Below are 55,018 nucleotides of genomic sequence, written 5' to 3' on the forward strand. Positions count from 1 at the left end.
GACCACTCCCAAGCGAAGGCCGAGGCAGCGCACCAGCAAGCACGAGCGCCCTACAGCATCGCACCAGCAGGACGAGACCCCCGCAGGCAGCGCACCAGCAAGGACACGACCCCCGCAGGCAGCGCAGCAACGAGCCACGCCCCACACAAGGAGGCCCCCGACGTCAGTCCTCGTCGAGCTCCGCGAGCACGTCGTCGCTGATGTCGACGTTGGAGAAGACGTTCTGCACGTCGTCGAGGTCCTCGAGGGCGTCGACGAGCTTGACGACCTTCTTGGCGCCGTCGACGTCGACGGGCACCTCGACCGAGGGGACGAAGGAGGCCTCGGCGGAGTCGTAGTCGAGGCCGGCCTCCTGGAGGGCGCTGCGGACGGCGACGAGGTCGGACGCCTCGCTGATCACCTCGAAGCTCTCGCCGTGGTCCTTGACCTCCTCGGCGCCGGCGTCGAGCACGGCCAGCAGGATGTCGTCCTCGGTGGTGTCCTGCGCGGGCACCTGCACGACACCCTTGCGGTGGAACAGGTACGCGACGGAGCCGGGGTCGGCGAGCGTCCCGCCGTTGCGCGACACGGCGGTGCGCACCTCCATCGCGGCCCGGTTCTTGTTGTCGGTGAGGCACTCCACCAGGAGCGCGACGCCGCTCGGCCCGTACACCTCGTACATGATCGTGGTGTAGTCGACCGCGTCGCCGCCGATGCCGCCGCCGCGCTTGACCGCACGGTCGATGTTGTCGTTCGGGACCGACGACTTCTTCGCCTTCTGGATGGCGTCGTACAGGGTCGGGTTGCCGTCGGGATCGGGCCCGCCGGTCCGCGCCGCCACCTCGATGGTCTTGATCAGCTTGGCGAACATCTTGCCGCGCTTGGCGTCGATCGCGGCCTTCTTGTGCTTGGTCGTCGCCCACTTGGAGTGGCCTGACATCCCGTGCCCCTTTCCGCGCCACCTCGGCAGGTGGCGGATCCCTACATGTCCACGAGGTCCAGGAACAGGCGGTGCAGGCGGAGGTCGTCCCCCACCTCCGGGTGGAACGACGTCGCGAGCAGGGCACCCTGCCGGACCGCGACGATCCTATCGGCTCGCTCGTCGTCGTCGCCCGTCGCCGCGTCCAGCACGACCGGGACACGGGCGAGCACCTCGACGTCGGGGCCGACCTGCTCCACCCACGGCGCCCGGATGAACACGGCGTGGACGGGGTCCGGGAAGGTCGTGAACGGGACCTGCGCCTCGAAGGAGTCGACCTGGCGACCGAACGCGTTGCGGCGCACGGTGACGTCGAGCCCGCCGAACGTGGTCTGGCCGTCGGCACCGTCGACGATGCGGTCGGCGAGCATGATCATGCCCGCGCACGTGCCGAACGTCGGCAGTCCCTCGGCGATCCGGCGGCGGAACGCGTCGGCCACGCCGAACACGTCGGCCAGCTTGATCATGGTGGTCGACTCACCGCCCGGGATGACGAGGCCGTCGACCCGGTCGAGCTCCTCCTCGCGGCGCACGGCGACGACGTCCGCCCCCAATGCCTGGAGGGCCTGCACGTGCTCGCGGACGTCGCCCTGGAGGGCGAAGACGCCGATGGTCGGGGAGGTCACCGGGACAGCCTAGTGACGCCGGTGCGCGGGACGTCGGAGAGGACCCAGCAGGCGGGGGCGGGCGCTGAGCGCCTCACACCCCCGCCGCTCCCTCACGGCATCCCTCCCGATCGGGTCTGGGGTCGGGACCGCACGCACCGGCCTGGTGACGCAGTCCCCGAGGCCGCTCCGAGCACTCCAACCCGGGGCGACGACGTCAGCCTAGCGCGCCCTGGGTCATCGTCCGCCGGGGCGGTGCGGCACCGGGCCCCGGCGCGCGTCGGGGCCGGGAACGAGCGAGGACCCGGCGTTCACGCCGGGTCCTCGGTCAGGGTCGTGCCGGAGTCGTCACCAGCCGCGCTCGGCGAGACGGTGCGGCTCGGGGATGTCGTCGACGTTGATGCCGACCATGGCCTCGCCGAGGCCGCGGGAGACCTTGGCGACCACGTCGGGGTCGTCGTAGAACGTCGTGGCCTTGACGATGGCCTCGGCGCGCTGCTGCGGGTTGCCGGACTTGAAGATGCCGGAACCGACGAACACGCCCTCGGAGCCGAGCTGCATGACGAGCGCGGCGTCGGCGGGCGTGGCGATGCCGCCGGCGGTGAACAGCGTGACGGGCAGCTTGCCGAGCTCGGCGACCTCCTTGACCAGCTCGAAGGGCGCCTGCAGCTCCTTCGCCGCGACGTACAGCTCGTCCTCGCGCAGCGACTGCAGGCGGCGGATCTCGCCGGTGATCTTGCGGATGTGCGTGACGGCGTTCGACACGTCACCGGTGCCGGCCTCGCCCTTGGAGCGGATGAACGCCGCACCCTCGGTGAGCCGGCGCAGCGCCTCGCCGAGGTTGGTCGCACCGCACACGAACGGGACGTTGAAGGCCCACTTGTCGATGTGGTTGGCGTAGTCCGACGGCGTGAGGACCTCGGACTCGTCGATGTAGTCGACGCCGAGGCTCTGGAGCACCTGCGCCTCGGCGAAGTGGCCGATGCGCGCCTTCGCCATGACCGGGATCGAGACGGCCTCGATGATGCCGTCGATGAGGTCGGGGTCGCTCATGCGCGCGACGCCACCCTGGGCACGGATGTCGGCCGGGACGCGCTCGAGCGCCATGACGGCCACGGCGCCGGCGTCCTCGGCGATGCGCGCCTGGTCGGCGTCGACGACGTCCATGATGACGCCGCCCTTCAGCATCTCGGCCATGCCGCGCTTGACGCGGGCCGTGCCGACGCTGGGGGTGCTGGTGCCGTCGGGGGTCGGGGAGGTCTGCGGGGTGCTCACGGCTCCAGTCTATCGAGCGCTGGCGACACCGTTCACGACGTCCAGCATCCGTGCCCGCTCGACGACCTTGCGGCGCGGACGGCCCTGCTCGCGTCCGGCCACCCGCTCGTGCGCGTCGAGGCGTCGCCAGGCGTCCAGGTCGAGCCCGACGAGGTCCTGCCCACGGACGGACCGCCCGGGAGCCCCGAGGACCGACTCGTGGTCGAGCCGACCCAGAGCGACGTCGGCGAGCAGATGGTTGACGGTCTCCAGCGAGCACGACTTGTTGGTGCCGATGAACCCGGTCGGGCCTCGCTTGGCCCACCCGACCACGTACGTGCGCGGCAGGAGCGCGCCACCGGCGGCGTCGAGCACGCGCCCACCGACGTTCGGGATGCGGTGGGCCACCGGGTCGAACGGCACCCCGGGCACGGGTGTCGAGCGGTAGCCGACCGACCGCAGGACCGACGTGGTGGCGACGTCGTCCAGCTCGCCGGTGGGCATGGCCCGGACGGTGCCGTCGACGTCGGTCTCCAGCCGGGTGCGGGCGAGACGCACCCCCGTGACCGCACGCTCCCCCAGCACCTCGACCGGGGCGGCGAGGAAGCGCAGGAGCACGTGGCGACGTCCCTCGACCGGTTCGGCGGTGGTGCCCTCACGCAGCAGACGGCTCTTCACGTCGTCGCCGTCGAGCAGGTCGCGCTGCGGCACGACGACGTCGACGTCGGGGTGGTGCAGCAGCCCGACGAGCTCGGGCACGGTGAAGGCCGCCTGGGCGGGCCCGCGTCGCGCGACCAGCTCGACGCAGCGCAGGCGGCTGGTCCGCAGCGCCTCGAGGGCGTGGTCGGCGATGTCGGTGCGGGCCAGCTGCGCGGGATCGCTGAGCAGCACGCGGGCGACGTCGAGGGCGACGTTGCCGTTGCCGACGACCACGGTGCGCTCGGCGTCGAGGTCGATCGGGGTGGCCACGTGGTCGGGATGGCCGTTGTACCAGGCGACCACCGCCGTGGCGGTGGTGTTGCCCGGCAGGTCCTCCCCCGGCACGCCGAGACGCCGGTCGGCCGACGCCCCGGTCGCGTAGACGACCGCGTCGTGACGCTGCAGGAGCTGCTCGTGCGTGACGTCGACGCCCACCTCGAGGCCGAGCGCGTAGGAGAAGCCGGGCTGCGCCTCGATGCGCGCGAAGAGGTCGGTGATGGCCTTCGTGTGCTGGTGGTCGGGCGCGACGCCGGCGCGCACGAGGCCGTGCGGCGTGGGGAGCCGGTCGAGGACACGAAGACCTGCTCGTCGGGAGTGAGCCGCGACGCGGGCTTGATCGCGCCCACGGGGCACGCCCGGACGCACGCGCCGCAGTCGACGCAGGCCTGCGGGTCGATGTAGACCATGTCCGACGTGGCGAAGTCGGGCTCGTCGGGTGTCGGGTGGATGCAGTTGACCGGACAGGCGAAGGCGCAGGCGGCGTCGCCGCAGCACGCCTGGGTGACGACGTGCGGCACGTCAGGACGGACCGACGGGGGACGGGTCGGTCAGCCGTGCCGGCGGCTCGCTGCGGTACCGAGAGGGGCGGCCGTCGATCTTGAGCCAGCGCCACATCCGGCGCGACGAGCGCGTCATGAGCGTCGACTCCTCGGCCAGCATGCGCACGTCGCTGAACAGCTCGGCGAGGAACTCGCGGGACTCGGGGGCGTCCCAGTAGAGCTCGTCGATGACCTCCTGCGGCACGCCCATCTGGGTGCGCAGCTCCTTCGGCGGGACGAGGATGAGGTCGCCCGCGACGCGCATGATGATCGGGAAGAGCATCGACATGATCCAGCGGTCGACCTTCCCGAGGTGGGGGCCGCTGCGCATGACGTACGCGTGGGCGAAGGAGATGTGGCGCGCCTCCTCCGCGACGTGGATCTGCATGATGCGACGCATCACCGGCGGCAGGTTCGCGCCCTCGCGCAGCATCCGCTTCTGCGTGTGGTCGATCGGCTCCTCGCCGGCCAGCACCGCGATGAAGAAGCCGAGCGGGTAGCGGGACGCGAAGAGCGGGATGACGCCGTGCAGCGCGCGCATCCAACGCGGCATCCCCGGCACGTCGGCACCGATGCGGTTGACGCACTCCTGGAACATCTGCGTGTGGTGGCACTCCTCCGTCGCCTCGTGGGTGAGGTACCGGAACTCGGCCGAGCCGTTCGGGCGGGTGAAGACGTACTGCATGATGCCGCGGATCAGCAGGTTCTCGAACTGCAGCCCCACCTTGAAGATGTTGGCGTAGCGCCACATCCCGATCTCGATCTGCCGCTCGACCGGCAGGTTCTGGTACCAGGGGTGGCGTCCGAGCGGGTCGGCCTCGGTGAGCACCCAGTGCCGGTCGCTGGGGTCGATGCGGAAGTCGGGGTCGTCCCAGGGGACGTCGACGAACGCGTCGAAGTTCCGGTCGACGGACGCCTGCGACAGGGCCCGGAGCGTCGCCTCGTACTCGGGCGTCGCGAGCGACGCCAGGCTCTCCTGGGTGCGGTCGAGATCCTGCTCGTCCATGAGGGTCATACCGCGAGTATGTGACGGTGGTCGCTATGTGTCAAGACCAATGTCACATTGATGGTGTCAAGGTTTCTGAGCGCATCGACGTGGTGGCTCTCGGATGTCGGAGGGGCTTGATGGTGCGCTGCCGCAGGGGTCTGGGCTTGCTGCTGCGCTGCCGCAGGGGGTCTGGGCTTGCTGGTGCGCTGCCGCAGGGGGTCTGGGCTTGCTGGTGCGCTGCCTCGGCTTTCGCTGGGGATGGTCTCCGAAAAGGCCTCGACCGGGCGGCTTGGCGGGCGGCGGCTCTGGTTCTCGGGCTGTGGCCTCCGTTGGACGCAAGGATCTGCGTTCGTGCGCTGGGACTCCAAGGCTTCTCCGTTTGCTACGGGATCCCGTCACCAACGCAGAAGCGTTCGACCGCGGGCGCACGAAGGAAGAATCGTGGGTGCCCTTGGGGGTGGGGTGGGCAGCACTTCTCCCTTCTCGTGGACCGTGCCACGGGAAGGGAGAAGCGCTGCCCACGTCTGACCCGCTAGCGGTGGATCTGCCACCTCTAGAGCGCTCAGAAGGTGGCAGATCCACCGATGGGACGCGCAAACGCAGAATCCTTGCGCCCACCGCAAGCCATAGCCCGAGAACCGGAGCCGCCGCGCCACCCAGCCGCCCGGTCGAGGCCCTTTCGGAGCGCAGGACGAGTCGAAGCCGCGCAGACGCAGCCCCACCCCGAGTCGAAGCCGCGCAGACGCAGCCCCACCCCGAGTCGAAGTCGCGCCAACACAGCCGCAGGTCGAGTCCGACCCGCAACGATGCAGCCGCAGGTCAAGCAAGCCGCGCCGACGACGTCAGACGTCCAGGCCCGGCTGCTGCACGGCCTGGCGGTGGACGATCGCCATGCGCTGGAAGACGGTGACGAGGCTGGCGAGGGCGAGGGCCCACAGGGTCACCTCGCGCAGCACGGGGAGGTCGAGGAGGCCGGAGAAGCCGGTCATGACGAGGATGGCGACGAGGCGGTCGGCGCGCTCGGCGATGCCGCCCTTGGCCTGCATGCCGAGGCTCTCGGCGCGGGCGCGTGCGTACGACGTGAGGCTGCCGAGCACGAGGCAGGCGAGGCTGAGGCCGAGGTACAGCTCGGCCGGGCCGAGCGTCGACTCCGCGTCGGGGCGCGTGTAGTAGAGCAGCAGGCCGCCGAAGACGGCCGCGTCGCCGACCCGGTCAAGCGTGGAGTCCAGGAACGCGCCCCACTTCGACGACTGCCCCGACTTGCGGGCCATGTAGCCGTCCATGAGGTCGCTGAACACGAACGCCGTGACCACCATGACGCCGATGAAGAACTGCCCGCGCGGGAAGAACCACAGGGCGCCGGCGCTGACGCCGAGCGTGCCGACGATGGTCACGTGGTCGGGCTTCACGCCGAGGCGCAGCAGGAGGTCGGCCAGTGGGGACCACACGTTGGTCCAGAACTGGCGGAAGCGTTCGAGCATCAGACGTCCCCAAGGGTGGTCGAAGTGGTGGTGGGGGCTGCGGGCCAGGCCTCGGCCAGCAGGTCGCGGGTGTCCTCGAGCAGCTGCGGCAGCGTCTTGGTGCGGCCGAGCACGGTCATGAAGTTGGCGTCGCCGGACCAGCGCGGCACGACGTGCTGGTGCAGGTGCTGCGACAGCGACCCGCCGGCCACGCCGCCCAGGTTCAGGCCGACGTTGAACCCCTGCGGTGCCGACACGGCGCGGATGGAGCGCAGCGCCGTCTGCGTCAGGGCCGCGACCTCGGCGGTCTCGTCGGCCGTGAGCTCGGTGTAGTCGGCGACGTGCCGGTTCGGCACGACCATGAGGTGCCCGGGGTTGTACGGGTAGAGGTTGAGCACGACGAAGCAGGTGGCACCGCGGTGCACGACGAGCTCGGACTGCGCTCCCCCGGCCGCGATGCGGCAGAAGGGGCAGGTGTCGTCGGGCTCGGGCTCCTCGCCGCGCACGTAGGACATGCGGTACGGCACCCAGAGACGCTCCAGGCGGTCGTCGAGGCTCACCCGACCCACCCTAGACGAGGGGTTCACCGCGGCTGCCGGGACCGACGCGGTGGTGCGAAGTCAGCGGTTCTGGATCGTCCAGCGGCCGCGCGCCACCACGATCTGATGCATCGAGCCTTCGTAGGACGGAGCCCAGATGGTGAGTCGGTACTGACGCGTGTGTCGAGTGTCGTTATCCAGGCGGAGGCGGACCCGACCGTCCTTGCCGATCGTGCGCTCCGGCCCGGCGGACGACCAGCCGTCCCGGGTCCTCAGCTCGAGCCACGCCTTCAGTCCCGCTCCGTCCTTCACCGTCACGGTGCGGGCGACGGGGTGATAGGCCCGCGCTCGCGTGGTGCGCGAGGGGAACGAAGGGCGCGGCAGCGGTCGGACTTCCGCCCTGACCCGACCCGCTGGCTCGGTCGCGGTAGCGGCGGAAGCGAGCTCGAAGCGGCCGCCGGCACGCATGACGTGCTCCTGTCGCCCGATGCGGATGTGGGTGCCACGAGTGAGCACGACGTCGGACAGGGTCGTGGCCGCGCGCGCACCCCACCCCGTGAAGCGCGCGGTGACGATCCTCGAGGGACCGTCGAGCTCGACCGGGCGCCAGTACTCCTGCTGCTGCGTCACCACGAGCTTGAAGCGCGTCCCGCGAGGCATCCACCACACGTCCTGACGGCGACGACCCTGCGAGTAAGCCCGTGCTTCCGGCACCGAGACGCCGAGCTTCGTGTCGTCGGGAACGAGGGTGACGGTCGCGGTGTCGGCGACCTGGCGCCGTTGCCCCGCTCGGACCTGCTCGACGGTGAGGGAGTAGGGGCCGGTGGTCGGCGGATAGGTCATCAAGCTCCAGACACGACGTTCCACGTCGACCCGGCCGAGTAGCGTGCGCTGACCTGTGATCCCGTGAGTTGCCCAGACCTCCAGCTGCACGTCGCGCGCTGGCGCCTCGGTGCAGGCTCCGGACTCGTCGGCCACCTCGTAGAGCGGCGAGAGCCCCAGCACGTCGACGCCCTGAGACCACTTCTTGGTCGTTGGTGCGCTGATCTGCACCGAGGCTTCACGCAGAAGGGCGGAGCGGGACGGGTGGTAGAAGACGGACGCGTTCAGGTAGTGCCACGTGTCGCCGACCAGGACGAGGAACCGGACGTGGCCATGCCCCGTCTCACCCAGCGATGCCTCCACGGGTGGCGGGACGGCCAGGCCGTCCTCCCGCACGGCCACGGCGTCCGTGGAGACGTACGGACCGTTCGAGCTGGTGCGGTACTCCCACCGAATCAGCTGGCCGATGCGCGGCCCGTCAGCCCCGACGGAGCGCACGACGGGAAGCTGCAACGGGTCGGCCCACTCCACGCATCGGGTCCGTGGCCCGATTGGGCCGATGTAGGCATCCCCAGCGGCGGCAGGTGCAGCCGCAGGCCCGAGAAGGCCGACGGCAAGCAGGAGGGCGAGGCACAGAACGAGCGGGCGACCGTTGACTCCTGCGGGGATGCGTCTGCTCACGGCGCGACCCTAGGGCCACGACGTCGCTCCCGTCCCCGGATCACCGGGAACGGGGGCGAGCGCCGTACGGACGCGCTGGTGTCGCTCAGACCTGCTCGCGCGACGCCACCGCCTCGAGGATGCGGCGCACCGCGTCGTCGACGGGCACCCCGTTCTCCTGCTCGCCGTTGCGGTAGCGGAACGAGACGGCGTCGGCCTCGATGTCGCGGTCGCCGACGAGCAGCATGAAGGGCACCTTCTGCGTCTGGGCGGTGCGGATCTTCTTCTGCATGCGCTCGTCGGAGTCGTCGACCTCGAAGCGGATGCCCGCACCACGGAGCCGCTGGCCGAGCGTGTGCAGGTAGTCCGAGTGCCGTTCGGCGACGGGGATGCCGACCGCCTGGACGGGCGCGAGCCACGGAGGGAAGGCGCCGGCGTAGTGCTCCACGAGCACGCCGAGGAACCGCTCGATCGAGCCGAACTTCGCGGAGTGGATCATCACCGGCTGCTTGCGCGTCCCGTCGGCGGCCACGTACTCCAGGTTGAACCGCTCCGGCGACGGCTGGTTGAAGTCGTACTGCACGGTGCCCATCTGCCAGGTGCGACCGATCGCGTCGCGCGCCTGCACCGAGATCTTCGGGCCGTAGTAGGCCGCTCCACCCGGGTCGGGCACGAGCTCGATCCCGGTCTCCGCGGCCACGTCGGCGAGCACCTGGGTGGCGAGCTCCCAGTCCTCGTCGGACCCGATGAACTTGTCCTTCGACGCGTCGCGGGTCGACAGCTCGAGGTAGAAGTCGTCGAGGCCGAAGTCGCGCAGCAGGCTGAGCATGAAGTTCAGCAGGTGACGCACCTCGTCGGGCGCCTGCTCGGGGGTGACGTAGGAGTGCGAGTCGTCCTGGGCGAACCCGCGCACGCGCGTGAGGCCGTGGATGACGCCGGACTTCTCGTTGCGGTACACGTGGCCGAACTCGAAGAACCGCAGCGGCAGCTCGCGGTAGGAGCGCTGCCGGGAGCGGTAGATGATGTTGTGCATCGGGCAGTTCATCGCCTTGAGGCGGTAGTCCTGGCCGTCGACGTCGAGCGCCGGGAACATCCCCTCGCCGTAGTACGGCAGGTGGCCCGACGTGTGGAACAGGCCCTCCTTGGCGATGTGCGGGGTGCCGACGTACTCGAAGCCCTCCTCGATGTGCCGACGACGGACGTAGTCCTCCATCTCGCGCTTGATCACGCCACCGCGCGGGTGGAAGACGGGCAGGCCGGAGCCGATCTCGTCGGGGAAGGAGAACAGGTCGAGCTCGGTGCCGAGGCGTCGGTGGTCGCGACGCTGCGCCTCCTCGAGGCGGTGCAGGTACTCCTCCTGCGCCTCCTTGGTGGGCCAGGCGGTGCCGTAGATGCGCTGCAGCTGCATGTTCTTCTCGTCGCCGCGCCAGTACGCGGCGGCCGAGCGCATGAGCCGGAAGGCGGGGATGCGCTTGGTCGTGGGCAGGTGCGGGCCGCGGCAGAGGTCCTTCCAGGCCAGCGATCCGTCGCGCTTGACGTTGTCGTAGATGCTGAGGCCGCCCTCGCCGACCTCGACGCTCGCGCCCTCGGTGGAGCCGGCGCTCGACTTCAGGCCGATGAGCTCGAGCTTGTACGGCTCGTCGGCGAGCTCCTCGCGCGCGGCGTCGTCGCTGATCTCGCGACGGTCGAAGCGCTGGCCCTCCTTGACGATCTTCTTCATGCGCGACTCGATGGCCTGCAGGTCCTCGGGCTTGAACGGCTCGGCGACGTCGAAGTCGTAGTAGAAGCCGTCGGTGATCGGCGGACCGATGCCGAGCTTGGCCTCCGGGAACAGCTCCTGCACGGCCTGGGCCATGACGTGCGCGGTGGAGTGGCGCAGGATGTCGAGGCCGTCGGGGCTGTCGAGCGTCACCGGGACCACGGTCTGGCCCTCGGCGAGCAGCGTCGACAGGTCACGCAGGTCGCCGTCGATGCGCGCGGCGACGACGTCGGGCTGCTCGGCGAAGAGCTGCCACGCCTTCGTCCCCTCGTCGACGGTCTGGGGTGCTGCCTCGGCCCCCGCCTGGGCGGCGACGTGCACGGTGACGGACATGGCGGTGCTCCATTCTGGTCCCGACGACCCCTACGGCTGGGCCGTTCTGCTTGCCCTCACCCTAGGGCCTGCGCAGGATCAGGAGTCCCGCTGGCCCCACGGGGAGCCGTAGGCGGTGAGCAGCTCCAGGAACGGCACGGCGTCGAAGGCCTCGGGGCCGAGCACCCCCGCGCCGCTCCAGGTGCCGTCCGCGAGCAGCTCGAGCGCGACCACCGGGTTCACGGCGGTCTGCCACACGACGCACTGGTGCCCGTACTCCTGCATGGCCCACTCGTTGTCGACGACGTGGTACAGGTACGTCTCGCGCTGCTGCCCGTCCTTGCCGGTGCCGGTGATCCAGAGCCCGGCGCAGGTCTTGCCGGTCATGCGCGGGCCGATGGTCGCGGGGTCGGGCAGGCAGGCGGCGACGACGTCACGGGGCGAGACCTCGACGGGTCCGTCCGCCGACGGCACGCGGACGGCGGTCGTGCTGTCGAGGCCGACGTCGTGCAGGGCCTTGAGCACGTTGATGAAGTCCTCCCCCAGCCCGTACTTGAACGTGACCCGCTCGGCGTCGACCCAGCGCGGCATGAGGAGCACCTCCTCGTGCTCGACGTTGACGCACTCGACGGGCCCGATGCCCTCGGGGAAGTCAAACACCTCGGGCTCGGAGAACGGGGGCGTCACGAACCAGCCACCGTCGGGCTCGTCGGCGCGCGCCCTCTCCCAGACGACGGGCGGGTTGAGGCACTCCTCGATCGTCGTCCAGATCGAGAACGACGGCGCGAACACCTCGTTGCCGTGCTCGTCGTGCACCGCCAGGTTGGCACCGTCGCGGGTGCCCAGGTCCCGGATCTCGCTGAACAGGTGGTCGGCCGCGTACCGGGCGAAGACGTCGGAGAGGCCGGGCTCCACGCCCATGCCGACGAGGGCGAGACGGCCGGCCGACTCCCACTGGTCGGCGACGGCGAACTGGTCGTCGCCGAGCTTCTTGCCGACCTTCGCGTAGGGCTCCTCGGGGTGGCGCACCGACAGCGACATCGCCATGTCGAGGTAGTCGGCGCCGGCGGCGAACGCACCGTCGAAGATCGACATGACGAACCGCGGGTCGACGGCGTTCATGACGTGGGTGACGTCGTGCTCGCGGCACAGGGCCGCGACGTCGTCGGCCGACGATGCGTCGACGCGTGCTGCCACGAAGCGGTCGTCGTCGAGGGCGTCGACGGCGGCACGGGCGCGCGCCTCGTCGTAGTCGGCGACGACCACGAGCTCGAAGAAGTCGCGACGTGCGGCGATGGCCGTGAAGGCGGCGCCGACGCCGCCGGAGCCGACCAGCAGGATCTTCATGTCTCTCCTCGGAGATGTCCCGGGGTCGGGACGGAGTGCAGTGGTGGGGCGGGGTGGTGAGCAGGTGACGGGGCGCGACGACGGCTCAGTCGAGGGCCGCTCCGGGACGCGTCGGGCCGAGCGCCGCCAGCGCCACCTCGTCGGAGACGGTCTCGAAGCCCTTGCGCGTGAAGAACGTGGTGCCGACGGTGAACCGCCAGACGAGCATGAGCACCAGCCCGAGCACGAGGAAGACGACGGCGATCGCGAGCGGCAGCCCGACGCCGAGCACCGACGAGCCGCTGTAGGAGGCGCCGGGGTCGGAAAGGTCGAGCACGGACTCGTACAGGAGGTAGAAGAGGGTGCCTGCGCCGACGAGCGGACCCACGCCGATGAACAGGAACGCCTTGACCGACGTGAAGAGCCGTCGACGCCAGTAGATGGCGCACGCCAGGCCGGTGAGGCCGTAGTAGAAGGCGATCATCAGCGACAGCGCCGAGATCGAGTCGAACAGGAAGTTGTCGCTGATCGCGCTCGCGCCGACGTACCAGGCGATGGCCACGGCGCCGATGAACCATGTGCTGAACGACGGCGTCCCGTACCGCTCGTGGATGCGGGCGAACACCTTCGGGAACGCCCCGGCGCTCGCCATCGAGAGCGACACGCGCGACGCGGGGAGGATGGTCGTCTGCGTCGAGGCGATGCCCGAGGTGATGATCGAGAGCAGCAGCACGAAGGCGAACGGACCCATGACGAGGTCGCCGACGGCACCGAACAGCGCGTCGTCGTCCTCGTAGCCGGTGACGAAGTCGACGCCTCCGGCGGCGATGGTCACGATCCCGACGCCCAGGTAGGTCGCGACGAGGATGACGGTGCTCCAGATGCCGGCGCGGCCGGGCGTGGTGTCACCGTCGGTCGACTCCTCGGACAGGTTCACCGCGCTCTCCCAGCCCCAGTAGATGAAGACGCCGATGAGCAGGCCGCTGACGAGCTCGTGGGAGTCGAGGCCTGCGGGGCTGAGCCAGCTCCAGCTCGGGGTCGTCGCGCCGGCAGGGAGCGACCCGGTCGCGAGCCGCACGGCGGCGACGCCGACGAAGAGGAGCAGCGCGCCGACCTGCGCGAAGACCAGCCAGACCTGGAACCTCGCCGACGCCTCGGTGCCACGGACGCACAGCCACGTCATGACGACGACGATGGCCACGGCGATCGTCACGACGACCGGGCGGTTGGCGGCGAGCGAGTCGGCGCCGACCATGACGAAGAGGTAGCGCGCGGCGACGTCGGCGAGGGAGCCGATGACGAGCACGCCGGTGGTGAAGACGGCCCAGCCGCCCATCCAGCCGATCCACGGGCCCATCGCCCGGGTGACCCACGAGAACGTCGTGCCGCAGTCGGTGTCGGCCCGGTTCATGTAGAGGAACGCACCGGCGATGAGGAACATCGGCACGAACGACAACCACAGCACCGCCGGGGCGTGGATGCCCGCCACCACCACCATCGAGCCGAGCACCGCGGCGATCGAGTAGGCCGGTGCGGTCGCGTCGAGCCCGATCGACAGACCTTCCCAGAAGCCGATCGCGTTGGCCTTCAGACCCTTGCTGCCCGTGGGGGCCACGTCGGCGGCTCCCGGTCCCACGTCCTGCGCCATGGGTGCTCCTCTCCCGTCGACTCGTTGCAGGAACTCTGCACCCGCTCGACGGAATCCACAAGAGTCGTCACACGATCGTTACGTCTTCAGTCGCCTCGACCCTTGCATTCGACGCATTCCGTCGCGAATACTCGCAGTGATCGGAGGAACCATGACCCACCCCACGCTCGACCCCCATCGCGCCCCCAGCATCGACGAGCAGCTCGCGCGACGTCAGAAAGCCGCGCGCGACCACCTCTGGATGCACTTCGCGCCCCTGAAGGACGCCGACGCCGCGGACGTGCCCGTGATCGTGCGGGGCGAGGGCTGCTACGTCTGGGACGACCGGGGGCGGCGCTACCTCGACGGACTCGCCGGTCTCTTCGTCGTGCAGGCCGGCCATGGTCGGCGTGAGCTCGCCGAGGCGGCGGCCCGCCAGGCGCAGGACCTCGCGTTCTTCCCGCTCTGGTCGTACGCGCACCCCACGGCGATCGACCTCGCGGAGCGGATCGCGTCGCTGGCGCCCGGCAACCTGAACCGCGTGTTCTTCTCCAGCGGCGGCGGCGAGGCCGTGGAGACGGCGTGGAAGCTGGCGAAGAACTACTTCAAGCTCGTCGGCAAGCCGATGAAGCACAAGGTGATCAGCCGCTCGGTGGCCTACCACGGCACCACGCACGGAGCGCTCTCGATCACCGGCCTCCCGACGCTGAAGCAGCAGTTCGAGCCGCTCGTGCCGTCGACGTTCCGGGTGCCCAACACCAACCACTACCGCGCCCCGCAGCACGCCGACGACCTCGAGGCGTTCGGGCGCTGGGCGGCCGACCAGATCGAGGTGGCCATCGAGGCCGAGGGTCCCGAGACGGTCGCCGCCGTGTTCCTGGAGCCGGTGCAGAACGCCGGCGGGTGCTTCCCGCCGCCGGCCGGCTACTTCCAGCGCGTCCGCGAGATCTGCGACCGCCACGACGTGCTGCTGGTCTCCGACGAGGTGATCTGCGCCTTCGGACGTCTCGGCACCACGTTCGGGGCCGAGCGCTACGGCTACGTGCCCGACATGATCACCTGCGCGAAGGGCCTGACGTCGGGCTACTCCCCCCTCGGCGCGACGATCGTCAGCGACCGCGTCGCCGAGCCCTTCCAGCGCACCGGCGAGATGTTCGCGCACGGGTACACGTTCGGCGGGCACCCGGTCTCCTGCGCCGTGGCCCTGGCCAACCTCGACCTCTTCGAGCGCGAGGGCCTGCTCCAGCACGTGCGGTCGACGGAGGGCGCGTTCCGCAGCACCCTGGAGCGGCTGGGCGACCTGCCGATCGTCGGCGACGTGCGCGGCGACGGCTTCTTCTACGGCATCGAGCTGGTGAAGGACAAGGACACGAAGGAGACCTTCACGTCCGAGGAGTGCGACCGGCTCCTGCGCGGGTTCATGTCGCACGCGCTGCTCGACGCCGGCCTCTACTGCCGCGCCGACGACCGGGGCGACCCGGTCGTCCAGCTGGCGCCGCCCCTGGTGGCCGAGCAGGCCCAGTTCGACGAGATCGAGCAGGTGCTGCGTGGCGTGCTGACGGAGGCGTGGGTCAAGATCTCCGCATGAACGTTCGCCAGTCCCCCGCCGTCCCCGAGGCGACACCGTGAGCGCCCCGGTGCTCGACGAGGTCGCCAAGCGCATCATCGCGCTGCTGCAGGTCGACGGCCGCATGTCGTACGCGGCCATCGGCAAGGAGGTGGGGCTGTCCGAGGCCGCGGTGCGCCAGCGCGTGCAGAAGCTGACGGACTCCGGTGTCATCAACATCGTCGCGGTCACCGACCCGATGCAGCTCGGCTTCGCGCGGGAGGCCCTCATCGGCATCCGCGGCAAAGGTCCGCTGGAGCCGCTCGCCGAGAGCCTCGCCGAGATCCCCGAGGTCGACTACGTGGTCATCACGGCGGGCTCGTTCGACATCATCCTCGAGCTCGTGTGCGAGACCGACGAGCACCTGCTGCAGGTGCTCTCGGAGAACATCCGCGCCCGGGACGACGTCGTCAGCACCGAGACGTTCACCTACCTGAAGCTGGTCAAGCAGACGTACACGTGGGGCGTCCCCGACTGACCTGACGTCGGCGAGGCGTCACGAGGCCCCGACGCGCAGGCGCGGCGTGGGCAGGAGCAGCGCGCCCGGCGCTCCCTCGGGCACCACCGGCCGGTGGGGGGCGACGGCGTCGACCCGGCGGTACGCCGAGCCCAGCGGCGGACGCGGGTCGGGCTCGCCATGGTTGGGCCAGAACGACATCGCCCGCTCCGCCTGGGCCGTGATCGTGAGCGACGGGTTGACCCCGAGGTTCGCGCTGATCGCCGAGCCGTCCGCGACGTGCAGGCCGTCGTGCCCGAACAGCCGCTGGTAGGGGTCGATGACGCCCTCCTGCGGGGTGGTGCCGATCGGGCAGCCCCCGATGAAGTGGGCCGTGAGCGGGATGCCGACGAGCTCGCCGACGGAGCCGCCTGGCACGCCGTCGAGCTTGTCGGCGATCTCGCGGGCGACGTGGTCGGCCACGGGGATGTGCGACGGGTTCGGCGCGCCCGTGCCCTGCCTGCTGCTCATCCTCAGGCCGAACGGACCACGCTTGAGGAACGTCGTGACGGAGTTGTCGAGCGACTGCATGACGAGCACCACGACCGACTGCTCGGCCCAGCGGCGCGGGTCGTGCAGGCGCAGGGTTCCGCGCAGCCCGAGGCCGCGGTAGCCGCGCAGCACCTTGCGCAGCTGCGAGCCGCCACCACGGTGGTCGGCCAGCGCCATGTTCATCAGGCTCAGCGCGCCCGACCCCCGGCCGTAGCGGACGGGCTCGACGTGCGTCTGCGGGTCTGGGTGGAACGACGACGTGATCGCGACGCCGGGCGTGACGTCGGCGTCCTTCGCACTCGCGCGGGCCGAGAGCACCGCCTCGGAGTTCGTGCGGCTCAGCTCCACCAGCCGCTCGGAGATCTCCGGCAGCGAGCGACGGCGGAGCCGGTGCAGCAGGTCCTGCGTGTTGAGCGCGTTGCCCGCGAAGACCACCTGGTCGGCACTGAAGCGACGACGCCGCAGCCGGTTGCCGGTGCGTCGCGTGTGCACGACGTAGCCACCGCCGCGCCGCGGACGCACGTCGGTCACCGTGGTGAGCGGGTGGACCTGGGCGCCGCCCCGCTCGGCCAGGTGCAGGTAGTTCTTCACGAGCGTGTTCTTGGCGTTGTGCCGGCAGCCGGTCATGCACGCGCCGCAGTCGGTGCACGTGCGGCGCGTGGGCCCGGCGCCGCCGAAGTACGGGTCGTCGACCTCCTCGCCGGGACGGTCGCCGAACAGCACGCCGACGTCGGCGGCGTGGACCGTGTCACCGACGCCGAGCCCCTCGGCGACCTCCGCCATCAGCCGGTCGGGCAGGGTCGTGCGCGGGTAGGTCGCGACGCCGAGCATGCGGCGAGCCTGGTCGTAGTGCGCGGCGAGCTCGTCGCGCCAGTCGGTGACGTGCGCCCACTGCGGGTCGTCGTAGAAGCCGTCGAGCGGCTGGTAGAGCGTGTTCGCGTACACCAGGGAGCCGCCGCCGACGCCGGTGCCGCTCGCGATGAGGACGTCCTTGAGCGGCGTGATGCGCATGATGCCGAAGCAGCGCGCCCACGGGGCCCACAGGTAGCGACGCAGACGCCACGACGTCTCGGGCAGCTCGTCGTCGGCGAAGCGTCGACCGGCCTCCATGACCCCGACGGAGTACCCCTTCTCGGTGAGCCTGAGCGCGGTCACGCTGCCGCCGAACCCGGAGCCGACCACCAGGACGTCGTAGTGCTTCATGCCTGGCACCGTACCCGCTTGTTGACACTTTGCCAATAGCGTTGTTCACTCGTCCTGTGACCGCCGTCTCCCGCACCCGTCTCGAGCCCGACGCCCGGCGCCGCCAGATCGTCGAGGCCGCGCGCACGCTCTACGCCGAGCGCGCCTACGACGACGTCTCCCTCGCCGAGCTGGCGCGTGCCGCCGGCGTCACCCGCGGGCTCCTGCACCACTACTTCGGGTCGAAGCGCGAGATCTTCCTCGCCGTCATGCGCGACTCCACGCTCATGCCCGAGACGGAGCTGCCGGACCTGCTGCACCTGCCGCTCTCCGAGCGCGTGCGCGTGACGATGGACTGGATCCTCGACGCCGCGCAGACGTACGGGCAGGCCTGGGTCGCGGCGTCCGGCGCCGCCGAGCTGCACGGGGAGTCCGACCTGCAGGTCGTGGTCGACGAGGCCGACGACCGCGCCGCCCGTCTCGTGCTCGACGCCGTCGGGCTCCCCGACTCCCCCGTGCTGCGGGCCCGGCTGCGGGCCTCGGCCGCGTACGTGAAGGCGCTGTGCCGCGAGTGGCTCCAGCGGGGCACGCTGACGCGCGACGACGTCCTCGACCTGCTCACCACCCACCTCGTCCACGTCCTGGAGGGCTCATGACGTCCGTCGGCATCATCGGCTCGGGCTTCGGCGGCATCGCCGTGGCGGCCGAGCTCCTGCAGCACGGCCACGCCGACGTACGGCTGTGGGAGCGCGGCCACGACGTCGGCGGGGTGTGGCGCGACAACACCTACCCCGGTGCCGGCTGCGACGTCCCCTCCCCGCTGTACTCGTTCTCCTTCGCCGTGAACACCGAGTGGTCGCGCCGGTACGCGCTGCAGCCCGAGATCCACGCCTACCTGCGGCGCACGGCCGACGACCTCGGCATCACGCCGCTCGTGCAGCTGCGCCGCGAGGTCGTCTCGGCGCACTGGCACGAGACCGACCAGCAGTGGGAGGTCGGGTTCGCCGACGGCTCGCTCGAGCGGGTGCAGGTGCTCGTGAGCGCCGTGGGGCAGCTGTCGGAGCCACGGCTGCCCTCCATCCCCGGCATCGACGACTTCGAGGGCGACGCGTTCCACTCGGCGCGCTGGGACCACGACCTCGACCTGCGCGGGAAGCGGGTCGCCGCGGTCGGCGTCGGCGCGAGCGCCATCCAGTACGTGCCGCACCTGGCCGACGTGGCCGGCGAGCTGACGCTGTTCCAGCGCTCGCCGAACTACATCCTGCCCAAGCCCGACGGGCCGCTCCCCCGCTGGTGGCGACCGGGGATCCGGCTCGAGCGTCCGCTGTGGTGGACGTTCGGCGAGCAGTTCTCGCGCGGTCTCGACGAGGGCACGGTCGTCGGCGCCATCGAGAAGCGCGTGGCCCTCGCGCACCTGCACCGTCAGGTGCGCGACCCGCGCCTGCGCGAGGTCCTCACGCCCGACTACCCCATCGGCTGCAAGCGGATCCTGTTCTCCAACACGTTCTACCCGACGCTGGAGCGCGACCACGTCGACGTCGTCGCCGAGCGCATCGTGCGGGTCGTCCCCGAGGGGCTCGAGACCGCCGACGGCACCGTGCACCCGGCCGACGTCATCGTCTACGGGACCGGCTTCGCCGCCCAGGACTTCCTGGACACGATCGACGTGCGCGGCGTGGACGGCGAGGCCCTCGCCAAGCGCTGGGTCGACGGCGCGCACGCCCACCTCGGCATGTACGTGCCCGGCTTCCCGAACCTGTTCGTCTCCTACGGCCCGAACACGAACCTCGGCGGCGGGTCGATCATCTACATGCTCGAGGCGCAGGCCCGGCACATGCGTCAGGTGCTCGACCGGATGCGCGAGGGCGCCCACGCCACGGTCGACGTGCGCCCCGAGGTCGAGGCCGCCTACGACCGGCAGGTGCAGGAGCGGCTGGAGAAGTCGGTCTGGGGCAGCTGCGACAGCTGGTACCGCCACCCGTCGGGTCGCATCACGTCGAACTGGCCCGGGTCGACGTACCCGTACCACCGCCGGGTGCGCTCGCTCGACGTCGAGGACTTCGCGTGGGCGTGAGCTATCCCCCCGAGCCGTGGGACCTGCACGGCCAGGCGGTCGCGTCGGTGTTCCTCGTGCCCGTCCGGTCGCTGCCGGCGCCGCCCTCGTCTACGACGAGGTCATGGCGACCGTGCTCGTGCGCCGCGGCGTGCGACCGCGCGTGTGGATCCCATGGATCTGGGTCGACAGCGAGGCGTCGCGCGACGGTGGGCGCGCGCTGTGGGCCATCCCGAAGGACCTCGCCCGCTTCGATGTCGAGCCGGGTCGTCGGCACCGCGGCGACGGCCTCGCGAGCGTCGAGGTCGCGCGCACGGTGGGCCTTCCGGGTCGTTGGCCGCTCTCGTTCCGCGTGGTGCAGCGACGGGGCGGGCGCTCCGTCGTCACGTCCGTGCGCGGACGCCTCCGCGCACAGCTGCTGCGCACGTCGTGGACGTTCTCGGGCCCGTTGTCGCTGCTCGCGGGACGGCGTCCGGTCGTGTCGGTACGGGCGTCGAGGTTCCGGCTGCTCTTCGGTCGCGGCTGACCTCGGCTCGCACGTCGTCGCGTTCCACGGCACGGTGGTCCCATGGCTGAGTACCGACTGACCACGGAGGACGGCGACGTCGTCGCCGAGGAGACGCTCGAGCACGACCAGGCGGCCGTCGCCTGGCGCTCGAGCCGACCGTTCGAGGCCCCCACCCCCGGCGAGGGCCGCGGGCTGCGCCTCGAGCGTCACACCGACCGCGGGTGGGTGCGCCTCGACCCGCTCGGCACGGCCGAGACCACCTGACGCCCCCCTCCCCCGGCTCGCGGCCTCATCCCGCGGGAGGGGGCTGCTTGGTCACGCTCACCCAGCCGACGGGCTCCGCGACGACCTCGAGCTCGTCGGGCGCGAGCTCGATGGCCGACGCCGCGTTGCCGACGGCCGGGTAGACCGTCGGGAACCGTCGCAGCGACTCGTCGAGGTGCACGGCGGCCCCCTCGGGGTTGGCGAACGGGCACACACCGCCCGCAGGGTGGCCCGTGAGCGCCTCGACGTCGTCGGGCTTGAGCATGCGCGCCTTCAGGCCGAACGTCGCCTTGAAGGCCGCGTTGTCGACCCGCGCGTCGCCCGCGGCGACGACGAGGATGCTGGTGCCCGGCTCCCGTCCGTAGAAGCCGAGCGTCTTCGCGATGCGCGTCGGCTCGACGCCGAGCTCCGCGGCCGCCAGCTCGACCGTCGCGCTCGACCCGGACGTCTCGACGACGTCGCCGTCGCGTCCGAAGCGGGCGAGGTGGGCGCGGGCGCTCTCGATCGACATGCCGGCCATCGTAGGAGCGCGGGGCGAACGACGAGGCCCCCGGCTCGAGAGCCGGGGGCCTGCGTGTCGGTGGGCGATACTGGGTTCGAACCAGTGACCTCTTCGGTGTGAACGAAGCGCGCTACCACTGCGCCAATCGCCCGGGGACGTCAGAACCTTACTCCACCCCGTCTCGAGGTCGAGCTACGGGTCCGACGTCTTCGCGGCCTCCCGCGTCCAGATGGCCTGCGCACGCTGCGTGACGGGCCCGGGAGCCGCGGCGACGGGTCGTCCGTCGACGTGCGAGATGGCCTGGATGTCGCGCGTCGTGCCGACGAGGACGACCTCCTCGGCGTCGGCGAGCACCTCGATCGGCGCGTCGCGCTCGACGACGTCGAGCTCGTCGGCGAGCCACTCGAGCGCCAGCGCCCTGGTGATGCCGGCCAGGCAGCCCGACGCGAGCGTGGGGGTGACGAGGGTGCCGTCGAGGACGTACATGATGTTCGAGCCCGTGCCCTCGCACAGGTGGCCCTGGGTGTTCGGCATGACCGCCTCCGACGCGCCCGCGGCGCGTGCCGCCTCGATCATCCTGGCGTTCTCGGCGTACGACGTGGTCTTGAGACCGGACAGCGCGCCTCGTTCGTTGCGCGGCCACGGCACCGTGATGATCGTGGCGACCGACGGCGGCTTCTGGGCCGGCTCGGTGACGACGACGTGGGTGAGCCCGTGGTCGCCGCGGGGCGAGCCGAGCGGACCCCGACCCGACGTGACGGTGATCCGCACCCGCCCGAACGGGAGGTCCTGGCCGTCCAGGGTCGCGTCGATCCCCTCGCGCAGGAGGCCGAGGTCGGGCCGACCGATGCCGAGCCCCTCGGCGGAGCGTGCGAGCCGGTCGAGGTGACGCGTGAGGGCGAACGGCTGCCCGTCGTCGACGGCGACGGTCTCGAACACGCCGTCGCCCACGACGAGCCCGTGGTCGAGCACGCTGAGGGCCGGTTCGTCCGGTGATTCCAGCAGTTTTCCGTTCAGCCAGGCACGCATGGCCCCACCCTAACGCGCCCGTCCGGACCCCCCTGTTTGGCCGCCGCACGGGCATGTACTAATGTTTCATCTCGCGCCGGGAACGGTGCGAATGCGGACATAGCTCAGTGGTAGAGCATCACCTTGCCAAGGTGAGGGTCGCGAGTTCGAATCTCGTTGTCCGCTCGGAGAGGGTCCCCATACCCATCCAGCGGTGGGTTGGCCGAGAGGCGAGGCAACGGACTGCAAATCCGTGTACACGGGTTCAAATCCCGTACCCACCTCGATCCCCAACAGAACAGCACCACCCACGGGCGATTGGCGCAGCGGTAGCGCGCTTCCCTGACACGGAAGAGGTCACTGGTTCAAACCCAGTATCGCCCACCAGCAGAAAGCCCCGGAATCCCAAGGATTCCGGGGCTCTTCTCGTAGTAGCCACCCGTGCTCGCGCGGTGTCCGTGCGGCGGGAGTCTGCGCACGCGGGTCGGAGGCACTCGCCACTCGGCTGCGCCGTGCAGCCGACCGCCCGATCTGAGACCGTTCCAGCATGAGACGCAGCCCCGACGAGTCGCCCCGCTGCCGACGCAGGGGGTTGAGATCACGGGCCCGGTCGGAGATCGCCCTGGGCGTCTGCTCGATCCTCTACTGGATCATGCAGATCTGGGCGGGCTCCACGGTGGGCCGGCAACCGGGATGGCCCACATGGACCGGCATCGCCGTGGGCTTCGCTCTCATCGCCTGGGGAGTGCGTCGATACCGCGCCGACATCGACCCCCGCTCGTAGCGTCGACTCTCCTCGGCCAAGATGTTCGTCGCCCGCCACAGCGTGGATGGGTCCAGGGGTGAGATTCGGCATGGCCGAAGACGTGGTCGAGCCGCCCGCCAGGCCGCTAGCCTCGTGCCGTCGCTGATCCACTCTCCCAAGGAACGATCCACGACATTGCGCCTGCTTCACGAGGAGCTGGGCCCGCGAGACGCTGTCGACGACTCTCATCTCCCCGAGAGCGTGGGCGGCGTCTCGTCGTTGGTGGCCGGTCCCCGGGCTCCCGCGGGACGGCGTCGCGCGCTCGTCTACCGTCGGTGCGATGACGACGACCGGTGACCGGGTCCTCAGGACGCCCCCGACGCTCGAGGACTATCTCCGCCTGCGGAGCACGTCGGGCCTGACCCCGAGGTCCGCGACCCAGGGTGAGGGCGCGCTGGCGGGCAGCTGGGCGTGGAGCGTCGTCGAGCACGAGGGACGGGCCGTGGCCATGGGTCGCGTCATCGGCGACGGCGGCTGGTACTTCCACGTCGCCGACATGGCGACCCTGCCGGAGCACCAGGGTCGCGGGCTGGGGCGTCTGGTCCTGACCGACCTGCTCGAGCAGATCGCCGAAGTCGCTCCGCCCGACCCGTACGTGACGCTCATGGCCGACGCCCCCGGGCGCCGGCTGTACGCCTCGATGGGGTTCGTCGAGACGGCGCCGAGGTCCCTTGGCATGGTCCTCGTGCACGACCTGCGGCCGGGCTGATCGTCGCGCACGCGGCCCCCGAGCGCAGCCAGGGCGCTTCGGCCGAAGCCGCCCCAGCCGCTCGCACTCGGGGCTCCTGGGTTGAACCCGACGGTGCTGTGTACTGCCTTCCCCCATGACCTGGTCCCACGCGGCGTGCGAGTCCGTCTGCGATGTGATCTCCACCACGTGTCGACAAGCGGTCAGAGCGAGAGGAGATGGGCCCGCGCGGCGACGAGGACCACCGGACGCCTCGCGGGCCTCATCAGACGACGGGCTCGACCTCGGGAATCGGACCCACCGCCAGGTCCGGCCGCCATGCGCTGCGGACCGGGCCGGCGCTCAATCTAGAGGTCCCCGGGTCGTTGCGGGACGAAACCGCACAATGTTCATCCGGCGTGTCGCGACGACGAGGGGACCGATGCCGACCGGCAGGGTCCCAGGAATGGGAGTGCGGCCCTCCGGGACCTCTGCTTGAGTGGAGGCCGTCGACGTCGGTCGGTGCGCCCGTGGCGCACCACCCGTCGACACGGGAGCGCGTCGGCCAGGGGCGACGCTGACCGACTCGGGGCGTGACGCGGGGAGCCGTCGCGCCCCGAGCCGTCCCGGTCGTCCGTGTGCGACCGGCCTCAGCAGTCGTCGTTGCGCCAGCCGCCGTCCTCCCGGACCCAGGGCTGGTCTCGTTCCGACAGCGACTCGACGTCGAGCTCGTACGACACCGTGCCGCGTGCGCCGTCGGCTGTGACGTCGACGTCGCGCAGGGGGTCGTCACCGTCGAGCTCGGTGGCCTGGCTCGTCATCCGCCGGAACTCGGCGAACGGCAGCTCCTCACGGCACCGCGCGGACAGAAACGCGTACGCGTCGTCGGCGCGACCGCCGTGGAAGGCGTCGACGTAGCGGACGACGGCCTGCTCGAGCACCTCACCCTGCGCACCCGACGCCGACTCCGCCGGCCCCGGCTCCGTGGCGATCGGCGCGGACCCACCGCCGGACCCGCCGCAGGCCGTCAGGAGCAGCAGGGGGACCACCGCGACCGCGACCAGACGACGCCTCATGCGGGGAGCGTACGTCGAGCCCGGTCGCGACAGAACGCCCGAGACGCTGGCATCGCGCTGCGCACGACAGCGGCCCCGCCACTGGCGGGGCCGCTCGTCGTCACACCGACATGCGAGATGCGGGGCTGGTGTGAGGCTGGCCCGGTCCGGGAAACTCACCGAACCGGTGCGCTCGACGGTACGCAGGTCTGCTGCATCCGCATCTCGAGGACGAGCCGTTCCGCTGCGCATTCGACCACGTGTTCGACTACCATCGTCCGGGTGAGCGCCCACCCCCATGACACGCCGCGCTCCACGGCAGCCAGGCCGTCGCCGGAGACGTCGTCGGTCGAGCGCGCGCGTCACGTGTGGGTGGCGCCGTCCGCGCGCCAGGTCGACCTGCGGCCCTACCCCGGCCTGCTCGTCACCTGGCAGCGCCGCGACGACGGCTGGTGGGCGTACGTGGTCATGCTGCTGCCGACGGGCGCGCTGGTGGCGAACTGGGTGTCTGCGTCGTTGCTGCGTCCCGCTCGAGGCCCGGGCCCGTCCTGACGCGATACCGCCGGGCGGCCGTCGAGCTGCGCAAGCCGACGGCCGGACCCGGCGTAGCTCCAATCTAGGTGCGTCTGCCAGTACCGCAACCCGGAGCGACGTCAGGTGCGCGAGACGGAGCGCCAGGTGAAGGTGCCGTCGGCCGACGTGATCCGCACGATCGCGTCGGCCACGACCACCGACGGCTGCGCCGCGTAGGCGACGGCGCAGCTGAACCGCGTGCCGACCGCTGCCGGGACCGATCGGGGGCACGAGACGACTGTGGGACGACCCTGGGCGTCGAGCGATGCCTTCACCTGCGCCGACACCGCAGCCGTCGACCGGACCGTCCGCGAAGCAGCGGGCGCGGGTCGGGCGGGGCGCGGAGCCGTCGACCGGGTCGGGGTGGGCGACGCGGAGGGGGTCGGCGAGGCCGACGGCGACGGGCTCGCCGACGGGGAGGGGGTACCTTCTTCGACGCGCCCACGTCACTCCCCCTGCGACACGGGCTTGGAGTTCCAGGTGAAGTGGCCGTCGGGGCCGTCGATCTTGACCGCCGCGACCGCGACGGCCGCCGTGTTCGGCTGGTTGGCGAAGAACACCTGGCAGTCGAAGGCCGTGCCGATCTTCTGCAGCACCCGGTCGGGGCACTCGACGCGGGTCGGCTGACCGGCGTTCTGGTCCAGACGGGTCTTGATCGACTGCTCGATCCGCGTGGTGGTCATCTTGGTCGGCGCGAGCGACGGGCTGGCCGACGCCGACGGTGTCGGGTCGGCGCTGGAGCCGGATCCGCCGTCGTCGTCGGGGCTGCACGAACGCAGCGCGAAGAGCAGCGCTGCGACCCCGAGCAGCACCACGACGAGGGCCGCGACCTTCCGCATCTTCTTCACGGGCGACGATTCTAGCGGTCGGGACGGGGGTGGCGGTCCTCGTCGAAGGAGGCGTTGATCGCAGCGCCGATGAGCACGGCGATGGAGATGACGTACAGCCACAGCAGGACGGCGATGGGCGCGGCGAGCGGACCGTAGATGGAGGTGCCACCGGTGGAAAAGCCGAGCGCCCACCGCACGAGCAGGCTGCCGCCGATCCACAGCCCCATCGTGAAGAACGCACCCGGCAGCCCGGACCTCCACGACACCTTGACCGGGACGGCCAGGTGGTAGAGCGACGCGAGGAAGCCGACTGAGACGAGCAGCACCGCCGGCCAGTACAGCGGCTGCAGGACGGCCAGCTGCGAGGGCACGACCGACGCCGCCACCTCCGGGCCGGCGAGCACCAGCGGCACGACGACGATCGCGATCGCGAGGGCGACGACGTACAGCGAGAACGACAGCGCCCTCGTCTTGACGATGCCGCGCACGCCGCCGAGGCCGTAGAGGATGGAGATGGTGTCGAGGAAGACGTTGAGCGCCCGCGAGCCCGACCACAGCGCGAGCACGAACCCGATGGAGACGACGTCGATGCGCCCGGACCTCAGCACCTCGTCGAGCGTGGGCGCGATGACCTGGTCGACGGTGCCCTGCGTGAGCGCCTGGGACGAGAGCTCGAGCACCCGGTCCTTCAGTACGTCGACCTGGGCGACGTCGTAGCGCTCGGCGACGAAGCCGATCGTGCCGGCGAGACCGAACACCAGGGGCGGCAGCGACAGGATCGCGAAGAACGCCGCCTCGGCCGCGAGGCCGGTGACCCGGTGCTGGATGCAGCGGGAGACGGTGCGTGCCGTGACTCGCGCCAGCCGGTCCACGGCCGCCGGGCGTCCTACCCGTTCAGCCGCCATGCCCCTACGGTATCGACATGCATCCCTTCCGCCGCGCACCCTCGACCCGGGCGATCCCGCTCGTCGCCCTCGACGCGGGGGCAGGCACGAGGTGCCTCGCGACCTCGGTGCGTCGCGTGACGGGGACGGCCCGGTGAAGCCGCTCGCGCTGGCCGCGGTGGCCTCGGCCCTGACGACGGCGGTCGCGGCATGGGCGTTGCGGGCCACCGACGCGACGACGGCCGTGGCCGCCGTGGCTGCCGTCGCGGTGGCGACGGCATGGCTCGCGCGCTTCCACGACGGGCCGACCGGCTCGGGAGTCGCCCTCGCCGGTCCCGTGCAGCTGACGGCACTCGCCCTGGTCGGACGCGCGTCCGCTGCGGGCGCCCTGCCCGTGGTCGCCGCCCAGGTCGTGGGTGCGGTCGCGGCCGGGGCGGCCGTCACCGCCCTCGACCTGCCCGGCGGGAGGTTGGTCTGGGACGATCCGACGCTGCTGGCCGGGGGCGTCCTCGCGGCCGTCGTCGGCCTGCTCACGGGGTGGGCGACGCTCGCCGGCGACCCCGCAAGCCCCGCCTGGCAGGTGGTCGGTCCCGTCTCCGCCGGGGGCCTGCTCGGCGTCGGCCTGGCCGCCGCGGCCCAGCCCGCCGCCGTCCTGGGACTGGCGACCGCCGGCGTCGTGGCGTGGCCGCTGGCGCTGGTCGTGGCCGTCGGAGCCCTACTGGGCGGCCTGCTGGGCACCTTCGTCGTCTCGTGGGTGTCGCCGCACGCCGAGTGACCCCGGTCACGCCACCGTCTGCGGTCGCACCGGTTTCGACGCGTCTATCCCACGATGTGGACGCATGGACCACATAGTGAGATCCGCAGTTGTGGGGCGTCCACGGGCTGGCAACACTGTCCGCATGCTGATCGCGCACCCGCTCTGGCTCGTGGGACGTCTCCACGTCGACCTCGGTCGTGCGCGCACCATGGCGTGTCGCTGACCCACCGCGCCCGCACCCACCTGCCGCGACGCGCGACGCCCGTCCGTCCCCGACCGGCCGTCGCGCGTCCTCCCCGAGGACTCCCATGACGTCGAGCACCACCACGCCCCCCTCCCGTCCGGCCCGCCGCCGTCGCGGCGAGGGCCAGTGGGCGTTGGGCTACCGCGAGCCGCTCAACGCGAACGAGCAGTCCAAGAAGGACGACAACCCGCTGAACGTCCGCGCCCGCATCGAGAACATCTACGCGCACCGCGGCTTCGACAGCATCGACCCCGGCGACCTGCGTGGACGCTTCCGCTGGTGGGGGCTGTACACGCAGCGCAAGGCCGGGATCGACGGCGGCAAGACCGCGACGCTCGAGCCGGAGGAGCTCGACGACCGCTACTTCATGCTCCGCGTGCGGATCGACGGCGGACAGCTGAACCTCGCGCAGCTGCGCACCATCGCCGACATCTCCGTGGAGTTCGCGCGCGACAGCGCCGACCTCACCGACCGCCAGAACGTCCAGTACCACTGGATCGACGTGCGCGACATGCCCACGATCTGGGAGCGGCTCGAGGGTGTCGGCCTGTCGACGCAGGAGGCCTGCGGCGACTGCCCGCGCGTCATCCTCGGCTCGCCCGTCGCGGGCATCAGCGCCGACGAGATCATCGACGCCCGCCCGGCCATCGAGGCCGTCGAGAGCCGCTACATCGGCGACCGCGCCTTCTCGAACCTGCCGCGCAAGTTCAAGTCGGCGATCAGCGGACACCCTGGGCACGACGTCGTCCCGCAGATCAACGACATCGCCTTCATCGGCGCCGAGCACCCCGAGCACGGACCCGGCTTCGACCTGTGGGTCGGCGGCGGGCTGTCCACCAACCCGATGCTCGCCCAGCGGGTCGGCGTCTGGGTGCCGATCGACGAGGTGCCGGAGGTGTGGGAGGGCGTCGTCAGCATCTTCCGCGACTACGGCTACCGCCGGCTCCGCTCCCGCGCCCGCCTCAAGTTCCTCGTGGCCGACTGGGGCATCGAGAAGTTCCGCGAGGTGCTGGAGACCGAGTACCTCGAGCGCACCCTCGTCGAACTCGACGCCCCCGAGGTGCCGGCCACGCCCGTCGACCACGTGGGCGTGCACCGCCAGAAGGACGGCCGCTACTACGTGGGCGTCGCCGCGACGGTCGGTCGCATCTCCGGCACGCTGCTGAACCGGGTGGCCGACGTCGTCGAGGCGCACGGCTCCGACCGCGTCGCCACCACGCCCATGCAGAAGCTCGTCGTGCTCGACGTCGAGGAGGACCGCGTCGAGTCGCTCGTCGAGGCGCTGGCCGAGCTGGGCCTGCACGCGCGGCCGTCGCAGTGGCGTCGCAACACGATGGCCTGCACCGGCATCGAGTACTGCAAGCTCGCCATCGTCGAGACGAAGGCCCGCGCGGCCGACCTCATCGGTGAGCTGGAGAAGCGCGTTCCCGAGCTCGACGCCCCGATCACGGTCAACGTGAACGGCTGCCCGAACTCCTGCGCCCGCATCCAGACGGCCGACATCGGCCTCAAGGGCCAGCTCGTGCTCGACGAGAACGGCGACCAGGTGGAGGGCTTCCAGGTGCACCTCGGCGGTGCCCTCGGGCTGGAGGCCGGCTTCGGCCGCAAGCTCCGCGCCCACAAGGTGACCGGCGAGCAGCTGCCCGACTACGTCGAGAAGCTGTCGCGCACGTTCCTGGAGCAGCGCGACGCCGACGAGTCGTTCGCGCACTGGGTCGCCCGCGCCGACGAGGAGGTCCTGCGATGAGGGCGACGCCGTTCCACTGTCCGTACTGCGCCGACGAGGACCTGCGTCCGCACGGCGAGACCCACGGCGAGTGGGAGTGCCGCAGCTGTCTGCGCGCCTTCCGGCTCGGCTTCATCGGACTCCTCTCCCCCACCCACACCAGCACCACCGACCCCTCTGGAAGGAGGACAGCATGACTGCACCAGCGTTGATCGCCCTGGCGCACGGCAGCCGCGACCCGCGGTCCGCCGAGACCATCACTGCCCTGACGGAGCGCGTGGCGTGCATGCGTCCCGACCTCCGGGTGGCCACCGCGTTCCTCGACCACTCTGAGCCCGACCTCGACGCCGTCGTCGACCGTCTGGTCGCCGAGGGTCACAGCGAGATCGTCCTCGTCCCCCTGCTGCTCACCGAGGCCTACCACGCCAAGGTCGACGTGCCGGAGGCCGCGAAGGCGGCCCGCTCCCGTCACGAGGGGCTGCAGATCGAGGTGACCGACGTCCTCGGCATCGAGAACGCGTTCTTCCACGTGCTCGACCGTCGGCTGCGCGAGGTGCTGCGCGAGAACCGGGTGCGCGAGCTCGACGCCCTGGTGCTCGCGGGTGCCGGCTCGTCCGACGCGGTCGCGAACGCCACCATCGCCCGGGCCGCCCGCGCCTGGGGCGCGCACCACAAGCTGCCGACGATCGCTGCGTTCGCGTCGAGCGCGCCGCCCGCCGCGGGCGAGGCCGTGCGGGCGCACCGCGCCGACGGTCGCCGCAACATCGCGGTCGGTCAGCTGATGCTCGCACCGGGCTTCCTGCCCGACCGGGTGAAGGAGCTGGCGTACGAGGCCGGCGCCGTCGCCGTCGCCGAGCCACTGGGCGTCTCGGACGAGGTGGCCGAGGTCATCCTGGCCCGCTACGCGGTCGGGGCCGTCGAGCTGGTCTCGCTGGACGCGCTCTTCGCCTGAGCACCCCCCGGCACTGGTACGACACCGCACGACCCACCGCCGGACCCTCCGGCGCACCGGGCCCGCACCCCGGGGACTAGCGTTCCCCGGGTGCGGGCCTGGTTGCGTCTCGGGATCCTCGTCGTCGTCGCGTCGACGGCGCTCGAGCTCGCCCAGGTGCCGTCGGCACTCCTCTTCGGCGGACTGCTCGGCGCCCTCGTGTACGCACTGCTCGCCCCGGGCCGGCTCGCGCCCCGACCGCTGGACGCACCCCGCTGGGTCTCTCTCACGGGCCAGGGCGTCGTCGGCACGATCGTCGGTGCCTCGGTCGACTGGGGGACGTTCACGTCGCTCGGCTGGTCGTGGCCCGTGGTCGTGGCGGTCTCGGCCTCGACGATCGTCGTGAGCGTCCTGGCGGGGCAGCTGCTGCGTCTGCACCGCGGTGTGACCCCCGTGACGGCTGCCTTCGCCTCGATCGCAGGCGGCGCGTCGGGCATGACGGCCCTCTCCCGCGACCTCGGCGCCGACGACCGGGTCGTCACCGTGCTGCAGTACCTGCGCGTCCTCGTGGTGCTGTTCAGCCTGCCGCTCGTGGTCGGGCTCGTCTTCCACGAGCGCGGTGGTGCAGCCTCCGGCGGGTTCGTCCTCGGCAGCGGCCGCGACCTGCTCTACTGCGCCCTCGCCGTCGGCTCGGGGCTGCTGCTGGGGCGCGTCGCGCACCTCCCGTCGCCGGCCATCCTCGGCCCGGTGGTCACCGCGGCGGCGCTGCACGCCGTGCCGGGGTGCCGACGTGGGTGGAGGGCCTCGGGTACCTCGCGATCGGCGTCCAGGTCGGGCTGCGGTTCACGCTGGAGAGCCTGCGGTCGATCGCGCGGATGCTCCCGACCGCTGCCGTCTCCATCGCGCTCACCATGGTCACCTGCGCGGGACTGGGCCTCGCCCTCGCGGCGGCGACCGGGACGAGCCGGCTCGACGCGTACCTGGCGACGACGCCCGGCGGCCTCTACGCCGTGCTCGCGACGTCGACCTCCACCGGCGGCAACGTCACCTTCGTGACGGCCGTCCAGCTGCTCCGGCTGCTGCTGGTGCTGCTGCTGGCTCCGGCCCTCGCCCGGCTGCTGCGCCGGGGCTGACGTCAGCTCGACGCAGCGAGCCGGGCGCGCTGCTCGTCGACGTCGTAGTCGGCCTCGGGCCAGGTCAGGTCCAGCGCGCGCAGGTGCTCCAGGAGCAGCCGGCCGACCGCCCAGTTGCGGTACCACTTGCGTCCGCTGGGCACGACGTGCCACGGGGCGACGTCGGTCGACGTCCGCTGGAGCACCAGGTCGTACGCGTCCTGGTAGTCGTCCCACAGCTCGCGCTCGTCGATGTCGCCCGGGTTGAACTTCCAGTGCTTCGTCGGGTCGTCGAGCCGGGCGAGGAGTCGAGCGGCCTGGTCGTCGGGACTGATGTGCAGCAGGCACTTGAGGACCGTGCCGCCGGACTCGACGTACCGGCGCTCGAAGGCGTTGATCGCGTCGTAGCGTCGCTCGACCTCGTCGACGTCGGCCAGCCGGCGCACGCGCCCGATGAGCACGTCCTCGTAGTGGGAGCGGTCGAATACGCCGAGCTCGCCGGCCGACGGCAACCGTCGCTCGACCCGCCACAGGAAGTCGTGGGCGAGCTCCTCGGGCGTCGGCTTCTTGAAGGAGGCGATGCGGACCCCGAGCGGGCTGACCAGACCGACGACCTTCTCGATCGTGCCGCCCTTGCCCGAGGTGTCCATGCCCTGCAGCACGACCAGGACGGAGCGCGGGTCGCCCGTCGTGCCGTGCGCGTGCAGACGCTCCTGCAGGTCGGCCAGCTCGGTGCCGAGCTCGGCGAGCGCGGCCTTGCCGGCCGCCTTGTCGCCGTCGAAGCCGGGGGTCGAGCGGGAGTCGACCTCGGCGAGGCTGCTGACGGCGGACAGCGTGCTGCTCAGGCTCTGCGACATGGCGCCACCGTACCTAGGGTGGGCGTCATGGCCACGCCGACGATCGACCGTGCACTGTACGAGTACCCCGACCTCGAGGAGGGCCGCGCCTGGGTGCGGGTCAACTTCGTCAGCAGCGTCGACGGCTCGGCGGAGGGGGCCGACGGGCGGTCGGGGTCGCTCGGCACCGACGCCGACCAGGCCGTGTTCGGGCTCCTGCGCGAGCTGTGCGACGTCGTGCTCGTGTCGGCCGGCACCGCCCGGTCGGAGGACTACGGACCGATCGACGACGGCGTGCTCGCGCTCGTCAGCCGCAGCCTCGACGTGCCCGACCGGTTGAAGGTCCCGGGCGTGCTCGTCATCGCGCCAGGAGCCGCCGACGGGGAGCAGGTGGTGGCGCTCGAGGGCGCGGGCGTGGAGGTGCTGCTCACCGGTGAGGACGAGGTCGACTGGCCGCAGGCCCTTGCCGAGCTCGGCCGTCGCGGCCTGCAGCGGGTGCTGTGCGAGGGCGGCCCGTCGTTGTTCGCCGGACTCACGGCGCTCGACCTGGTCGACGAGCTGTGCCTGACCGTCTCCCCCGTCCTCGTGGCCGGCGACGGTCAGCGCATCTCGACCGGCGGGGAGCCGGCGGAGGTGCCGCTGCGGCTGGCGCACGCCGTCGACGTCGACGGCACGCTGCTCACGCGCTGGGTGCGGCAGGGACGCTGACCCGCTCGCCTGGCACGACCGTGAGGTCGGGGGCGAGGTGGCCGAACGGCACTTCGTCGTGCTCCCCCAGCGCCGCGAGCACCGACGGCAGCATCGCCTGCGCCGTCCGCTTGTAGCCGAGCGAGCTGGGGTGGAAGCGGTCGAGGCTGAACATCTCGTCGGGGTTCGTGATGAAGAACGGCCCGACGACGTCGGCGAGCGAGACGACGTAGGCACCGTGGCGCAGGGCCGCCTCCTGCTGGGCGGCCGCGAGCTGGCGCGAGGCCCGCGACCCGAGGGCGCGCAGGGGCTGCGGCACGGGGGTGAGCGCTCCGAGGTCGGGGCACGTGCCGACGACCACCGCGGTGCCACGACCTCGCAGCGCCGAGACGCAGGCCTCGAGGTGGCGCACCGACTCGACCACCGGCACCCGGTGCGTCACGTCGTTGCCGCCCACGACGACGACCGCGACGTCGGGCGTGTAGTCGGGCGGGAGCGACGCGAGCTGCTCGGCCAGCCGGCTGCTCTCGGACCCCACCACGGCGGCGGTGCGCAGGCGCACGGCGCGCTCGGTGCGCTTGGACACCTGCCGGGCGAGCCGCGCACCGAGCGTGCCCCGCGGTCCGTCGGCACCCAGCCCCGCGGCGATCGAGTCGCCCAGCATGAGCAGGTCGATGGTGCCGCCGTGCCGCTCCTTGTAGACGCGGTCGGCAAGGGGTGCGTCCTCGCCGAGCGGCTTGCCGATCGCCGCGCGCGCGAGCGCGGCCTGGTGCTGCAGCACCGCCCGCGCCCCCCACGCCGCGGCCGCCCCCGCCGTCGCGGTCACCAGCAGACCCGTCGCCACCGTCCTCGTCACTCCCACGAGGACGTTCCTCCCACACCCGTGTGAACAGGTGGTCTCTTGCACCTGAACGTAGGCTGGAGACATGAGCGACCAGGCGGGCAAGACCAGCTACGACGTCGAGAAGTCCAACGAGGAGTGGCGCGCCGAGCTGAGCGCCGCCGAGTACCACGTGCTCCGCGAGGCCGGCACCGAGCGGCCGTTCAGCTCCCCCTTCGAGACGGACCCGACGGAGGCCGTGTACGCCTGCCGCGCGTGCGGCTCCGAGCTGTTCCGCAGCGACACCAAGTTCGACGCGCACTGCGGCTGGCCTGCCTTCTACGCCCCGCTCGCGGAGGACCGCGTCGAGTACATCGAGGACCGCTCGATGGGCATGCGTCGCGTCGAGGTCCGCTGCGCCACCTGCGGCTCCCACCTCGGCCACGTGTTCGAGGGCGAGGGCTTCCCCACCCCCACCGACCAGCGGTTCTGCATCAACGGCATCAGCCTGACCCAGGTCCCGGTCTGATCCCTCGGCAGTCGACGGAAGATTCCCAGGTGGACCTGGGAATCTGCAGCGCGCACGGCTTGCTTCCCGTGCGTGGCTGAGATTTCCGTGCCTCGCTGGAGCTTCCGAGGTCGACCTCGGAATCGCTGCTACGCGCGGTGCACTTCCCGTGCCTTGCTGAGCTTCCCGTGCCCTGCGGGGAGACATCCCAGGTCGACCCGGAAATCTCAGCCACGCACGGCTTGCTCTCCGTGCGTGGCTGAGATTTCCGTGCCTCGCTGAAGATTCCCAGGTCGACCTGGGAATCCCCGATCAGGGCCAGAGCGCGGTGAGGTCGGCCGGGTCGTGGCGGCGGCCGGTGTAGAACGGGATCTCCTCGCGCACGTGGCGGCGGGCGGTGCTGGCGCGCAGGTCGCGCATGAGGTCGACGATGCGGTGCAGCTCGTCGGCCTCGAACGCCAGGATCCACTCGTAGTCGCCGAGCGCGAACGACGCGACCGTGTTGGCGCGGACGTCGGGGTAGGGGCGGGCCTGCATGCCGTGCTCCTTGAGCATCGCGCGACGCTCCTCGTCGGGCAGCAGGTACCACTCGTAGGAGCGGACGAACGGGTACACGCAGACCCAGTCGCGCACGGTCTCGTCGGCCATGAACGCGGGCACGTGCGACTTGTTGAACTCCGCAGGACGGTGCAGGGCGGTCTGCGACCACACGGGCGCCATCCGCGAGCCCAGCGCGGTCCGCCGGAACGCGTTGTAGGCGGCCTGCAGCGCGTCGGCCGACGACGCGTGCCACCAGACCATGAGGTCGGCGTCGGCGCGCATGCCGCTGACGTCGTAGAAGCCGCGGACCACGACGTCCTCGTCGGCCAGACGCTTCACCAGGTCGTCGACCTCGGCGGCCTCCGCGGCACGGTCGGCGTCACCGAGCACCCGCTCGAGCTTGAAGACCGACCACATCGTGTAGCGGATGGTCTCGTTGATCTCCTTGGCCAGCTTTCCCTGGTTCGGCACGCTCATGGGTCCATTCTCCCCCCGCGGCTCAGCGTGCGAGGAGGCGGGCCGCGGCGGCGCGGGCCGACGCGACGACCGCCGGGATGCCCACCCCGTGGTAGGCGGCACCGCACACCTCGAGACCGTCGACGAGTGCGACCGCCGCCTCGACGGTCGCCACGCGGCCGAGGTGGCCTACGTCGTACTGGGGCAGGCCGCCGCCCCAGCGCTGCACGTGCGACGCCAGCACCGGCGGCAGCCCGCCGTACGCGGACGTCAGGTCGGCGAGCGCCAGCGCGGCCACGTCGGCGTCGTCGCGGTGGAGCACGGCGGTGTCGCCGGCCCTGCCGATCGAGGCGCGCACGACCGTGCGGTCACCCGCCCGCTCCCCCAGCCAGGCCCACTTCTGCGAGGAGATCGTCGAGCCCTTCACCACCGTGCCGTCGACCGGCGGCACGAGGAATCCCGAGCCCTCCACGTCGATCGGCCCGTCGAGCACGAACGTCACCAGCGCCATCGAGGCGTAGTCGACGGCGGCCAGCGCGAAGGCCGCCGGCGGCGCGACCTCGGCGAGCAGGCGCGCGGTGGCCGGCGCCGGTGTCGCGACGACGACCGCGTCGACCTCGTACGTCTCGATCGCCGACACCGGGCCCGCGGAGACCGTCCAGACACCGCCGTCGACCCGCACGGCCCGCACGGTCGACCGGAGCCGCACGTCGAGGTCACCGTGCTCGACGACACGCTGCGGGAGCGTGCCCACCCCGCCGACGACGCCCGCGAACACCGGCGTGGCGAGGGTGCGCGTCGTGGCCCGGGTGGCAGCGGCCCCCGCGAGAGGATCGGCGCCGAGCGCCAGCACCTGCGGCGCGGCGGCGCGCAGCGACAGGCGGTCCGCGTGACCGGCGTACACGCCGCCGAGCAGCGGCTCGACGAGCCGGTCGACCACCTCGCGACCGACCCGCGGCGCGAGGAACGCCGCCACCGACACGTCGTCGTCGGGCACCGGCTCGGCGTGCGGCACCGGACGCTCGGCGAGGATCCCCGACGCCTCGAGGGCGTCGAGGTCGGCAGGCACGCCCATGACCGTCGGCGGCAGCGGACGCAGCGCACCCCGCGTCCAGATCGCGGCCGACGTCGTCGCCGGGTGGGTCAGCTCGGCCCCGACCCGGGCGGCGAGGTCGACGGCCTCGGGTCGACGCGCCAGCATCGACTCCGCGCCGACGTCGACGCGCAGGTCGCCGACGTCGTCGACGCGCAGCTTGCCGCCCACCTGGTCGGCACCCTCGAGCACGACGACGTCGCACCCGGCCTCACGCAGGTCGAGGGCGGCGACCAGCCCGCCGATGCCGGCCCCGACGACGGCGACGCGCATCAGACGCGCTCGTAGCCGTGCACGAAGTCGACGAGACCCTTCACCGCGTCGGGGTCGGTCTGCGGCAGCACGCCGTGGCCGAGGTTGAAGACGTGCCCCCGGGCACCGCGACCGCGCTCGATCGCGGCGGCCGCCTTCGTGTGCAGCACGTCGGCCGGCGCGAACAGCAGCGTCGGGTCGAGGTTGCCCTGCACGGAGCGGTGCGGTCCGACCTTCTCGATGGCGCGATCCAGCGGCACGCGCCAGTCGACGCCGACCACGTCGGCGCCGACGTCGCCCATCTGGTCGAGCAGCTCGCCGGTGCCGACGCCGAAGTGGATGCGCGGCACGCCGAGGTCGGCGACCGACTCGAGCACGCGTCGGGAGTGGGGCGCCACGTAGGTCTCGTAGTCCGACGGCGACAGCGCGCCGGCCCACGAGTCGAACAGCTGCACCGCGGAGGCGCCGGCCTCGACCTGCACGCGCAGGAAGTCGGCCGCCAGGTGCGAGAGCCGCTCGAGCAGGTCGTTCCACAGGCCGGTCTGGGAGTACATCAGCTGCTTCGTGATCCGGTGGTCGCGCGAGGGCCCGCCCTCCACGAGGTACGACGCGAGCGTGAACGGCGCGCCGGCGAAGCCGATGAGCGGCGTGCCGCCCAGCTCTCCCACGAGCGCCCGCGCCGCCGCGGCGATGCTCTCCACGTCGTCGGGCTCGAGCCGGCGCAGCTGGTCGAGCTGTCCGCGCCGACGGATCGGGTCGGCGATCACCGGTCCCGTGCCGGGCACGATGTCGAGGTCCACCCCGATCGCCTTGAGCGGGACGACGATGTCGGAGAAGAAGATGGCGGCGTCGACGCCGTAGCGACGCACCGGCTGCATCGTGATCTCGACGACGAGGTCGGTCGTGAAGCACGAGTCGAGCATCGCGACGCCCTCGCGCACCTTCAGGTACTCCGGCAGGTGGCGACCCGCCTGACGCATGAACCAGACAGGGGTGCGGCTCGTGGGCTCGCCACGGCACGCGCGCAGGAAGTCGCTCTCGGCGAGCCGGGCGGAGGGGGAGGTGGTCACCGAGGGATTCTCTCAGGGGTGGGATCACCGTCTGCGTGTCGGGACCCGGTCGGCGCCCGGAGTGCCTACCATCGGCCTGTGGGCGCCCGCAGCGAGTTCGATCACACCCCTCCAGCGTTCGCCGCTGCCCTGGAGCAGCTGCTGGCCGCACCGGTGCGTCCCGAGGTGGTCGTCGACGAGATCCCCGCGCCCCAGCGGATCGCGCCGTTCGCGCACGCCCTGAGCGGCGACCTCGAGGTCGGCGGCGACGACGTGGCCACCGGTCGCTTCATCCTGCTGCACGACCCCGCCGGCAACGACGCGTGGGACGGCACGTTCCGCTGCGTCACGTTCGCGCGGGCCGAGGTCGAGCGCGAGATGGCCGAGGACCCCGCCCTGGCGACCGTCGGGTGGAGCTGGCTGGTCGACGCGCTCGAGGCGCAGGGCGGCACGCACACCGCCGCCAGCGGCAGCGTCACGGTCGTGAGCACCGAGACCTTCGGCGAGATGGCCGGCGACACCGGCTCGGCCCAGGTCGAGATCCGCGCGTCCTGGACACCCACCTCCGAGGCCGGAGCGCACGTCGCCGCCTGGACCGAGCTGCTCTGCACGCTCGCCGGTCTGCCTCCGCTCGCACCGGGCGTCGTCCCGCTGCAGCGTCGCCGAGGTCGCCGTTGACCTCCGTGCCCGAGGAGACGGGGAGCCCGGAGGAGCAGGCTCCTCCTCTTCCACGTCTGCAGCTGCGTGACCCCCTGCCCCCCGTCATCGACACGGTCGACGACTACGTGGCCTACTGCGCGCGTCTCGCGCTCGGCCACGGTCCGGTGGCCCTCGACGCCGAGCGGGCGTCGGGCTACCGCTACTCCCAGCGGGCCTACCTCGTGCAGGTGCGCCGCGACGGCAGCGGCACCGGCCTGGTCGACCCCATCGCCTTCGACGACCTCGTCGACCTCGACGAGGCGATCGGCGACGCGGAGTGGATCCTGCACGCGGCCACGCAGGACCTGCCGTGCCTCGCCGAGGTCGGGCTGCACCCGACCGCCCTGTTCGACACCGAGCTCGCCGGCCGGCTGCTCAACCTCCCGCGCGTGGGCCTGGCCTCCCTCGTGGAGCACTACCTCGGGCTGAGCCTGGCCAAGGAGCACTCGGCCGCCGACTGGTCGACGCGACCGCTGCCGGAGCCCTGGCTCGAGTACGCCGCGCTCGACGTCGAGGTGCTCATCGAGCTGCGCAACCTCATCGAGGCCGACCTCGAGCGCGCCGGCAAGCGCGAGTGGGCCGCGCAGGACTTCGAGGCCCTGCTGTCGTTCACGGGGGCGCCGCCGAAGGAGGAGCGCTGGCGGCGCACGTCGGGGATCCACCGGGCCCGTGGCCGACGTACCCTCGGGCTGGTGCGCGCCCTCTGGGAGGCGCGCGACCGGATCGCCGAGCAACGCGACACGACGCCCGGGCGGATCCTGCCCGACGCCTCCATCCTCGAGATCGCCCGCGAGGCTCCCCGCGACGCCTCGACGCTGCGCAACCTGCCCGTCATGCGCTCGCGCGGACCGCGCCGCTTCCTGCAGCAGTGGCTCGACGCGGTCGAGGAGGGCCTCGCCCTCCCCGACGACGCCCTGCCGCTCTCCACGCAGCACCGCGAGGGGCCGCCCCCGCCGCGCGCGTGGGCCGACAAGCACCCCGAGGCCGCGGCGCGGCTGACATCGGCCCGCGAGGCGGTCACGCGCATCGCCGAGCAGCACGACCTGCCGCCGGAGAACCTCATCTCCCCCGGCCTCGTCCGCGGTCTGGCCTGGGACCCGCCGACCGTCGTCGACGTCGTCCACGTCGGCGACGCGCTCGCCGAGGGCGGGGCCCGTCCGTGGCAGGTCGAGCTCGTCGCCGCCGACCTCGTCGACGCCCTGACGCCCTGATCGGTCACGCACCCTCAGTCGTGCGCGGGATCACCCACTGAGGCAAGGCGAACCTGAGTAGCATGTCGGTGTGCTCGCCAACTTCCTGATCGGTCTGCGCGAGGGGCTGGAGGCCAGCCTCGTCGTCAGCATCCTGCTGGCCTACCTCGTGCGCACGGACCGCCGCCGCGACGTCCGCTACATCTGGATCGGCGTGGGCGGAGCGCTGGCCCTCGTCGTGCTCGTGTTCACGGCCGTGACGCTCGCCTTCGAGCAGCTCCCCTTCGTGTGGCAGGAGGCCGTCGGCGGGACGCTCTCGATCCTCGCCGCCGCCCTGGTCACGTGGATGATCTTCTGGATGCGCCGTACCGCCCGCGGGCTCAAGCGCGAGCTCGAAGGCGAGCTCGCGACGGCGGTCGAGCTCGGACCCGTCGCCATCGCCACGGTCGCGTTCCTGACCGTCGGGCGCGAGGGCCTGGAGACCGCCGCGATCATCTGGGCCACGATCTCCGGCAGCTACACCGCCTCGCCGTTCGTCGGCGCGACCACAGGCATCCTCGTCGCGGTGCTCCTGGGCTACCTCATCTACCGCGGGGCCCTGCGCATCAACCTCTCGACCTTCTTCCAGGTGACGGGTGCCCTGCTCATCGTGGTCGCCGCCGGCGTGCTCGCCTACGGCGTCCACGACCTGCAGGAGGCCGGCATCCTGCCCGGCATCACGAACCTCGCGTTCGACGTCTCCGGTGTCATCGCACCCGACAGCTGGTACGGCACGCTCCTCAAGGGCACCGTGAACTTCCAGCCCGACCCGACCTGGCTGCAGACGATCGCCTGGGTGGCCTACGTGGTGCCGGTGCTGTGGCTCTACCTGCGCCCCCAGGCGAGCGCGGCGCCCACCGCCCCGCGACCCGACGCGCACGTCTGACGCACGCGATCTGGGTGCCGGACGACCGGGCCCCGGATACGGTGGGGCCCATGCCCGGACGGTCCGCAGGATGAGCGACTTCCATCGCCCGTCCCTGCCCGGGCAGGGACTCTTCGAGGCGCTCGCGCACGACACCGACCCGGCCGAGGTGGCCGCCGCCGGCCACCGGATCGCGCACCTGCTCGTGCGGGGACCGATCGACCGCGACGACCGCGACCTCGTCGACCGCGTGCTGCACCTGTCCGACGCCGAGGGCCTCGGCGTGATCGCCGAGCTGTGGTCGCACGCCCCGCCCGACACGCTGTCGGGCGCGCTGTGGCGGCTCTACCTGCTGCGCGAGTGGGTCCACCGCCAGCCCCGCCAGGCCGCCGCCGAGTTCGCCGCCGGGCGCGGCTTCGCGCCCGTGCACGAGATGCTCGCCGGCGTCGTCGAGCCGCCTGGCGCCGACGAGGTGGTCGACCTCGTCGACACGGTCGTGCGCGGCATCGTCGTCACCGACCTCGACGTCGTCCTCGACCGCGCGGCGGCGTTCGCGCACATCGTCGGCGTCGGCCGCGGACAGCTCGACGACGCCGACGCGCACAGCGGCGCGCGCCTGCTCGACATGGCGCTGCACCTGCGTCGGGCGGCGGCGCTCGAGCGGTCCGGCTCGCTGCACTGAGGCGCCCGCGGCGCCTCGTCCGGTCGTCGCTCGCGGCCCGCTCGAGCCGGCGTCGCAGGTCTCACGCCCACAGCGCTTGTGCGCGCCCAGGGGCCCGTTAGGCTGGTGGTCGCGCCGGGCCGCGGTAAGCCCCGGGTCCCAAAAATAGCCGCTACGAGCGGCCACGCGCCGTGAGGCGCTTCCCGGCCCGGCGCCCCATCTCCCGCACGGCCGCCGCGGGCTCAGGCCGGGGCGAAGGTCGTGTAGGACTGCGTCGGCCGGCCGATCGACGCGAGCTCCGCCAGGTCGTCCTCGGTCGGCTGCCAGGAGGCGGCGTCGGCGTTCGCCGCCACCTGCTCCGGGCGCGAGACGCCCGCGATGACGCTGCTGACGGCCGGCTGCGCGGCCAGACCACCCATGGCCAGCTCCAGCAGCGAGATGCCCCGCGCGTCGGCGAAGGACTGGAGCGCGTCGATGCGCTCCCAGTCGGCCGTCGCCAGCCGCTCGGACTGCGTCGCGAGCCGGGTCCCCTCGGGCGCGTCCTCCCCGCGCCGGTACTTGCCGGTCAGCAGACCGTAGGCGAGCGGGAAGTACGGCAGGATCCCGACGTCGAGGTGCTCGCAGGCCGGCGTCAGCTCGACCTCCGCGGTCCGGTTGTACAGCGAGTACTCGTTCTGCGCCGTGGCGAACCGGGTGAGTCCGGCGGTCCGAGCGCGCCAGTCGGCGTCGACCAGCTGCCAGGACTGGAAGTTCGAGCAGCCGACGGCGCGCACCGTGCCGGCCTGCACGAGGGTGTCGAGCGCCTCGAGCGTCTCGTCGAGCGGGGTGGCGGGGTCGGGCGTGTGCAGCTGGTAGAGGTCGACGTGGTCGGTGCCCAGACGTCGCAGGCTGGCCTCGACCGCGGTCCGGACGTAGGCGGCGCTCCCGCGTCGACCACCGTCGTCGCCGTTGCGGCCCTGCATGTCCATGCCGAACTTCGTGGCGACGACCACCTCGTCGCGCCGCGACCCGAGCGCCGCGCCGAGCAGCTCCTCGCTCGCGCCGAAGCCGTAGACGTCGGCGGTGTCGAAGAAGGTGACGCCCCGCTCGAGGGCGGCGTCGACCACGGCCTGCACCTGCGGGGCGTCGATGCGCGTGCCGAAGGCGTTGCAGCCGATGCCGACGACGGGCACCTGGATGCCGGAGTGGCCGAGGGGACGGTGGAGGAGGTCGTGGCTCATGCCCCCGAGCCTAGGCCGACGGTCCCGTCGCGCGCGTCGCCTAGACTGCACCCCATGCCCGGACCCCGCCGCACGCTGGCTGCCGCCCTGAGCGCGGCCGTCGTCGGGCTGTTCCTCGTGGCCGGGATCGGCGTCACCCACGCGGGGGCGCACCAGCGGGCCACGACGACGCACACCTCGGCTGCGTCGAGCCACCAGGCGGCGCACGTGAAGGCATCGGGCCAGCACGTCGACCAGCACCACCTCGACCTCTGGGCGCTGCCGCCCGAGAGCGCGCCCGTCGCCCCGGTCCTCGCCCGCGACACGGTCGTCGACGCAGGGGTCGCCGTGGTGGAGTCCGAGGCACCCGCCGCCGCGGGACGCGGACCGCCGACGGCCTGACGCACCTTCGTCAGCCGTCCCGTCGTCCATCCCGAAAGTCATCCATGCACCAGCGCGCCCCTCTGTGGCGTGCGATCGCGGCGTTCGCCGTGCTCGCCGCTTCCCTCGCCTTCGCCTACTTCAAGCCCGCCAACCTCGGCCTCGACCTCGAGGGTGGCACGCAGATCGTCCTCGAGACCCAGGACACCGACCGCGTCAAGGCCGACGCCGAGTCGACCTCCCGGGCCCTGGAGGTCATCCGCGGCCGTGTCGACGCCCTGGGCGTCGCCGAGCCGACCCTCGCCCAGTCCGGCGACCGCCGGATCATCGTCGAGCTCCCCGGCGTGACCGACCCGCGGGAGGCGGCCGAGGTCATCGGCCAGACCGCCCAGCTCTCCTTCCACGAGGTCCTGCGCCCCGCGCAGGAGGGCCAGGAGCCCGAGGACGGCCAGGTCGTCGCGAACGACGAGCAGGGCCAGCCGCTGCTCCTCGGCCCGACGCTCGTCGACGGCGAGGGGGTCTCCGACGCCGAGGCCGCCACGCCGCAGCAGGGCGTGGGCCAGTGGGTCGTGAACGTCAACTTCGCCGGCGAGGGCCGCACCGGCTGGCGCGACCTCGTCGCGGCCGCCTGCGCCAACACCGAGGGCGGCAACCGGGTCGCCATCCTGCTCGACGAGGACATCATCTCCTCCCCCGCCGTCCAGCCCGACTTGTGCCGCTCCGGCGGCGGCAACAGCACCAGCATCACCGGCAACTTCACCCAGGCCCAGGCCGACGACCTCGCCGTCCTCATCAAGGGCGGCGCGCTCCCGGTGCCCGTCGAGGTCATCGAGCAGCGCACGGTCGGCGCGACGCTGGGCGACGCGGCGATCGACGCGTCCATCGAGGCCGGCATCATCGGCATCATCCTGACCGGCCTGTTCATCGTGCTCGTGTACCGCGTGGTCGGGCTCATGGCGACGTTCGCGCTGGCCACCTACGCCGCGATCTCCTACGGCCTGCTCGTCTGGCTCGGCGCGACCCTCACGCTGCCCGGCCTGGCGGGCTTCGTGCTCGCCATCGGCCTGGCCATCGACGCCAACGTGCTGGTGTTCGAGCGAGCCCGCGAGGAGTACGAGAAGAACGGCAACCTGCACACCTCGCTCACGACCGGCTTCAACAAGGCGTGGTCGGCCATCCTCGACTCCAACGTCACCACGGTGCTGGCCGCCGCGCTGCTGTTCTTCCTGGCGTCCGGTCCGGTCAAGGGCTTCGGCGTCACCCTGACGATCGGCACCATCGCGTCGATGTTCTCGGCGCTGGTCGTCGCACGCGTGCTCACCGAGTTCGCGGTGAAGCGGTCGTTCCTGAAGAAGCGGCCCGGTCTCACCGGCGTGGCCTCGACGGGCCCGGTCCGCAAGTGGCTCAACGAGCGCGGCCCGAACCTAATGCGCCGCAGCGGGCTCTGGATCGGCCTCACCCTGGTCGTCGCTGGCGTGTCGATCAGCGGCATCCTGCTGCGCGGCCTGAACCTCGGCGTCGAGTTCACGGGCGGGCGCATCCTCGAGTTCTCCACCGCCCAGGCCGTCGACGTGCAGGAGGTGCGCGAGGCGGTGTCCGACGCCGGCTTCCCGCGCGCCGTCGTGCAGGAGTCGTCCGGCGACGGTCAGAGCGAGAACGTCAGCGTCCGCCTCGACGACATCACCAACGACGAGGCGGTCGAGGTCGAGGAGGCCGTCGAGTCGGTCGCGGGCCAGGCCACGAAGGAGCGCGACGAGCTGATCGGTCCGAGCCTCGGCAAGGAGCTGCGCGACAAGGCGCTCATCGCGTTCGCGATCGCCATCGCCGCGCAGATGGTCTACCTCGCCTGGAGGTTCCGCTGGACCTACGCGGTGTCGGCCCAGCTGTCGATGTCGTCGGTCGTGCTCACCGTGGTCGGCATCTTCGCGTGGTGGGGCAAGCCGATCGACGGCGTGTTCCTGGCCGCGGTGCTGTCGATCATCGGCCTCGCCGTCAACGACACGATCGTCGTGTTCGACCGCATCCGCGAGCACACGGGCGAGAACCGCGGCCGACGGCTGCGCGACGTGGTGAACGAGGCGATCCTGCAGACGATCCCGCGCACGGTGAACACCGGCCTCGGTGCCATGTTCATCCTCGCGGCGCTCGCGTTCCTCGGCGGCGACTCGCTGACCGACTTCGCGATCGCCCTCCTGCTCGGGCTCTCGATCGGCATCCTGTCGACGATCTTCACGGCGTCCGCCCTCGCCGTGAAGCTCGAGGAGCGCTGGCCGCACGACCCGGACAAGAAGCCCAAGGTCGTCGACAAGTACGCCCAGATCGACGACGGACGGAACACCGACGGCGCCGTCGTCTGACGGTTCGCCCCCGAGGGCGTCGTCGGCCCCTCCCCCGCACGGGAGGGCCGGCGACGCCTCGGCGGTTCCACGCTCGACCCGGGTGGCAGGATGAACGTCATGCGTATCGCGAACCACGTGGTCGACCTCGTGGGCGGCACCCCGCTCGTGAAGTTGTCCAGCGTCGTCCCGGCAGGATCTGCCCTGGTGGCGGCCAAGATCGAGTACCTCAACCCCGGCGGCAGCTCCAAGGACCGGATCGCCGTCAAGATGGTCGACGAGGCCGAGGCGTCCGGCGCGCTCAAGCCCGGCGGCGTCATCGTCGAGCCCACCTCCGGCAACACCGGGGTCGGGCTCGCGCTGGTGGCCCAGCAGCGCGGCTACTCCTGCATCTTCGTCTGCCCCGACAAGGTCAGCGAGGACAAGCGGAACACCCTGCGTGCCTATGGCGCCGAGGTCGTGGTCTGCCCGACCGCCGTGCCGCCGGAGCACCCCGACAGCTACTACAACGTCTCCGACCGCCTCGTCCGCGAGACCCCGAACGCCTGGAAGCCCGACCAGTACTCCAACCCCGCCGGGCCGGCCTCGCACTACGAGACCACGGGTCCGGAGATCTGGGCCGACACCGACGGCACCGTCACGCACTTCGTGGCCGGCGTCGGCACCGGTGGCACCATCACCGGCACCGGCCGCTACCTCAAGGAGGTCTCCGGCGGTCGGGTCAAGATCATCGGCGCCGACCCCGAGGGCTCGGTCTACTCCGGCGGCACGGGCCGCCCGTACCTGGTGGAGGGTGTCGGCGAGGACTTCTGGCCGAGCGCCTACGACCCCGAGATCGCCGACGAGATCATCGCCGTCTCCGACGCCGACGCGTTCGAGATGACCCGCCGCCTCGCCCGCGAGGAGGGGCTGCTGGTCGGAGGCTCCTGCGGCATGGCCGTCGTCGCGGCGCTCGAGGTGGCCGAGCGCGAGGGCCCCGACGCCGTCGTCGTGGTGCTGCTGCCCGACGGCGGACGTGGCTACCTCTCGAAGATCTTCAACGACGACTGGATGTCGTCCTACGGCTTCCTCCGCGAGCCGCTGGACGGCCACACCGACCGGCCGAGCGTCGGCGCGGTGCTGCGCCGCAAGTCCGGCGACCTGCCCGCGCTCGTGCACACCCACCCGTCGGAGACCATCCGCGACGCGATCGAGATCCTCCGCGAGTACAACGTCTCCCAGATGCCGGTCGTCGGGGCCGAGCCGCCCGTCGTCATCGGCGAGGTCGCCGGCAGCGTCAGCGAGCGCACGCTCATCAGCGCCGTCTTCGAGGGCCGGGCGTCCCTCACCGACCCGGTCTCCAAGCACATGGAGCCGCCGCTGCCGCTGCTGGGCGCGCACGAGGACCTCGACACCGCCCTGGCGACGCTCAAGGACAGCGACGCCGTCATGGTGATCGAGGACGGCAAGCCGCTGGGCGTCCTGACCCGGCACGACCTCCTGGGGGTGCACGTATGAGCGATCAGAGCGACGACCGCAAGGACGAGGCGCTGGGCTTCGCGACCCGCGCGATCCACGCCGGCTTCGAGCCCGACCCGCAGACCGGCGCGGTGAACGTGCCGATCTACGCGTCCTCGACCTTCGCCCAGGACGGCGTGGGTGGCATGCGCGGCGGCTACGAGTACGCCCGCACCGGCAACCCGACCCGCGCGGCGCTCGAGGCGAACCTGGCGGCGCTGGAGAACGGGGAGCACGGTCGCGCGTTCTCCTCGGGCATGGCGGCCACCGACGCCGCCCTGCGCACCCTGCTGCGGCCCGGTGACCACCTCGTCATCCCCGACGACGCCTACGGCGGCACCTTCCGGCTGATCGACAAGGTGTTCACCCACTGGGGCATCTCCTACACGCCGGTCGCCGTCAACGACGTCGACGCCGTCCGCGCCGCGATCCGGCCCGAGACGAAGGTCGTGTGGGTCGAGACCCCGACGAACCCGCTGCTCAACGTCGCCGACGTCGAGCAGGTGGCCGAGGTCGCGCACGCCGCGGGCGCGCGGTTCGTCGTCGACAACACCTTCGCCTCGCCCTACCTGCAGCAGCCGCTCGCCCTCGGCGCCGACGTGGTCCTGCACTCCACGACGAAGTACCTCGGCGGCCACTCCGACGTGGTGGGCGGCGCGCTCGTCACCGACGACGCCGAGCTCGACACCGGGTTCGCGTTCCTGCAGAACGGCGCCGGCGGCGTGCCGGGTCCGTTCGACGCCTACCTGACGTTCCGCGGGGCGAAGACGCTCGCGGTCCGGATGGAGCAGCACTGCACGAACGCGGAGGCGGTCGTCGACCTCCTCGTCGGCCACCCGGCCGTCGCGTCGGTGCTCTACCCCGGCCTGCCCGACCACCCCGGGCACGAGGTCGCCGCCCGGCAGATGCGTCGCTTCGGCGGCATGGTCTCGCTGCGGCTGGCGGGAGGGCGCCAGGCGGCGCTCGACCTCTGCGCGCGGACCCGCATCTTCACGCTCGCGGAGAGCCTCGGCGGCATCGAGTCGCTCATCGAGCACCCGGGGGCCATGACGCACGCGTCGACCGCGGGCTCGGTGCTCGAGGTGCCGGACGACCTGGTGCGGCTCAGCGTGGGCATCGAGGACACGGCCGACCTGCTGGCCGACCTGGAGCAGGCGCTCGGCTGACCCGCCGCCCGTGGCTCGCCCCGCCAGGGACGCCACGGACAGGTGGGCCGCTCAGCCCGCCTGCTCCTGCGCGTCGTCGACGGTCTCGCCGTCGACGAGGAGCGGGTCGATCTCGGGTCGCTCGAGGTCCTCGAACAGCGCGAACTCCTGCGACGGGGACGGCTGCGTCAGCTCGCTCGCGGTGAGGCTCCGCGGGTCGACGTCGAGCTCTTGCACGTCGCCCAGCAGGGCCGTGTCGTCGACGCGGTCGAGCTTGCGTGCCGTGACGAGCACGCCGCGCTCGAGCGAGCCGACGAAGGTGTTGTAGTCCTTGACCGACCGTTCGAGCGAGCGGCCGAGCTTGGACACGTGCGAGGACAGGGTGCCGAGCCGCTTGTACAGCTCACGTCCGAGGTCGACGAGCTCCTGCGCGTTCTCGGCGAGGTCCTCCTGGCGCCAGGTGAACGCCACGGTCTTGAGCACCGCCCACAGGTTGACCGGCGTCGCCAGCACGATGCCCCGCGCGAACGCGTGCTCCATGAGCGACGGGTCGGCGTCGAGCGCAGCGTTGAGGATCGCGTCGTTCGGGATGAACGCCACCGTGAACTCCGGGCTGGTGGGCAGACCGGTCCAGTACTCCTTCTGGGCCAGCGCGTCGACGTGCGCCCGCACGGCCTTCGCGTGCTGCACGAACATCCGCTTGCGCTCGGCGTCGTCGAGGTCGGGGCGGTTCGCGTCGATGAAGACCGCGTAGGGCACCTTCGCGTCGACCGCCATCTGCTTGCGTCCCGGCAGCTTGATGACCATGTCGGGACGTCGGGCGCCGGAGTCGGCGGTGATCGACTCCTGGGTGGAGAAGTCGATGCGGTTGAGCAGCCCGGCCGACTCCACGAGCGACGTCAGCTGGGTCTCGCCGTAGGCCCCGCGGACCGTGTTGTTGCGCAGGGCGCCGGAGAGCGTCTCTGCAGCCTGCTGGGAGCGCGCCGCCGACTCCTGCGTGGCGCGGATCTGCTCGGCGAGGTGGCCGTGCTGCCGGGCACGCTTCTCCTCGATCTCCTCGACCTTGCGCTGCATCTGCTGGAGCTGGGTGGCCACCGGCGCGAGCTTCTGCAGCACGCGGCTCTCGCTCTGCTCCTTGGCCTGGCGCTCCTTGGCCTCGCGGTCGTGCTGCGCCACGAGCTCGCGCGTCTGACGCCGGGCGACCTCGACCTGCTCGCGCAGGGCGTCCGCCTCGGCCCGCGTGGCCGCGAGCCGGGCCTCGACGTCGGCCTTGGCCGCGGCGAGAGCGCTCTCGACGCGGCTGCGCTCCGCCGCCAGCGCCTGCTCGACCTGCGCCCGCTCCGCCGCCGCCGCGTGCCGCGCGTCGGCGAGCTCCGCGCGGGCCGTGTGCCGCACCTCGGCCAGCTCCGCGGCGTGTCGGGCCTGGACCACCGCGGGGTCCTCGGCGCCCGCCGCCCCGTCGACCTGACGCAGGCGGGCGACCAGCAGGCCGACCACCACGCCGAGCGCGACACCGACGAGCAGACCGAGCAGGAGGGTGAGGGTGGGAGCCATGGGTCCGAGTCTGGCAAGAGTGACCGACAGAACCGTGCAGGCGTGCCGGACCCCTGTCGATGCGTGACGTGGAACGCGTTCCGCGCGGCTCGAACGGCTGGCGTGGCCCCCCTACGCTGGAATCCATGCCTGACTCCACCGACACCCGCGAACGTTCCTCGGTCCTGGGCGGCCTGTCGTGGTTCCAGGTGCTGGCCGGTGCCCTCGCCGCGATGACGTCGGCGTGGATCGCCTCCGCGCTCGGCGTGGCCGGCACCATCGTCGGGGCCGCGCTGGGCAGCCTGGTCGTCACCATCACGTCCTCGCTCTACGCCAGCACGCTCGACAAGGGACGCACGCTCATCGTGCAGACCGACGGCGGCCAGGTCGTCGAGACCGAGGCCGAGCCCGGTCATACCGCCGAGGCCCTGGCCGCGGTCCGCCGTGCCACGCACGAGGAGGTCACGGGCGCCGAGGTGGTCGACGCGCCCCGCCGCACCATCCGGTGGAGGGCCGTGGCCCTGTCGACCGTGGTCGTCCTGCTCGTCGCGGGCGTGGCCATGGGCAGCTACGAGCTCGTGACCGGCAAGGCCTACGGCTCGAACCCCCACAACCCCCGCATCGGCCACTTCTCCGGCGGTGGCGGCGACTCGACACCGCGCGACGAGCGACCGACGCCCACCGAGACCGCCACCCCGGACCCGACGGCGTCGCCGACCCCCGACGACGAGGCCACCCCCGACCCCACGCCGACGCCGACCCCGACGTCGAGCGCCGACCCCGTCCCGACGCCGACCCCGAGCGCCACGCCCGGCGACCAGCAGGACCCCGCGCCGGCCCCGTGAGCGCGGGAATGAACCGGACGACGACGCCGTTGACGAGCCCGACCAGCACGCCCCGGGAGGAGGAGCCCCATGACCATCTACCTGACCCCGAACATCTCCGACGACCAGATCGCGGCGATGGACGTCTTCGACGCCTTCCGCCTCGGCGAGGAGCTGCTGGAGTCGCGCTACCCCCGCGACGCCGCGCGCGTCCTGCGGCGGGTCGTCGAGGACTCCCCCGACAACGCGTCGGCGTGGGAGCTGCTCGCTCGTGCCCACTTCGCGGCCGCCCAGCTGCGGCCTGCGGAGGAGGCGTTCCGTCGGCTCGTCGAGCTGGAGCCCACGAGCGGCTGGGCGCACACCGCGCTCGGCCTGACGCTCGACCGGCAGAGCCGTCACCGCGAGGGTGCGCTCATGCACCGCATGGCGGCCGCCATGGGCGAGTCGGCCCGCGACGCCTCGCGCGTGCAGCTCGTCGACCGACCGGTCGTCTGAGCCCCGGTCCGGCCGGAGCCGCCCGATGAGCCCCTACGTCCCCGCGGCGGTCGGCGCCGCCTTGGCGCTGCTGCCGTGGGGATGGGGGGCCGGCCGGCACGTCGTCACCCTCGTGCACGAGGCGGGCCACGCGCTGGTCGCCGTGCTGACCGGTCGGCGCCTGAACGGGGTCCGCCTGCACCGCGACACCTCGGGGCTGACCACCTCGGTGGGCCGGCCCACCGGCCCCGGCATGGCGGCCACCGCCGCCGCGGGCTACCTCGCACCGAGCGCCCTCGGCCTCGGGCTGCTCGCGCTCGTGTCGCTCGATCGCACCGCCTGGGCCCTGTGGACCGCGCTCGCTGTCGTCGCCGGCATGCTCGTGTTCATCCGCAACGTGTTCGGTCTCCTCGTGGTGGGACTCGCCGGAGCCGGCGTCGCGCTGCTGGTGTGGCGCACCGACCCGTCGGCGCAGGGGTTCGCCGCCGTCGCGCTCTCCACGTTCCTGCTGGTCGGCGGACCGCGCACCACGGTCGAGCTGTGGTCGTCGCGGCGCAGGTCGCGGTCGCGCACGAGCGACGCCGACGTGCTCGCCCGGCTCACGCCCCTGCCCGCCGCGGCCTGGAACGCGGGCTTCGTGCTGCTCACCCTCGGCGCCCTCGTCCCCGCCTGGACGCTGCTGCGTGACCTCACCGCCCTGCGCTGACGCAGGGCCCGTCGCCTGCTTGGATGAGCCCGTGACCGACTCGCCCACCACGACCCCGCCGCTCTTCGAGGTCGGCGCCCGCCTCGGGGACCGCGCCGGCCGCACCGGCACGCTCACCACCGCGCACGGCACGATCCGCACGCCCGCCTTCGTCCCCGTCGGCACCAAGGCCACCGTCAAGGCGGTGCTGCCGGAGGCGATGGCCGAGCTCGGCGCGCAGGCCCTGCTCGCCAACGCCTACCACCTGTACCTCCAGCCCGGCGACGACGTCGTGGAGGAGGCCGGCGGGCTCGGCCGGTTCATGGGCTGGTCCGGCCCGACCTTCACCGACTCCGGCGGCTTCCAGGTCATGAGCCTCGGCGCCGGGTTCCGCAAGACGCTGTCGATGGACTCCACGTCCGAGGCCGCCGACGTCATCGCCACCGACAAGGACCGCCTGGCGCACGTCGACGACGACGGCGTCACCTTCCGCAGCCACCTCGACGGCTCGACCCACCGGTTCACCCCCGAGGTGTCCATGGGCATCCAGCACCGCCTGGGCGCCGACGTCATCTTCGCGTTCGACGAGCTGACCACCCTCCTGGACAGCCGCGCCTACCAGGAGGAGTCGCTGGCCCGCACCGAGGCGTGGGCCGCGCGCTGCCTCGCCGAGCACCGCCGCCTCTCTTCTCTTCGCCGCCCCCAGCCCGGCACCCTCGCCGGCCCCCCCACCGGGCCCGCTCGCCGCCCCCAGCCCGGCCCCCCCGCCGGGCCCGCTGGACCTGCCCTGTTCGGGGTGGTGCAGGGCGCCCAGCACGAGGACCTGCGCCGTCGCGCCGCACGGCACCTGGCCGAGCTCGAGGTCGACGGCACGCGCTTCGACGGGTTCGGCATCGGCGGCGCCATCGAGAAGGAGAACCTGGCGACCATCGTCGGCTGGGTCACCGACGAGCTCCCCGACGACAAGCCCCGTCACCTGCTCGGCATCGGCGAGCCCGACGACCTGTTCGCCGCGGTCGAGGCGGGTGCCGACACGTTCGACTGCGTCGGCCCGTCGCGGGTGGCGCGCTCCTCGCGCGTGTACACCGCCGACGGACGCGAGAACCTGCTCGTCGCCCGGTCGCGCCGCCGCTTCGAGCCGATCGAGGACGACTGCGACTGCTACACCTGCGCGCACTACACGCGCGCCTACCTGCACCACCTGTTCAAGGCCAAGGAGTACCTCGCCGCGACCCTGACCACGATCCACAACGAGCGCTACGTGGTGCGCCTGGTCGACCGCATGAGGGCCGCCCTCGAGGACGGCACGTTCGACGAGCTGCGCGCCGAGACGATGGGCCGGATCCGCTCCTCCCGCTGAGGCGAGCGCCGGACCGCGCCGCAGGGCTCAGTACGTGGGCTCGGCGGCCTTGAGCCGCGCGATCACGAGCACCGTCACCGGCATGACGAGCAGCTCCACCGCCACCTTGAACAGCACCCCGACCACGAAGTAGTTGAGGAACCCGCCCGTGCCCGTGATGCCGATGGCGCTCGCCGCGATCGCGCAGAACAGGAAGGTGTCGACGAGCTCGCCGAGACCGGTCGACGACGCGAGCCGCGCCACCAGCGCGCGCTCGGCCGTCCGCGCCTTCATCCGGGTGAGCACCCAGGCGTTGGTCAGCTGCCCGCACACGTAGCCGGCGACGCTCGCCAGCACGATCTGCGCCACCGGGCCCAGGACGGTCGAGAAGGCCTCGTCGTTGCCGTAGAACGAGGCGCCCGGGATACGGGCGACCACGGTGAACGTCAGGACGGCCAGCAGGGCGCAGGCGAAGCCGGTGAGCACGGCCCGACGTGCCGCGCGGAAGCCGTAGACCTCCGAGATCACGTCGCCCAGCACGTACGCGAGGGGGAAGAGCACCGCTCCCCCGTCGATGATGAGCGGCCACAGCTGCACGGGCCCGAGCGTGAGCGAGCCGGAGCCGACCTCGATCGGCTTGGTGGCCACCACGTTCGAGACGACCACGATGGTGGCGAACAGCGCGAGCACGACGGCGTAGGCCGACGAGCCCGAGGACGCGAACCGGACCTCCTGGCCCGGTGCCTGCGAGGGCGCGGAGGACGACGAGGTCATGAGCGACATCCTGGCACGGGATGGGATGATCGCCCCATGAGCCTGCCCGACCGCACCGACGTCCTCGTGGTGGGTGCCGGGCCCGCCGGCGCTGCCGCGGCAGCCTGGTCGGCCCGGGCGGGTGCGGACGTGCTGCTGGCCGACGCGGCGGCGTTCCCGCGCGACAAGACGTGCGGCGACGGCCTGACCCCTCGCGCCGTCGCCGAGCTCGACCGCCTCGGCCTCGGCGACTGGACCCGCTCGTTCGGCACGAACCGTGGCCTGCGCGCCGCGGGCTTCGGCCAGGAGCTCCTGCTCCCCTGGCCCGGCGGCTCGCTGCCCGACCACGGTTCGGCGGTGCCCCGCACGCAGCTCGACGCGCGCATCCGCGACGTCGCGCTCGCCGACGGTGCGCAGCCGCTGGACCGCGCGCGGGCGGTCGACGTCGAGCGCGACGGCTCCGGCCGGGTCAGCGCCGTCGTGTTCGTCGTCGGTCCCGAGAAGCAGCGGCACGTCGTGCGTTGCGAACGACTCGTGGTCGCCGACGGTGTGCGGTCGCCGCTCGGCAAGGTCCTCGGGCGGGAGTGGCATCGCGACACCGCCTACGGGGTCGCCGGCCGCTCCTACGTCAAGTCCGGGCGCTTCGACGACCCGTGGATCTCCTCCCACCTGGAGCTGAGGGCGGCGCCCGGCGGGGGTGCCGGGCCACGGGCGGCGAAGGACAAGGGCGCTCTGCTGCCCGGATACGGCTGGATCTTCCCCCTCGGCACGGCCGGCGAGGGCGGAGAGGTCAACCTCGGCGTCGGCGCGCTGGCCACGGCCAAGCGGCCGGCGGCGCTGCAGATCCGTCCGCTCATGGAGTACTACGCCGAGCTGCGGCGCGAGGAGTGGGAGCTCGGGCCCGACCTGCGTCTGCCGACGTCGGCCCTGCTGCCGATGGGTGGTGCGGTGTCGGGTGTCGCCGGACCCAACTGGATCCTCGTCGGGGACGCGGCGGGGTGCGTCAACCCGTTGAACGGCGAGGGCATCGACTACGGCCTGGAGACGGGACGCGTCGGCGCGGAGCTCCTCGCCTCACGCACCGACGTCGCCGAGGCGTGGCCCCAGCTGCTGACCGGCCACTACGGCGAGGCGTTCTCGATCGCGCGTCGTCTGGCCGGGCTGCTCACGGTGCCGCGGCTGCTGCCGACGTTCGGACCGCTCGGCATGCGCTCGCAGACCCTGATGACCGTGGCGCTGCGGGTGATGGGCAACCTCGTCACCGACGAGGACCGCGACGTCACCGCGCGCCTGTGGAGGTGGGCGGGACGGCGGTCGGTCGCGCTCGACGACCGACCGCCGTTCACCGCCTGACCGCTGCGCTCAGGAGGCGGCGGGCGGGTCGGACTTCTTGTTGACCTCGGGCAGCTTCTCGCCGGAGTCCTTGAACGACAGTGCCGTGAAGACGGTCAGCGCGATCGCGGCGATCCAGACGATGTAGCCGGACCAGCCCGGGCCGACGCTCACGTCGACGCCCATGCCGGACGGGACGTCGCCGCCCTCGGTGAGCGGACGCAGGACGAGCAGGATCGTGCCGAGCGCGGCCGTCGCGAGCGCCACCAGGCGCCACGGGACGCCGTCGGGGAGGTTCTGCGC

General features: G+C 72.1%; 55 protein-coding genes, 4 tRNA genes and 3 pseudogenes (1 of these 62 cut by a window edge). 33 read left to right on the forward strand and 29 right to left on the reverse strand.

Annotation, left to right across the window (positions count from 1 at the left end; translation table 11 throughout):
- Positions 1–163: 163 nt before the first annotated feature.
- The 12 genes and pseudogenes from A6Q79_RS01360 to A6Q79_RS01415 form a co-directional block, all read right to left on the reverse strand.
- Positions 164–919 (reverse strand): YebC/PmpR family DNA-binding transcriptional regulator, encoded by a 756-nt coding sequence (locus A6Q79_RS01360; RefSeq protein WP_253022998.1) that lies wholly within the window; start codon positions 917–919, stop codon positions 164–166.
- A 41-nt stretch (positions 920–960) separates the two neighbouring features.
- Entirely contained in the window at positions 961–1,584 is a 624-nt protein-coding gene (gene pdxT, locus A6Q79_RS01365; RefSeq protein ID WP_253022997.1) for a pyridoxal 5'-phosphate synthase glutaminase subunit PdxT, read from the reverse strand.
- Positions 1,585–1,911: 327 nt separating this feature from the next.
- On the reverse strand, positions 1,912–2,838 hold the full coding sequence (pdxS, locus tag A6Q79_RS01370; RefSeq protein WP_067857939.1) for a pyridoxal 5'-phosphate synthase lyase subunit PdxS: 927 nt from the start codon (positions 2,836–2,838) through the stop codon (positions 1,912–1,914).
- A 9-nt stretch (positions 2,839–2,847) separates the two neighbouring features.
- The gene (locus tag A6Q79_RS01375) at positions 2,848–4,056 is read right to left on the reverse strand and encodes an NADP oxidoreductase (RefSeq protein WP_317695617.1); all 1,209 of its coding nucleotides are present in this window, start codon (positions 4,054–4,056) and stop codon (positions 2,848–2,850) included.
- Between the two features lie 104 nt (positions 4,057–4,160).
- A pseudogene (locus tag A6Q79_RS01380) lies at positions 4,161–4,313 on the reverse strand (ferredoxin family protein); the annotation flags it as partial.
- Position 4,314: 1 nt separating this feature from the next.
- The gene (locus A6Q79_RS01385) at positions 4,315–5,349 is read right to left on the reverse strand and encodes a diiron oxygenase (protein ID WP_286689604.1); all 1,035 of its coding nucleotides are present in this window, start codon (positions 5,347–5,349) and stop codon (positions 4,315–4,317) included.
- A gap of 815 nt (positions 5,350–6,164) precedes the next feature.
- Positions 6,165–6,803, reverse strand: a complete 639-nt coding sequence (gene pgsA / locus A6Q79_RS01390) for a phosphatidylinositol phosphate synthase (RefSeq protein WP_286690997.1) — start codon at positions 6,801–6,803, stop codon at positions 6,165–6,167.
- Positions 6,803–7,297: an HIT domain-containing protein gene (locus A6Q79_RS01395; protein WP_286691024.1), complete on the reverse strand. Its 495-nt coding sequence runs from the start codon at positions 7,295–7,297 to the stop codon at positions 6,803–6,805. Before A6Q79_RS01395 ends, pgsA begins: the two co-directional genes overlap by 1 nt.
- Positions 7,298–7,402: 105 nt before the next feature.
- Positions 7,403–8,641, reverse strand: coding sequence for a hypothetical protein (locus A6Q79_RS01400; protein WP_286690998.1), 1,239 nt, complete (start codon positions 8,639–8,641; stop codon positions 7,403–7,405).
- 268 nt (positions 8,642–8,909) lie between these two features.
- Positions 8,910–10,895 (reverse strand): threonine--tRNA ligase, encoded by a 1,986-nt coding sequence (gene thrS / locus A6Q79_RS01405; RefSeq protein ID WP_286690999.1) that lies wholly within the window; start codon positions 10,893–10,895, stop codon positions 8,910–8,912.
- A 78-nt stretch (positions 10,896–10,973) separates the two neighbouring features.
- A complete protein-coding gene (locus A6Q79_RS01410) occupies positions 10,974–12,221 on the reverse strand; it encodes a saccharopine dehydrogenase family protein (RefSeq protein WP_286691000.1) in 1,248 nt (415 codons plus the stop codon).
- 85 nt (positions 12,222–12,306) lie between these two features.
- Complete coding sequence (locus A6Q79_RS01415; protein ID WP_286691001.1) at positions 12,307–13,848, reverse strand: APC family permease; 1,542 nt, start codon at positions 13,846–13,848, stop codon at positions 12,307–12,309.
- Between the two features lie 151 nt (positions 13,849–13,999).
- Between A6Q79_RS01415 and A6Q79_RS01420 the strand changes: the two genes are divergently transcribed.
- Both A6Q79_RS01420 and A6Q79_RS01425 read left to right on the forward strand, forming a co-directional pair.
- Positions 14,000–15,415, forward strand: a complete 1,416-nt coding sequence (locus tag A6Q79_RS01420; protein WP_286691002.1) for an aspartate aminotransferase family protein — start codon at positions 14,000–14,002, stop codon at positions 15,413–15,415.
- Between the two features lie 37 nt (positions 15,416–15,452).
- Positions 15,453–15,911 (forward strand): Lrp/AsnC family transcriptional regulator, encoded by a 459-nt coding sequence (locus tag A6Q79_RS01425; protein WP_067857968.1) that lies wholly within the window; start codon positions 15,453–15,455, stop codon positions 15,909–15,911.
- Between the two features lie 18 nt (positions 15,912–15,929).
- Here the strand turns inward: A6Q79_RS01425 and A6Q79_RS01430 are convergent, their stop codons facing one another.
- Positions 15,930–17,624 carry a GMC family oxidoreductase gene (locus tag A6Q79_RS01430; protein ID WP_317695628.1) on the reverse strand — a complete coding sequence of 565 codons (1,695 nt, stop codon included), beginning with the start codon at positions 17,622–17,624 and terminating at the stop codon, positions 15,930–15,932.
- A gap of 56 nt (positions 17,625–17,680) precedes the next feature.
- Between A6Q79_RS01430 and A6Q79_RS01435 the strand changes: the two genes are divergently transcribed.
- The 4 genes from A6Q79_RS01435 to A6Q79_RS01450 are packed head-to-tail and all read left to right on the forward strand — an operon-like array spanning position 17,681 to position 20,428.
- Positions 17,681–18,259 (forward strand): TetR/AcrR family transcriptional regulator, encoded by a 579-nt coding sequence (locus tag A6Q79_RS01435; RefSeq protein WP_286691004.1) that lies wholly within the window; start codon positions 17,681–17,683, stop codon positions 18,257–18,259.
- Positions 18,256–19,677, forward strand: coding sequence for an NAD(P)/FAD-dependent oxidoreductase (locus A6Q79_RS01440; RefSeq protein WP_286691005.1), 1,422 nt, complete (start codon positions 18,256–18,258; stop codon positions 19,675–19,677). The genes A6Q79_RS01435 and A6Q79_RS01440 overlap by 4 nt, the downstream gene beginning before the upstream one ends.
- A 16-nt stretch (positions 19,678–19,693) precedes the next feature.
- On the forward strand, positions 19,694–20,182 hold the full coding sequence (locus A6Q79_RS01445) for an acetoacetate decarboxylase family protein (protein WP_317695635.1): 489 nt from the start codon (positions 19,694–19,696) through the stop codon (positions 20,180–20,182).
- Positions 20,183–20,224: 42 nt separating this feature from the next.
- A complete protein-coding gene (locus tag A6Q79_RS01450) occupies positions 20,225–20,428 on the forward strand; it encodes a hypothetical protein (protein WP_067857982.1) in 204 nt (67 codons plus the stop codon).
- A gap of 25 nt (positions 20,429–20,453) precedes the next feature.
- Here A6Q79_RS01450 and A6Q79_RS01455 read toward each other — a convergent pair whose 3' ends face one another.
- The 3 genes from A6Q79_RS01455 to A6Q79_RS01465 all read right to left on the reverse strand — a co-directional run bounded on the left by A6Q79_RS01455 (position 20,454) and on the right by A6Q79_RS01465 (position 21,959).
- Positions 20,454–20,939 (reverse strand): YbaK/EbsC family protein, encoded by a 486-nt coding sequence (locus A6Q79_RS01455; RefSeq protein ID WP_286691007.1) that lies wholly within the window; start codon positions 20,937–20,939, stop codon positions 20,454–20,456.
- Between the two features lie 70 nt (positions 20,940–21,009).
- A tRNA-Val gene (locus A6Q79_RS01460) sits at positions 21,010–21,081 on the reverse strand.
- 41 nt (positions 21,082–21,122) lie between these two features.
- Positions 21,123–21,959 carry an aminotransferase class IV gene (locus A6Q79_RS01465; protein ID WP_286691008.1) on the reverse strand — a complete coding sequence of 279 codons (837 nt, stop codon included), beginning with the start codon at positions 21,957–21,959 and terminating at the stop codon, positions 21,123–21,125.
- Positions 21,960–22,052: 93 nt separating this feature from the next.
- Here A6Q79_RS01465 and A6Q79_RS01470 point away from each other — a divergent pair.
- From A6Q79_RS01470 to A6Q79_RS01490, 5 genes are all read left to right on the forward strand, one after another.
- Positions 22,053–22,124 (forward strand) — tRNA-Gly (locus tag A6Q79_RS01470).
- A 27-nt stretch (positions 22,125–22,151) separates the two neighbouring features.
- A tRNA-Cys gene (locus tag A6Q79_RS01475) sits at positions 22,152–22,222 on the forward strand.
- 28 nt (positions 22,223–22,250) lie between these two features.
- A tRNA-Val gene (locus A6Q79_RS01480) sits at positions 22,251–22,325 on the forward strand.
- A gap of 160 nt (positions 22,326–22,485) precedes the next feature.
- Positions 22,486–22,722: a hypothetical protein gene (locus tag A6Q79_RS01485; protein ID WP_286691009.1), complete on the forward strand. Its 237-nt coding sequence runs from the start codon at positions 22,486–22,488 to the stop codon at positions 22,720–22,722.
- A 301-nt stretch (positions 22,723–23,023) separates the two neighbouring features.
- Positions 23,024–23,452 (forward strand): GNAT family N-acetyltransferase, encoded by a 429-nt coding sequence (locus A6Q79_RS01490; protein ID WP_286691010.1) that lies wholly within the window; start codon positions 23,024–23,026, stop codon positions 23,450–23,452.
- 608 nt (positions 23,453–24,060) lie between these two features.
- Here A6Q79_RS01490 and A6Q79_RS01495 read toward each other — a convergent pair.
- Entirely contained in the window at positions 24,061–24,486 is a 426-nt protein-coding gene (locus A6Q79_RS01495) for a hypothetical protein (protein ID WP_286691011.1), read from the reverse strand.
- A 261-nt stretch (positions 24,487–24,747) separates the two neighbouring features.
- Between A6Q79_RS01495 and A6Q79_RS01500 the strand changes: the two genes are divergently transcribed.
- Entirely contained in the window at positions 24,748–25,017 is a 270-nt protein-coding gene (locus tag A6Q79_RS01500; RefSeq protein ID WP_286691012.1) for a hypothetical protein, read from the forward strand.
- A 101-nt stretch (positions 25,018–25,118) separates the two neighbouring features.
- Here A6Q79_RS01500 and A6Q79_RS01505 read toward each other — a convergent pair.
- The 3 genes and pseudogenes from A6Q79_RS01505 to A6Q79_RS01515 form a co-directional block, all read right to left on the reverse strand.
- Positions 25,119–25,337, reverse strand: a pseudogene (locus tag A6Q79_RS01505) (DUF4333 domain-containing protein); the annotation flags it as partial.
- 147 nt (positions 25,338–25,484) lie between these two features.
- On the reverse strand, positions 25,485–25,886 hold the full coding sequence (locus A6Q79_RS01510) for a DUF4333 domain-containing protein (RefSeq protein ID WP_067858011.1): 402 nt from the start codon (positions 25,884–25,886) through the stop codon (positions 25,485–25,487).
- Between the two features lie 11 nt (positions 25,887–25,897).
- Positions 25,898–26,773, reverse strand: coding sequence for a YihY/virulence factor BrkB family protein (locus A6Q79_RS01515; protein WP_067858014.1), 876 nt, complete (start codon positions 26,771–26,773; stop codon positions 25,898–25,900).
- A gap of 133 nt (positions 26,774–26,906) precedes the next feature.
- On the opposite strand from A6Q79_RS01515, the gene A6Q79_RS01520 reads away from it, so the two are divergent.
- From A6Q79_RS01520 to A6Q79_RS01540, 6 genes and pseudogenes are all read left to right on the forward strand, one after another.
- Positions 26,907–27,527, forward strand: a complete 621-nt coding sequence (locus A6Q79_RS01520; RefSeq protein WP_144433745.1) for a hypothetical protein — start codon at positions 26,907–26,909, stop codon at positions 27,525–27,527.
- A gap of 290 nt (positions 27,528–27,817) precedes the next feature.
- Positions 27,818–29,500 (forward strand): nitrite/sulfite reductase, encoded by a 1,683-nt coding sequence (locus A6Q79_RS01525; protein ID WP_286691013.1) that lies wholly within the window; start codon positions 27,818–27,820, stop codon positions 29,498–29,500.
- Positions 29,497–29,676 carry a hypothetical protein gene (locus tag A6Q79_RS01530; protein ID WP_253025321.1) on the forward strand — a complete coding sequence of 60 codons (180 nt, stop codon included), beginning with the start codon at positions 29,497–29,499 and terminating at the stop codon, positions 29,674–29,676. Before A6Q79_RS01525 ends, A6Q79_RS01530 begins: the two co-directional genes overlap by 4 nt.
- On the forward strand, positions 29,673–30,431 hold the full coding sequence (locus A6Q79_RS01535; protein ID WP_067858023.1) for a sirohydrochlorin chelatase: 759 nt from the start codon (positions 29,673–29,675) through the stop codon (positions 30,429–30,431). Before A6Q79_RS01530 ends, A6Q79_RS01535 begins: the two co-directional genes overlap by 4 nt.
- Before the next feature lie 90 nt (positions 30,432–30,521).
- Positions 30,522–31,172, forward strand: a pseudogene (locus A6Q79_RS18530) (AbrB family transcriptional regulator); the annotation flags it as partial.
- A gap of 20 nt (positions 31,173–31,192) precedes the next feature.
- Complete coding sequence (locus A6Q79_RS01540) at positions 31,193–31,543, forward strand: AbrB family transcriptional regulator (RefSeq protein ID WP_317695649.1); 351 nt, start codon at positions 31,193–31,195, stop codon at positions 31,541–31,543.
- 2 nt (positions 31,544–31,545) lie between these two features.
- On the opposite strand, the gene A6Q79_RS01545 is transcribed toward A6Q79_RS01540, so the two are convergent.
- Positions 31,546–32,379 carry a PPK2 family polyphosphate kinase gene (locus A6Q79_RS01545; RefSeq protein WP_067858029.1) on the reverse strand — a complete coding sequence of 278 codons (834 nt, stop codon included), beginning with the start codon at positions 32,377–32,379 and terminating at the stop codon, positions 31,546–31,548.
- Positions 32,380–32,406: 27 nt separating this feature from the next.
- Between A6Q79_RS01545 and A6Q79_RS01550 the strand changes: the two genes are divergently transcribed.
- Positions 32,407–33,066 carry a dihydrofolate reductase family protein gene (locus A6Q79_RS01550; protein ID WP_286691015.1) on the forward strand — a complete coding sequence of 220 codons (660 nt, stop codon included), beginning with the start codon at positions 32,407–32,409 and terminating at the stop codon, positions 33,064–33,066.
- Here the strand turns inward: A6Q79_RS01550 and A6Q79_RS01555 are convergent.
- Positions 33,038–33,907: an SGNH/GDSL hydrolase family protein gene (locus A6Q79_RS01555; protein WP_286691016.1), complete on the reverse strand. Its 870-nt coding sequence runs from the start codon at positions 33,905–33,907 to the stop codon at positions 33,038–33,040. The two genes, A6Q79_RS01550 and A6Q79_RS01555, sit on opposite strands and share 29 nt — an antisense overlap.
- A gap of 64 nt (positions 33,908–33,971) precedes the next feature.
- Here A6Q79_RS01555 and msrB point away from each other — a divergent pair, with 64 nt between their 5' ends.
- On the forward strand, positions 33,972–34,394 hold the full coding sequence (gene msrB / locus A6Q79_RS01560; protein ID WP_067858035.1) for a peptide-methionine (R)-S-oxide reductase MsrB: 423 nt from the start codon (positions 33,972–33,974) through the stop codon (positions 34,392–34,394).
- Between the two features lie 291 nt (positions 34,395–34,685).
- Here the strand turns inward: msrB and hemQ are convergent, their stop codons facing one another.
- The 3 genes from hemQ to hemE are packed head-to-tail and all read right to left on the reverse strand — an operon-like array spanning position 34,686 to position 37,784.
- On the reverse strand, positions 34,686–35,390 hold the full coding sequence (gene hemQ, locus A6Q79_RS01565; RefSeq protein WP_067858038.1) for a hydrogen peroxide-dependent heme synthase: 705 nt from the start codon (positions 35,388–35,390) through the stop codon (positions 34,686–34,688).
- A gap of 22 nt (positions 35,391–35,412) precedes the next feature.
- Complete coding sequence (gene hemG / locus A6Q79_RS01570) at positions 35,413–36,735, reverse strand: protoporphyrinogen oxidase (RefSeq protein WP_286691017.1); 1,323 nt, start codon at positions 36,733–36,735, stop codon at positions 35,413–35,415.
- Complete coding sequence (hemE, locus tag A6Q79_RS01575; RefSeq protein ID WP_067858044.1) at positions 36,735–37,784, reverse strand: uroporphyrinogen decarboxylase; 1,050 nt, start codon at positions 37,782–37,784, stop codon at positions 36,735–36,737. Before hemE ends, hemG begins: the two co-directional genes overlap by 1 nt.
- A 78-nt stretch (positions 37,785–37,862) precedes the next feature.
- Here hemE and A6Q79_RS01580 point away from each other — a divergent pair, with 78 nt between their 5' ends.
- The 4 genes from A6Q79_RS01580 to A6Q79_RS01595 all read left to right on the forward strand — a co-directional run bounded on the left by A6Q79_RS01580 (position 37,863) and on the right by A6Q79_RS01595 (position 41,238).
- The gene (locus A6Q79_RS01580; protein WP_067858047.1) at positions 37,863–38,441 is read left to right on the forward strand and encodes a DUF3000 domain-containing protein; all 579 of its coding nucleotides are present in this window, start codon (positions 37,863–37,865) and stop codon (positions 38,439–38,441) included.
- Positions 38,442–38,446: 5 nt separating this feature from the next.
- Positions 38,447–39,673 (forward strand): ribonuclease D, encoded by a 1,227-nt coding sequence (locus A6Q79_RS01585; protein WP_317695659.1) that lies wholly within the window; start codon positions 38,447–38,449, stop codon positions 39,671–39,673.
- Between the two features lie 70 nt (positions 39,674–39,743).
- The gene (gene efeU, locus A6Q79_RS01590; RefSeq protein ID WP_067858050.1) at positions 39,744–40,577 is read left to right on the forward strand and encodes an iron uptake transporter permease EfeU; all 834 of its coding nucleotides are present in this window, start codon (positions 39,744–39,746) and stop codon (positions 40,575–40,577) included.
- Between the two features lie 70 nt (positions 40,578–40,647).
- Positions 40,648–41,238 carry a hypothetical protein gene (locus tag A6Q79_RS01595; protein WP_067858053.1) on the forward strand — a complete coding sequence of 197 codons (591 nt, stop codon included), beginning with the start codon at positions 40,648–40,650 and terminating at the stop codon, positions 41,236–41,238.
- A 221-nt stretch (positions 41,239–41,459) separates the two neighbouring features.
- Here the strand turns inward: A6Q79_RS01595 and A6Q79_RS01600 are convergent, their stop codons facing one another.
- Positions 41,460–42,437 (reverse strand): aldo/keto reductase, encoded by a 978-nt coding sequence (locus A6Q79_RS01600; protein ID WP_286691019.1) that lies wholly within the window; start codon positions 42,435–42,437, stop codon positions 41,460–41,462.
- A gap of 54 nt (positions 42,438–42,491) precedes the next feature.
- Here A6Q79_RS01600 and A6Q79_RS01605 point away from each other — a divergent pair, with 54 nt between their 5' ends.
- From A6Q79_RS01605 to A6Q79_RS01620, 4 genes are all read left to right on the forward strand, one after another.
- On the forward strand, positions 42,492–42,818 hold the full coding sequence (locus tag A6Q79_RS01605) for a hypothetical protein (protein ID WP_286691020.1): 327 nt from the start codon (positions 42,492–42,494) through the stop codon (positions 42,816–42,818).
- Between the two features lie 44 nt (positions 42,819–42,862).
- Positions 42,863–45,154 (forward strand): protein translocase subunit SecD, encoded by a 2,292-nt coding sequence (gene secD, locus A6Q79_RS01610; RefSeq protein ID WP_286691021.1) that lies wholly within the window; start codon positions 42,863–42,865, stop codon positions 45,152–45,154.
- A gap of 99 nt (positions 45,155–45,253) precedes the next feature.
- Complete coding sequence (locus A6Q79_RS01615) at positions 45,254–46,630, forward strand: cystathionine beta-synthase (protein WP_253025340.1); 1,377 nt, start codon at positions 45,254–45,256, stop codon at positions 46,628–46,630.
- Positions 46,627–47,796, forward strand: coding sequence for a cystathionine gamma-synthase (locus A6Q79_RS01620; RefSeq protein WP_286691022.1), 1,170 nt, complete (start codon positions 46,627–46,629; stop codon positions 47,794–47,796). The genes A6Q79_RS01615 and A6Q79_RS01620 overlap by 4 nt, the downstream gene beginning before the upstream one ends.
- Before the next feature lie 51 nt (positions 47,797–47,847).
- Here A6Q79_RS01620 and rmuC read toward each other — a convergent pair whose 3' ends face one another.
- The gene (gene rmuC, locus A6Q79_RS01625; protein ID WP_286691023.1) at positions 47,848–49,329 is read right to left on the reverse strand and encodes a DNA recombination protein RmuC; all 1,482 of its coding nucleotides are present in this window, start codon (positions 49,327–49,329) and stop codon (positions 47,848–47,850) included.
- Between the two features lie 125 nt (positions 49,330–49,454).
- On the opposite strand from rmuC, the gene A6Q79_RS01630 reads away from it, so the two are divergent.
- From A6Q79_RS01630 to A6Q79_RS01645, 4 genes are all read left to right on the forward strand, one after another.
- Positions 49,455–50,153: a hypothetical protein gene (locus A6Q79_RS01630; protein ID WP_289017393.1), complete on the forward strand. Its 699-nt coding sequence runs from the start codon at positions 49,455–49,457 to the stop codon at positions 50,151–50,153.
- A gap of 69 nt (positions 50,154–50,222) precedes the next feature.
- A complete protein-coding gene (locus A6Q79_RS01635) occupies positions 50,223–50,627 on the forward strand; it encodes a tetratricopeptide repeat protein (RefSeq protein ID WP_067858074.1) in 405 nt (134 codons plus the stop codon).
- 25 nt (positions 50,628–50,652) lie between these two features.
- On the forward strand, positions 50,653–51,312 hold the full coding sequence (locus A6Q79_RS01640) for a M50 family metallopeptidase (RefSeq protein ID WP_286690076.1): 660 nt from the start codon (positions 50,653–50,655) through the stop codon (positions 51,310–51,312).
- A 31-nt stretch (positions 51,313–51,343) separates the two neighbouring features.
- Entirely contained in the window at positions 51,344–52,651 is a 1,308-nt protein-coding gene (locus A6Q79_RS01645; protein WP_317695674.1) for a tRNA guanosine(34) transglycosylase Tgt, read from the forward strand.
- Positions 52,652–52,678: 27 nt separating this feature from the next.
- Here A6Q79_RS01645 and A6Q79_RS01650 read toward each other — a convergent pair whose 3' ends face one another.
- Positions 52,679–53,404 carry a queuosine precursor transporter gene (locus A6Q79_RS01650; RefSeq protein ID WP_067858083.1) on the reverse strand — a complete coding sequence of 242 codons (726 nt, stop codon included), beginning with the start codon at positions 53,402–53,404 and terminating at the stop codon, positions 52,679–52,681.
- 36 nt (positions 53,405–53,440) lie between these two features.
- Between A6Q79_RS01650 and A6Q79_RS01655 the strand changes: the two genes are divergently transcribed.
- Entirely contained in the window at positions 53,441–54,736 is a 1,296-nt protein-coding gene (locus A6Q79_RS01655; RefSeq protein WP_067858086.1) for a geranylgeranyl reductase family protein, read from the forward strand.
- A 9-nt stretch (positions 54,737–54,745) separates the two neighbouring features.
- Here A6Q79_RS01655 and A6Q79_RS01660 read toward each other — a convergent pair whose 3' ends face one another.
- Positions 54,746–55,018: the 3' portion of a hypothetical protein gene (locus A6Q79_RS01660; protein ID WP_067858089.1), read on the reverse strand. The gene runs 231 nt beyond the window's last position; only the last 273 of its 504 coding nucleotides appear in the window; its start codon lies off the right edge, out of view; its stop codon occupies positions 54,746–54,748.

Origin of the sequence: Aeromicrobium sp. REDSEA-S32_B7 (assembly GCF_001626145.1) — a bacterium.
Classification (GTDB): domain Bacteria; phylum Actinomycetota; class Actinomycetes; order Propionibacteriales; family Nocardioidaceae; genus Aeromicrobium; species Aeromicrobium erythreum.

Coding starts and splice junctions, on each gene's coding strand:
- A6Q79_RS01360 (WP_253022998.1), bottom strand. CDS start 919: ATGTCAGGCCACTCCAAGTGGGCGACGACCAAGCACAAGAAGGCCGCG.
- A6Q79_RS01385 (WP_286689604.1), bottom strand. CDS start 5,349: ATGACCCTCATGGACGAGCAGGATCTCGACCGCACCCAGGAGAGCCTG.
- pgsA (WP_286690997.1), bottom strand. CDS start 6,803: ATGCTCGAACGCTTCCGCCAGTTCTGGACCAACGTGTGGTCCCCACTG.
- A6Q79_RS01395 (WP_286691024.1), bottom strand. CDS start 7,297: ATGTCCTACGTGCGCGGCGAGGAGCCCGAGCCCGACGACACCTGCCCC.
- thrS (WP_286690999.1), bottom strand. CDS start 10,895: ATGTCCGTCACCGTGCACGTCGCCGCCCAGGCGGGGGCCGAGGCAGCA.
- A6Q79_RS01410 (WP_286691000.1), bottom strand. CDS start 12,221: ATGAAGATCCTGCTGGTCGGCTCCGGCGGCGTCGGCGCCGCCTTCACG.
- A6Q79_RS01415 (WP_286691001.1), bottom strand. CDS start 13,848: ATGGCGCAGGACGTGGGACCGGGAGCCGCCGACGTGGCCCCCACGGGC.
- A6Q79_RS01420 (WP_286691002.1), top strand. CDS start 14,000: ATGACCCACCCCACGCTCGACCCCCATCGCGCCCCCAGCATCGACGAG.
- A6Q79_RS01430 (WP_317695628.1), bottom strand. CDS start 17,624: ATGAAGCACTACGACGTCCTGGTGGTCGGCTCCGGGTTCGGCGGCAGC.
- A6Q79_RS01440 (WP_286691005.1), top strand. CDS start 18,256: ATGACGTCCGTCGGCATCATCGGCTCGGGCTTCGGCGGCATCGCCGTG.
- A6Q79_RS01450 (WP_067857982.1), top strand. CDS start 20,225: ATGGCTGAGTACCGACTGACCACGGAGGACGGCGACGTCGTCGCCGAG.
- A6Q79_RS01455 (WP_286691007.1), bottom strand. CDS start 20,939: ATGTCGATCGAGAGCGCCCGCGCCCACCTCGCCCGCTTCGGACGCGAC.
- A6Q79_RS01465 (WP_286691008.1), bottom strand. CDS start 21,959: ATGCGTGCCTGGCTGAACGGAAAACTGCTGGAATCACCGGACGAACCG.
- A6Q79_RS01485 (WP_286691009.1), top strand. CDS start 22,486: ATGAGACGCAGCCCCGACGAGTCGCCCCGCTGCCGACGCAGGGGGTTG.
- A6Q79_RS01490 (WP_286691010.1), top strand. CDS start 23,024: ATGACGACGACCGGTGACCGGGTCCTCAGGACGCCCCCGACGCTCGAG.
- A6Q79_RS01495 (WP_286691011.1), bottom strand. CDS start 24,486: ATGAGGCGTCGTCTGGTCGCGGTCGCGGTGGTCCCCCTGCTGCTCCTG.
- A6Q79_RS01515 (WP_067858014.1), bottom strand. CDS start 26,773: ATGGCGGCTGAACGGGTAGGACGCCCGGCGGCCGTGGACCGGCTGGCG.
- A6Q79_RS01525 (WP_286691013.1), top strand. CDS start 27,818: ATGACGTCGAGCACCACCACGCCCCCCTCCCGTCCGGCCCGCCGCCGT.
- A6Q79_RS01530 (WP_253025321.1), top strand. CDS start 29,497: ATGAGGGCGACGCCGTTCCACTGTCCGTACTGCGCCGACGAGGACCTG.
- A6Q79_RS01535 (WP_067858023.1), top strand. CDS start 29,673: ATGACTGCACCAGCGTTGATCGCCCTGGCGCACGGCAGCCGCGACCCG.
- A6Q79_RS01545 (WP_067858029.1), bottom strand. CDS start 32,379: ATGTCGCAGAGCCTGAGCAGCACGCTGTCCGCCGTCAGCAGCCTCGCC.
- A6Q79_RS01550 (WP_286691015.1), top strand. CDS start 32,407: ATGGCCACGCCGACGATCGACCGTGCACTGTACGAGTACCCCGACCTC.
- msrB (WP_067858035.1), top strand. CDS start 33,972: ATGAGCGACCAGGCGGGCAAGACCAGCTACGACGTCGAGAAGTCCAAC.
- hemQ (WP_067858038.1), bottom strand. CDS start 35,390: ATGAGCGTGCCGAACCAGGGAAAGCTGGCCAAGGAGATCAACGAGACC.
- hemG (WP_286691017.1), bottom strand. CDS start 36,735: ATGCGCGTCGCCGTCGTCGGGGCCGGCATCGGCGGGCTGGTCGCCGCC.
- A6Q79_RS01595 (WP_067858053.1), top strand. CDS start 40,648: ATGAGCGACTTCCATCGCCCGTCCCTGCCCGGGCAGGGACTCTTCGAG.
- A6Q79_RS01600 (WP_286691019.1), bottom strand. CDS start 42,437: ATGAGCCACGACCTCCTCCACCGTCCCCTCGGCCACTCCGGCATCCAG.
- A6Q79_RS01605 (WP_286691020.1), top strand. CDS start 42,492: ATGCCCGGACCCCGCCGCACGCTGGCTGCCGCCCTGAGCGCGGCCGTC.
- secD (WP_286691021.1), top strand. CDS start 42,863: ATGCACCAGCGCGCCCCTCTGTGGCGTGCGATCGCGGCGTTCGCCGTG.
- A6Q79_RS01615 (WP_253025340.1), top strand. CDS start 45,254: ATGCGTATCGCGAACCACGTGGTCGACCTCGTGGGCGGCACCCCGCTC.
- A6Q79_RS01620 (WP_286691022.1), top strand. CDS start 46,627: ATGAGCGATCAGAGCGACGACCGCAAGGACGAGGCGCTGGGCTTCGCG.
- rmuC (WP_286691023.1), bottom strand. CDS start 49,329: ATGGCTCCCACCCTCACCCTCCTGCTCGGTCTGCTCGTCGGTGTCGCG.
- A6Q79_RS01630 (WP_289017393.1), top strand. CDS start 49,455: ATGCCTGACTCCACCGACACCCGCGAACGTTCCTCGGTCCTGGGCGGC.
- A6Q79_RS01635 (WP_067858074.1), top strand. CDS start 50,223: ATGACCATCTACCTGACCCCGAACATCTCCGACGACCAGATCGCGGCG.
- A6Q79_RS01640 (WP_286690076.1), top strand. CDS start 50,653: ATGAGCCCCTACGTCCCCGCGGCGGTCGGCGCCGCCTTGGCGCTGCTG.
- A6Q79_RS01650 (WP_067858083.1), bottom strand. CDS start 53,404: ATGACCTCGTCGTCCTCCGCGCCCTCGCAGGCACCGGGCCAGGAGGTC.
- A6Q79_RS01655 (WP_067858086.1), top strand. CDS start 53,441: ATGAGCCTGCCCGACCGCACCGACGTCCTCGTGGTGGGTGCCGGGCCC.